51 protein-coding genes, 1 tRNA gene and 1 pseudogene (2 of these 53 running past the window's edge) are annotated in these 56,538 nt (G+C 63.7%); 25 read left to right on the plus strand and 28 right to left on the minus strand.

Features of this window, described 5'->3' with window-relative positions; genetic code table 11:
• Positions 1-859: the 3' portion of a nickel/cobalt transporter gene (locus IVB07_RS04535; protein ID WP_247360922.1), read on the plus strand. 242 nt of this gene lie to the left of the window's left edge; the window shows 859 of its 1,101 coding nt (coding positions 243-1,101); the start codon falls outside the window, past its left edge; it ends in the stop codon at positions 857-859.
• 153 nt (positions 860-1,012) lie between these two features.
• On the opposite strand, the gene IVB07_RS04540 is transcribed toward IVB07_RS04535, so the two are convergent.
• The gene (locus IVB07_RS04540) at positions 1,013-1,411 is read right to left on the minus strand and encodes an MAPEG family protein (RefSeq protein WP_018453326.1); all 399 of its coding nucleotides are present in this window, start codon (positions 1,409-1,411) and stop codon (positions 1,013-1,015) included.
• Positions 1,412-1,492: 81 nt separating this feature from the next.
• Between IVB07_RS04540 and hemH the strand changes: the two genes are divergently transcribed.
• The 4 genes from hemH to IVB07_RS04560 all read left to right on the plus strand — a co-directional run bounded on the left by hemH (position 1,493) and on the right by IVB07_RS04560 (position 5,323).
• Entirely contained in the window at positions 1,493-2,530 is a 1,038-nt protein-coding gene (gene hemH, locus IVB07_RS04545) for a ferrochelatase (protein ID WP_018453327.1), read from the plus strand.
• 25 nt (positions 2,531-2,555) lie between these two features.
• Positions 2,556-3,530, plus strand: a complete 975-nt coding sequence (locus IVB07_RS04550) for an ABC transporter substrate-binding protein (protein WP_018453328.1) — start codon at positions 2,556-2,558, stop codon at positions 3,528-3,530.
• Positions 3,531-3,804: 274 nt separating this feature from the next.
• Positions 3,805-4,806, plus strand: a complete 1,002-nt coding sequence (locus IVB07_RS04555) for an SPFH domain-containing protein (RefSeq protein WP_007615156.1) — start codon at positions 3,805-3,807, stop codon at positions 4,804-4,806.
• A gap of 70 nt (positions 4,807-4,876) precedes the next feature.
• Positions 4,877-5,323 carry an NfeD family protein gene (locus IVB07_RS04560; protein WP_007597152.1) on the plus strand — a complete coding sequence of 149 codons (447 nt, stop codon included), beginning with the start codon at positions 4,877-4,879 and terminating at the stop codon, positions 5,321-5,323.
• A gap of 112 nt (positions 5,324-5,435) precedes the next feature.
• On the opposite strand, the gene IVB07_RS04565 is transcribed toward IVB07_RS04560, so the two are convergent.
• Positions 5,436-5,774 (minus strand): helix-turn-helix domain-containing protein, encoded by a 339-nt coding sequence (locus IVB07_RS04565; protein WP_204512442.1) that lies wholly within the window; start codon positions 5,772-5,774, stop codon positions 5,436-5,438.
• A 72-nt stretch (positions 5,775-5,846) separates the two neighbouring features.
• Here IVB07_RS04565 and IVB07_RS04570 point away from each other — a divergent pair, with 72 nt between their 5' ends.
• A complete protein-coding gene (locus tag IVB07_RS04570) occupies positions 5,847-6,404 on the plus strand; it encodes a carboxymuconolactone decarboxylase family protein (RefSeq protein WP_018453330.1) in 558 nt (185 codons plus the stop codon).
• A gap of 95 nt (positions 6,405-6,499) precedes the next feature.
• On the opposite strand, the gene IVB07_RS04575 is transcribed toward IVB07_RS04570, so the two are convergent.
• A complete protein-coding gene (locus IVB07_RS04575; protein WP_166520846.1) occupies positions 6,500-7,507 on the minus strand; it encodes a KpsF/GutQ family sugar-phosphate isomerase in 1,008 nt (335 codons plus the stop codon).
• A 190-nt stretch (positions 7,508-7,697) separates the two neighbouring features.
• Here IVB07_RS04575 and IVB07_RS04580 point away from each other — a divergent pair, with 190 nt between their 5' ends.
• Entirely contained in the window at positions 7,698-9,467 is a 1,770-nt protein-coding gene (locus tag IVB07_RS04580; RefSeq protein WP_247299314.1) for an outer membrane beta-barrel protein, read from the plus strand.
• Between the two features lie 12 nt (positions 9,468-9,479).
• A complete protein-coding gene (locus IVB07_RS04585; RefSeq protein WP_018453333.1) occupies positions 9,480-9,746 on the plus strand; it encodes a hypothetical protein in 267 nt (88 codons plus the stop codon).
• Positions 9,747-9,907: 161 nt separating this feature from the next.
• On the opposite strand, the gene IVB07_RS04590 is transcribed toward IVB07_RS04585, so the two are convergent.
• Both IVB07_RS04590 and gltB read right to left on the minus strand, forming a co-directional pair.
• Positions 9,908-11,359: a glutamate synthase subunit beta gene (locus IVB07_RS04590; RefSeq protein ID WP_018453334.1), complete on the minus strand. Its 1,452-nt coding sequence runs from the start codon at positions 11,357-11,359 to the stop codon at positions 9,908-9,910.
• A gap of 148 nt (positions 11,360-11,507) precedes the next feature.
• Entirely contained in the window at positions 11,508-16,241 is a 4,734-nt protein-coding gene (gene gltB, locus IVB07_RS04595) for a glutamate synthase large subunit (RefSeq protein WP_026232514.1), read from the minus strand.
• Between the two features lie 492 nt (positions 16,242-16,733).
• Between gltB and IVB07_RS04600 the strand changes: the two genes are divergently transcribed.
• Positions 16,734-17,483, plus strand: a complete 750-nt coding sequence (locus tag IVB07_RS04600) for a hypothetical protein (protein WP_018453336.1) — start codon at positions 16,734-16,736, stop codon at positions 17,481-17,483.
• A gap of 241 nt (positions 17,484-17,724) precedes the next feature.
• Here the strand turns inward: IVB07_RS04600 and IVB07_RS04605 are convergent, their stop codons facing one another.
• Both IVB07_RS04605 and IVB07_RS04610 read right to left on the minus strand, forming a co-directional pair.
• A complete protein-coding gene (locus IVB07_RS04605) occupies positions 17,725-18,495 on the minus strand; it encodes an alpha/beta hydrolase (protein ID WP_018453337.1) in 771 nt (256 codons plus the stop codon).
• A 316-nt stretch (positions 18,496-18,811) separates the two neighbouring features.
• Positions 18,812-19,273: an Hsp20 family protein gene (locus IVB07_RS04610; protein WP_026232515.1), complete on the minus strand. Its 462-nt coding sequence runs from the start codon at positions 19,271-19,273 to the stop codon at positions 18,812-18,814.
• 219 nt (positions 19,274-19,492) lie between these two features.
• Here IVB07_RS04610 and IVB07_RS04615 point away from each other — a divergent pair, with 219 nt between their 5' ends.
• Entirely contained in the window at positions 19,493-20,440 is a 948-nt protein-coding gene (locus IVB07_RS04615; RefSeq protein WP_018453339.1) for an alpha/beta hydrolase, read from the plus strand.
• A 79-nt stretch (positions 20,441-20,519) separates the two neighbouring features.
• On the opposite strand, the gene IVB07_RS04620 is transcribed toward IVB07_RS04615, so the two are convergent.
• Positions 20,520-23,285, minus strand: a complete 2,766-nt coding sequence (locus IVB07_RS04620) for a di-heme-cytochrome C peroxidase (protein WP_085350689.1) — start codon at positions 23,283-23,285, stop codon at positions 20,520-20,522.
• 174 nt (positions 23,286-23,459) lie between these two features.
• Positions 23,460-25,256, minus strand: a complete 1,797-nt coding sequence (locus IVB07_RS04625) for a tetratricopeptide repeat protein (RefSeq protein WP_162496403.1) — start codon at positions 25,254-25,256, stop codon at positions 23,460-23,462.
• A 245-nt stretch (positions 25,257-25,501) separates the two neighbouring features.
• On the opposite strand from IVB07_RS04625, the gene IVB07_RS04630 reads away from it, so the two are divergent.
• Complete coding sequence (locus IVB07_RS04630) at positions 25,502-26,134, plus strand: LysE family translocator (RefSeq protein ID WP_018453342.1); 633 nt, start codon at positions 25,502-25,504, stop codon at positions 26,132-26,134.
• 6 nt (positions 26,135-26,140) lie between these two features.
• On the opposite strand, the gene IVB07_RS04635 is transcribed toward IVB07_RS04630, so the two are convergent.
• Entirely contained in the window at positions 26,141-26,893 is a 753-nt protein-coding gene (locus tag IVB07_RS04635) for a sulfite exporter TauE/SafE family protein (RefSeq protein ID WP_018453343.1), read from the minus strand.
• A gap of 89 nt (positions 26,894-26,982) precedes the next feature.
• On the opposite strand from IVB07_RS04635, the gene IVB07_RS04640 reads away from it, so the two are divergent.
• Positions 26,983-27,873 carry a LysR substrate-binding domain-containing protein gene (locus IVB07_RS04640; protein WP_018453344.1) on the plus strand — a complete coding sequence of 297 codons (891 nt, stop codon included), beginning with the start codon at positions 26,983-26,985 and terminating at the stop codon, positions 27,871-27,873.
• Positions 27,874-27,915: 42 nt separating this feature from the next.
• On the opposite strand, the gene IVB07_RS04645 is transcribed toward IVB07_RS04640, so the two are convergent.
• The 3 genes from IVB07_RS04645 to IVB07_RS04655 all read right to left on the minus strand — a co-directional run bounded on the left by IVB07_RS04645 (position 27,916) and on the right by IVB07_RS04655 (position 31,109).
• Positions 27,916-28,881, minus strand: a complete 966-nt coding sequence (locus tag IVB07_RS04645) for a tripartite tricarboxylate transporter substrate binding protein (RefSeq protein ID WP_018453345.1) — start codon at positions 28,879-28,881, stop codon at positions 27,916-27,918.
• Positions 28,882-28,898: 17 nt separating this feature from the next.
• Entirely contained in the window at positions 28,899-29,681 is a 783-nt protein-coding gene (gene hisN, locus IVB07_RS04650) for a histidinol-phosphatase (RefSeq protein ID WP_018453346.1), read from the minus strand.
• Between the two features lie 537 nt (positions 29,682-30,218).
• Positions 30,219-31,109 carry an N-formylglutamate amidohydrolase gene (locus IVB07_RS04655; RefSeq protein ID WP_018453348.1) on the minus strand — a complete coding sequence of 297 codons (891 nt, stop codon included), beginning with the start codon at positions 31,107-31,109 and terminating at the stop codon, positions 30,219-30,221.
• 363 nt (positions 31,110-31,472) lie between these two features.
• Here IVB07_RS04655 and IVB07_RS04660 point away from each other — a divergent pair, with 363 nt between their 5' ends.
• Both IVB07_RS04660 and IVB07_RS04665 read left to right on the plus strand, forming a co-directional pair.
• On the plus strand, positions 31,473-31,832 hold the full coding sequence (locus IVB07_RS04660) for a response regulator (RefSeq protein ID WP_007597092.1): 360 nt from the start codon (positions 31,473-31,475) through the stop codon (positions 31,830-31,832).
• A gap of 73 nt (positions 31,833-31,905) precedes the next feature.
• Positions 31,906-31,980: transfer RNA gene (locus IVB07_RS04665), tRNA-Val, on the plus strand.
• A gap of 189 nt (positions 31,981-32,169) precedes the next feature.
• On the opposite strand, the gene IVB07_RS04670 is transcribed toward IVB07_RS04665, so the two are convergent.
• Positions 32,170-32,694, minus strand: coding sequence for a nuclear transport factor 2 family protein (locus IVB07_RS04670; RefSeq protein ID WP_026232516.1), 525 nt, complete (start codon positions 32,692-32,694; stop codon positions 32,170-32,172).
• Between the two features lie 216 nt (positions 32,695-32,910).
• On the opposite strand from IVB07_RS04670, the gene IVB07_RS04675 reads away from it, so the two are divergent.
• Entirely contained in the window at positions 32,911-33,396 is a 486-nt protein-coding gene (locus IVB07_RS04675) for an L-2-amino-thiazoline-4-carboxylic acid hydrolase (RefSeq protein WP_018453351.1), read from the plus strand.
• The gene (locus IVB07_RS04680) at positions 33,393-33,653 is read left to right on the plus strand and encodes a hypothetical protein (RefSeq protein WP_018453352.1); all 261 of its coding nucleotides are present in this window, start codon (positions 33,393-33,395) and stop codon (positions 33,651-33,653) included. The genes IVB07_RS04675 and IVB07_RS04680 overlap by 4 nt, the downstream gene beginning before the upstream one ends.
• Before the next feature lie 135 nt (positions 33,654-33,788).
• Here the strand turns inward: IVB07_RS04680 and IVB07_RS04685 are convergent, their stop codons facing one another.
• Complete coding sequence (locus IVB07_RS04685) at positions 33,789-33,926, minus strand: NUDIX domain-containing protein (RefSeq protein ID WP_018453353.1); 138 nt, start codon at positions 33,924-33,926, stop codon at positions 33,789-33,791.
• A gap of 119 nt (positions 33,927-34,045) precedes the next feature.
• Here IVB07_RS04685 and IVB07_RS04690 point away from each other — a divergent pair, with 119 nt between their 5' ends.
• Positions 34,046-34,468 (plus strand): RidA family protein, encoded by a 423-nt coding sequence (locus IVB07_RS04690; RefSeq protein WP_018453354.1) that lies wholly within the window; start codon positions 34,046-34,048, stop codon positions 34,466-34,468.
• A gap of 68 nt (positions 34,469-34,536) precedes the next feature.
• Here IVB07_RS04690 and IVB07_RS04695 read toward each other — a convergent pair whose 3' ends face one another.
• Positions 34,537-35,628: an enolase C-terminal domain-like protein gene (locus tag IVB07_RS04695; RefSeq protein WP_026232518.1), complete on the minus strand. Its 1,092-nt coding sequence runs from the start codon at positions 35,626-35,628 to the stop codon at positions 34,537-34,539.
• A gap of 178 nt (positions 35,629-35,806) precedes the next feature.
• Between IVB07_RS04695 and IVB07_RS04700 the strand changes: the two genes are divergently transcribed.
• On the plus strand, positions 35,807-37,369 hold the full coding sequence (locus IVB07_RS04700; protein ID WP_018453356.1) for an adenylate/guanylate cyclase domain-containing protein: 1,563 nt from the start codon (positions 35,807-35,809) through the stop codon (positions 37,367-37,369).
• Between the two features lie 234 nt (positions 37,370-37,603).
• On the opposite strand, the gene IVB07_RS04705 is transcribed toward IVB07_RS04700, so the two are convergent.
• From IVB07_RS04705 to IVB07_RS04740, 8 genes are all read right to left on the minus strand, one after another.
• On the minus strand, positions 37,604-38,827 hold the full coding sequence (locus IVB07_RS04705) for an ABC transporter substrate-binding protein (RefSeq protein ID WP_018453357.1): 1,224 nt from the start codon (positions 38,825-38,827) through the stop codon (positions 37,604-37,606).
• A 777-nt stretch (positions 38,828-39,604) separates the two neighbouring features.
• Positions 39,605-41,548, minus strand: coding sequence for a glycosyltransferase (locus IVB07_RS04710; protein ID WP_247299319.1), 1,944 nt, complete (start codon positions 41,546-41,548; stop codon positions 39,605-39,607).
• Complete coding sequence (locus tag IVB07_RS04715; protein WP_143273909.1) at positions 41,545-42,927, minus strand: HlyD family secretion protein; 1,383 nt, start codon at positions 42,925-42,927, stop codon at positions 41,545-41,547. Before IVB07_RS04715 ends, IVB07_RS04710 begins: the two co-directional genes overlap by 4 nt.
• Positions 42,928-43,084: 157 nt before the next feature.
• The gene (locus IVB07_RS04720) at positions 43,085-44,854 is read right to left on the minus strand and encodes an EAL domain-containing protein (RefSeq protein WP_247299321.1); all 1,770 of its coding nucleotides are present in this window, start codon (positions 44,852-44,854) and stop codon (positions 43,085-43,087) included.
• 227 nt (positions 44,855-45,081) lie between these two features.
• Positions 45,082-46,059 (minus strand): TRAP transporter substrate-binding protein DctP, encoded by a 978-nt coding sequence (dctP, locus tag IVB07_RS04725; RefSeq protein ID WP_247299323.1) that lies wholly within the window; start codon positions 46,057-46,059, stop codon positions 45,082-45,084.
• A 274-nt stretch (positions 46,060-46,333) separates the two neighbouring features.
• Positions 46,334-47,263 carry a carboxylesterase family protein gene (locus tag IVB07_RS04730; RefSeq protein ID WP_018453363.1) on the minus strand — a complete coding sequence of 310 codons (930 nt, stop codon included), beginning with the start codon at positions 47,261-47,263 and terminating at the stop codon, positions 46,334-46,336.
• Between the two features lie 134 nt (positions 47,264-47,397).
• On the minus strand, positions 47,398-47,892 hold the full coding sequence (locus tag IVB07_RS04735; RefSeq protein WP_247360932.1) for a hypothetical protein: 495 nt from the start codon (positions 47,890-47,892) through the stop codon (positions 47,398-47,400).
• A gap of 230 nt (positions 47,893-48,122) precedes the next feature.
• The gene (locus IVB07_RS04740; protein ID WP_018453365.1) at positions 48,123-48,692 is read right to left on the minus strand and encodes an alpha-ketoglutarate-dependent dioxygenase AlkB; all 570 of its coding nucleotides are present in this window, start codon (positions 48,690-48,692) and stop codon (positions 48,123-48,125) included.
• A gap of 79 nt (positions 48,693-48,771) precedes the next feature.
• Here IVB07_RS04740 and IVB07_RS04745 point away from each other — a divergent pair, with 79 nt between their 5' ends.
• Positions 48,772-48,912 (plus strand): hypothetical protein, encoded by a 141-nt coding sequence (locus IVB07_RS04745; RefSeq protein ID WP_007597071.1) that lies wholly within the window; start codon positions 48,772-48,774, stop codon positions 48,910-48,912.
• On the opposite strand, the pseudogene IVB07_RS04750 reads toward IVB07_RS04745, so the two are convergent.
• The 3 genes and pseudogenes from IVB07_RS04750 to IVB07_RS04760 all read right to left on the minus strand — a co-directional run.
• Positions 48,869-49,543: pseudogene (locus tag IVB07_RS04750) on the minus strand (HAMP domain-containing sensor histidine kinase); the annotation flags it as partial. The gene IVB07_RS04745 and the pseudogene IVB07_RS04750 sit on opposite strands and share 44 nt — an antisense overlap.
• Positions 49,544-49,553: 10 nt before the next feature.
• Positions 49,554-51,008 carry a dihydropyrimidinase gene (hydA, locus tag IVB07_RS04755; RefSeq protein WP_247767499.1) on the minus strand — a complete coding sequence of 485 codons (1,455 nt, stop codon included), beginning with the start codon at positions 51,006-51,008 and terminating at the stop codon, positions 49,554-49,556.
• Positions 51,009-51,120: 112 nt separating this feature from the next.
• Complete coding sequence (locus IVB07_RS04760) at positions 51,121-51,729, minus strand: TetR/AcrR family transcriptional regulator (RefSeq protein ID WP_026232519.1); 609 nt, start codon at positions 51,727-51,729, stop codon at positions 51,121-51,123.
• A 103-nt stretch (positions 51,730-51,832) separates the two neighbouring features.
• Between IVB07_RS04760 and IVB07_RS04765 the strand changes: the two genes are divergently transcribed.
• The 6 genes from IVB07_RS04765 to IVB07_RS04790 all read left to right on the plus strand — a co-directional run bounded on the left by IVB07_RS04765 (position 51,833) and on the right by IVB07_RS04790 (position 55,964).
• On the plus strand, positions 51,833-52,528 hold the full coding sequence (locus tag IVB07_RS04765) for a PspA/IM30 family protein (protein ID WP_247767500.1): 696 nt from the start codon (positions 51,833-51,835) through the stop codon (positions 52,526-52,528).
• 39 nt (positions 52,529-52,567) lie between these two features.
• The gene (locus IVB07_RS04770) at positions 52,568-52,843 is read left to right on the plus strand and encodes a YiaA/YiaB family inner membrane protein (protein WP_007615098.1); all 276 of its coding nucleotides are present in this window, start codon (positions 52,568-52,570) and stop codon (positions 52,841-52,843) included.
• 224 nt (positions 52,844-53,067) lie between these two features.
• Complete coding sequence (locus IVB07_RS04775; RefSeq protein ID WP_018453370.1) at positions 53,068-54,132, plus strand: amidohydrolase family protein; 1,065 nt, start codon at positions 53,068-53,070, stop codon at positions 54,130-54,132.
• 13 nt (positions 54,133-54,145) lie between these two features.
• The gene (locus IVB07_RS04780; protein WP_085385450.1) at positions 54,146-55,258 is read left to right on the plus strand and encodes an amidohydrolase family protein; all 1,113 of its coding nucleotides are present in this window, start codon (positions 54,146-54,148) and stop codon (positions 55,256-55,258) included.
• 14 nt (positions 55,259-55,272) lie between these two features.
• Positions 55,273-55,686 (plus strand): Rieske (2Fe-2S) protein, encoded by a 414-nt coding sequence (locus IVB07_RS04785; RefSeq protein ID WP_018453372.1) that lies wholly within the window; start codon positions 55,273-55,275, stop codon positions 55,684-55,686.
• Between the two features lie 71 nt (positions 55,687-55,757).
• Positions 55,758-55,964 carry a hypothetical protein gene (locus IVB07_RS04790; protein ID WP_007615092.1) on the plus strand — a complete coding sequence of 69 codons (207 nt, stop codon included), beginning with the start codon at positions 55,758-55,760 and terminating at the stop codon, positions 55,962-55,964.
• Between the two features lie 164 nt (positions 55,965-56,128).
• Here IVB07_RS04790 and IVB07_RS04795 read toward each other — a convergent pair whose 3' ends face one another.
• A protein-coding gene (locus IVB07_RS04795; RefSeq protein ID WP_018453373.1) for an SDR family NAD(P)-dependent oxidoreductase crosses the window boundary here: on the minus strand, positions 56,129-56,538 show its 3' end. It continues 436 nt past the right edge of the window; 410 of the gene's 846 nt are visible here — the last part of the coding sequence; its start codon lies off the right edge, out of view; the stop codon is at positions 56,129-56,131.

Genomic DNA, 56,538 nt, shown 5'->3' on the forward strand with positions numbered 1-56,538 from the left:
GGCGGTGTGGACGCTGCTCGTCATCTCCTTTGCCTACGGCATCTTCCACGCCGCAGGGCCCGGCCACGGCAAGGCGGTGATCGCCTCCTATCTCGTCGCCAATCGCGAGACTGTCAGGCGCGGCATCGTGCTGTCGTTTGCATCCGCGTTGATGCAGTCGCTGGTGGCGATCCTGATCGTCGGTATCTCGGCCTGGGTGCTGAATGCGACCGCCAGGACCATGTGCAAGGCGGAAGGCGCGATCGAGATCGCAAGCTACGCCCTGATCGCGCTTTTCGGCCTGCGCCTGGTCTGGGTCAAGGGCCGCACCTTCATCCGTGCGCTGCAGGCGGTTCAGCCGGTGTCGGCGATCGCGGGCGTGCCGCATGACCATCATGATCACGGTCACCACCATCATGATGCGCATGATCATCATCGTCACGATCATGCGCACGCCCATCATCACCACGCGCATCACCACGTCCATGACGAGCATTGCGGCCATTCCCACGGCCCCATGCCGAGCGAGCTCGCCGGCCTCGGAGGCTGGGGACGCGGCTTTACCTCGATCCTGACCGTCGGCATCCGTCCCTGTTCGGGCGCGATCCTGGTGCTGGTGTTCGCGTTGGCCCAAGGCCTGTTCTGGGCCGGCATCGCCGCAACTCTGCTGATGGGGCTCGGCACCGCGATCACCGTCGCGGTCATTGCCGTGGTCGCCGTCTCCGCCAAGGACATCGCCGCCCGCCTGAGCGCCGGACGCGACGGCAACGGCGCGCTGTTCATGCGCGGCATCGAATTCGCCGCCGCCGGCCTCGTGCTGCTGTTCGGTGCAGGCCTGTTGTTGGGTTACATCGCGGCCGAACGGACGACGTGTTTCTGAGTTTTTCCCTCTCCCCTTGTGGGCGAGGGTGGCTCGCCGCGTAGCGGCGAGACGGGTGAGGGGTTGTCTCCGCGAGCGATCCTCTTGCAGCTGCGTTCGCCGATAGAACCCCTCATCCGGCGCTTCGCGCCACCTTCTCCCACAAAGGGAGAGTCACACCGGCAAGAACTGCTTCAACGCCGGCATGAAGAAGATCCCGAGATTGATCGCAAAGCCGATGCTCCAGAGGATGGAGCGCAGCGTCGGGCGGTTCCCGAGATAGGTCAGCACATAGGCGATCCGTACGATCAGGAACAGCACCGCGAGCTCGTCGATCATCCGCTGCGGCGAGTCCCGGAATTCGGCCAGCAGCACCGCGAAGGCGAAGAACGGAAAGGTCTCGATACCATTCTGGTGGGCGCCGAGCGCGCGCTGCGCGATGGCCTCTTCGTAGAAGGCGGGATCGCGCGGGCGTGAATTGTCGAACCCGCGAAACCTGATCCATTTGACCGAGACGATCGTCACCAAATAGAGCAGCAACGCTCCGGAGACGCACCATTCCGCGAGTGTCATCTTTCCTCCCCCGCCTCGGTGCGACCCTAGCGAAACCGGCCTGATCTTGACAAGCTCGGGGCAACGCGCGACCCAACGAGCATGACAACCCTAGCCCCTCTCAAGACCACGAAGCCGCTGCCTCAGTCCGGCCAGCCGCGCGTCGGCGTACTCCTGGTCAATCTCGGCACGCCCGATACCGCCGACGCGCGCGGCGTGCGGGTCTATCTGAAGGAGTTCCTCTCGGACGCCCGCGTCATCGAGGATCAGGGCTTGATCTGGAAGCTGGTGCTGAACGGCATCATCCTGCGCACCCGCCCCCGCGCCAAGGCGCGCGATTATCTCAAGATCTGGAACACCGAGAAGAACGAGTCGCCGCTCAAGACCATCACGCGCTCGCAGAGCGACAAGCTCGGAGCCATGCTGTCGGACCGCGACCAGGTCACGGTGGAATGGGCTATGCGCTACGGCAATCCCTCGATCAAGTCGGGCGTCGATGCGCTGATTGCGAAGGGCTGCGATCGCATTCTTGCCGTCCCCCTCTATCCGCAATATTCCGCCGCGACGTCGGCCACCGTCTGCGATGAGGTGTTTCGCGTGCTTGCGCGGCTGCGCGCGCAGCCGACGCTGCGGGTGACGCCGTCTTACTACGAGGACGAAGCCTATATCGAGGCGCTCGCCACCTCGATCGAGACGCATCTGGTGAGCCTGTCGTTCAAGCCAGAGCTGATCGTCGCCTCCTTCCACGGCATGCCGAAGGCCTATGTCGACAAGGGCGACCCCTATCAGGACCAATGTGTGGCGACCACCGAGGCGCTGCGGCGCCGGCTCGGCATGGACGAGACAAAGCTGCTGCTGACCTTCCAGTCGCGCTTCGGATTCGACGAGTGGCTGCAGCCCTACACTGACAAGACCATGGAGCGTCTGGCGAAAGAGGGCGTGCGCCGTATCGCGGTGATCACGCCGGGTTTTTCCGCCGACTGCCTGGAGACGCTGGAGGAGATCGCGCAGGAGAATGCCGAGATCTTCAAGCACAATGGCGGGGAGCAGTTTTCCGCGATCCCCTGCCTCAACGACAGCGACCCCGGCATGGATGTGATCCGAACGCTGGTGCTGCGCGAGCTCCAGGGCTGGATATAGTGAGCCTGGATCCGAGGAGCGCCCCATGAACCGCCGCGAGGTTCTGGCGCTTCTTGGGGTGACCACGATGCTGCCGGCCTCGGTGCTGGCGCAAGCGAATGCGACGCGCCGGCTCGGCGTGCTCTCGGTCACTGCGGCGGACGATGCGATCGGGCAGACGCGTAGCGCGGTCCTGGTCGAGGCGCTTGCCGGCCATGGCTGGAAGGAGGACGGCAGCCTTGAGATCGATTGGCGCAACGGCGGCGGCGACCGCGCGCGGATCGCGCAACTCGCCGACGAACTCGTGGCGCTCAAGCCCGACATCCTGCTTGCGGTCGGCACGCCCTCAGTGGAGGAGCTGCGCCAGCGCACGACGACGATCCCGATCGTTTTCGCCGTCGTCACCGATCCTGTCAGCCAGGGCTTTGTCCAGAATCTCGCCCATCCCGGCGGCAATATCACCGGCTTCACCGATTACGACGGCCCGCTGGCCGGCAAATGGCTGGAGATGCTTACGCAGGTCGTGCCAAAGCCGTCACGCGTTTCCGTCGTCTACAATCCCGCCACCGCGCCGTTCGCGCCGCTGATGCTGCGGACGATCGAAGACGCCGGCCGCGCGCTCGATGTGACGGTGGTGCCCGCGCCGGTCCATGACACGGCCTCGATCGCCGCCCTGGCCTTGCGGAAAGACGGCGGCCTGCTGGTGCTGCCGGATTTCTTCACCATGTCCAACCGTGCGCTTCTCCTGGCAGCCATCAATGAAGCGCGCGTGCCGGCGGTGTTCTGGAGCCGGACCTTCGTCGACGAGGGTGGCTTGATGTCCTACAGCACCGACAGCGCCGAGCAGCTCCGCCGCGCCGCCACCTATATCGATCGCATCCTGAAGGGTGCGCGAGCGGCCGACTTGCCGGTCCAGAATCCGACCACGTTCGAGCTGGCGATCAACTTGAAGACGGCCAAGGCGATCGGCGTCACGCTTCCGCCAAGCCTGCTCGCAACCGCGAACGAGGTCATCGAGTAGGATTTGGCTGCGACCGCCGGATTCGTTAACGTCGTCGCTAGGTGTGCGCCAGCACGCTTTCAAGAGCGCCTCGCAAATACATAATCGCGACCATTCCCTCTCCCGGTGTCTTGTGTAGAATCCTACCGATGCCGAAATCAGGCACGACCGCTGAGCCTTGAATCCTTCTGAACTCTTTACTGAATACTTTACTGAACCCTTGGGGTCGTGATCCCGACCAATGACAGCGCGGAAAAGGCCTTTTCCCGCCAATCTTTTCCGCCTTGGAGGAAATATGAGCGGTTTCGACATTTTCGCGATTGTTCTGGTCTTGCTCGTCATCGTCACGCTGGTGGCCGGCGTGAAGACGGTGCCGCAGGGCTATGACTGGACCATCGAGCGGTTCGGCAAATACACCCAGACGCTGAGCCCCGGGCTCAATCTGATCGTGCCCTATTTCGATCGCGTCGGACGCAAGATCAACATGATGGAGCAGGTGATCGACATTCCCGAGCAGGAGGTGATCACCAAGGACAACGCCACCGTGACGGTCGACGGCGTCGCCTTCTTTCAGGTGTTCGATGCCGCCAAGGCGAGCTACGAGGTCTCTAACCTGACCCAAGCCGTCACCGTGCTGACCATGACCAACATCCGTTCGGTGATGGGCTCGATGGATCTCGACCAGGTGTTGTCGCACCGCGACGAAATCAACGAGCGCCTGCTGCGTGTAGTCGATGCCGCCGTCTCGCCCTGGGGCCTCAAGGTCAATCGTATCGAGATCAAGGACATTGTGCCGCCGGCGGACCTCGTCGAAGCCATGGGCCGACAGATGAAGGCCGAGCGCGTCAAACGCGCCGACATCCTTCAGGCCGAAGGTGCACGCCAGTCCGAGATCCTGCGCGCAGAGGGTGCCAAGCAGGGCCAGATCCTCCAGGCGGAAGGTCGCCGCGAGGCCGCCTTCCGCGACGCCGAAGCACGCGAGCGGTCGGCGGAAGCTGAGGCCAAGGCGACGCAGATGGTCAGTGAAGCCATTGCCAAGGGCGACGTCGCGGCGCTGAACTACTTTATCGCCGACAAATATATCAAGGCGTTCGGGCAGTTTGCGGACTCGCCGAACCAGAAGATCATCATGCTGCCGATCGAGGCCACCAGCATGCTCGGCTCGCTCGCCGGCATCGGCGAGATCGCCAAGGCGACGTTCGGCGAGAGTGCTGCATCCGCCGCTGCCGCCGCTCGTCGCGGTTCGGTGCCGACGACTGGGAGCACGCCCCCGGCGGTGCCGCCGCGGCAGGGGTAAAGCGCATGCCCCGGAAAAGTGGACACCGGTTTTCCGACAAGGGCATGCGCCATTTCAAAGAGGTCGTGTCATGACCGACATGTTCGTATCGCTCGGCACCTGGAACTGGCTGATCTTCGGCTTCATCCTGATGGCGCTGGAGGTGCTGGCGCCGGGAGTCTTCCTGTTCTGGCTCGGGCTCGCCGCGCTGCTGGTCGGGCTGATCTCGTTCGGAGTGGCGATATCCTGGCAGATCCAGCTCGTGATGTTCGCGATCTTCGCCGCCGCCGCCGTGCCGGTTTGGCGTCGGCTCGCCCGGCCGAAGCCGGATGCAATTGCCGCCAGCCCCTTCCTCAACAAGCGCGCGGATGCGCTGCTCGGCCGCGAGTTCACGCTGGAGAAGCCGATCGTCGACGGCAACGGCACCATGCGCATCGGCGACACCGTCTGGCGCGTCGCAGGTCCCGATACGCCGGCGGGCACGCGTGTGAAGGTGGTGCAAGTGGACGGCGCGAATCTGACGGTGGCGGCGGCTTAGTCCACCGTCATTGCGAGCGCAGCGAAGCAATCCAGACTGCTGCCGGTGGAAAGATTCTGGATTGCTTCGCTTCGCTCGCAATGACGAGCTAGTCGGGACGGCATCGCCAGACTTACGCGCCGCTCTTGCTGCGCCACCGCTCCGCAAACCTATGCAGCGGCATGAACGTCTCGCACAAGTCCCGCCCGAGCGCCGTCAGCGCGTAACCGCCGGCTTCGCCGAGCTCCACGAACCCGGCCTCGCGCAAATCGTCCAGCCGCGCCTGCAGCACCGTCGGCGAGGCCTCGTCGCAGGCGGTGCGCAATGCGCGCGAGGTGAGGGGGGCGTCGCGCAGCTCCCACAGGATTCGCAGGCTCCAGCGTCGTCCGAGGAGGTCGAGCAGCACCATGATCGGCCGCCCGCTGCGCGGGCCACGGACGCCGCGCGATCTCGAAGTGGTCTGTTTCGCCATCGTCGCCCCCTTGCGCGGTGCTACAAATAGTGTAGCTTCATGCTACGTTAAATGTAGCAAGAGAGGCGGCCAATGTCCCCGGTCACAGCGCGCATTGCCCCGCTCACCCCGCCTTATCCCCCGGAGATCCAGGCCCAGTTCGACCGCATCATGCGCGGCGCGCCGCCACTGCTGCTGTTCCGGGTCATGGCGGGCCACACCCGCGCCTGGGACAAGTTTCGCGCCGGCGGCTTGCTCGATCCCGGACCGCTGTCGCTGCGCCAGCGCGAGATCGTGATCGACCGCACCTGCGCGCTGAACAAATGCGAATATGAATGGGGCGTGCATGTCGCGGTCTTTGCCGGGCCGGCGAAACTCACCGAGGAGGAAGTGCGCGCCACCGTGCAGGGTGATGCGGCGTCGTCGTGCTGGTCCCCGGCCGAGCAGACGCTGATCGCCGCCGTCGACGCGCTGCATCACAGCGCGACGTTTGACGACGCTGAGTTCGCTGCGCTGTCGGCGCATTACGACGAGGCGCAGATCCTGGAGATCATGCTGCTGTGCGGCTTCTACCGCACGGTCTCGTATCTGGCGAACGGACTGCGGTTGCCGCTGGAGGAGACGGCGGCAAGATTTCCTGCGCCGCTCTAGCCGCCGTCGTTGCGAGCGTAGCGAAGCAATCCAGAGTCTTTCCGCGGTGGCACTCTGGATGTTTCGCTGCGCTCGCAATGACGGTGAGTGGCTCCCTACGCCACGCCTGCCCGCAGCAGATCGTGCAGGTGCACGATGCCCACCACCTTGTCCGCCTCGGTCACGACCAGCGTCGTGATCTTGCGGGTGTTGAGCACCTCGATCATCTCGGTGGCCAGCATCGAGGGCGGTACGGTTTTCGGCTGCCTGGTCATGACGTCGTCGACCGACGCCGTCAGCAGGTCGGGCCGCATGTGGCGGCGCAGATCGCCGTCGGTGATGATGCCGAGAGCCTCGTTCGCCTCGTTGACGATGCAGACGCACCCCAAACCCTTGGCGGACATCTCCATCACCGCGTCCGACATCTTGGTGCCGAGCGGCTTGACCGGGATTTCCGCACCGGTGCGCATGTAGTCGCGGACGAATTTCAGCATCGCCCCTAACTTGCCGCCGGGGTGGAAATGCGCGAACTCCAGCGCGGTGAAGCCGCGGCCTTCGAGCAGCGCGATCGCAAGCGCATCGCCTATCGCGGCCTGCATCAGGGTCGAGGTGGTCGGCGCCAGATTGTGCGGGCAGGCCTCGCGCGCCTTCGGCAGCTCGATCACGACGTCGGCCGCTTGTCCCAGCGAGGATGCCGCGTTCGACGTCACCGCGATCATCGGGATTGCGAATCTTGCGGAATAGTTCACGAGAGTCTTCATCTCCGGCTGCTCGCCGGACCAGGACAGCGCCATGATGACGTCGTCGGTGGTAATCATGCCGAGGTCGCCATGGGCGGCTTCGGCGGTGTGCACGAAGAAGGCGGGCGTGCCGGTCGAGGCCAACGTTGCCGCGATCTTGCGGCCCATATGGCCCGACTTGCCGAGCCCGGTGACGATGACGCGGCCCTTCGCGTTGCGGATCAGATCGACCGCCTGGGCGAAGCTCGCGCCAAGCGGGCCGCGCAGGGCGGCGGCGAGCGCGTTGATACCGCCGCTCTCCGTTTCCAGCGTGCGGAGTGCGGATTCGACGCTGTCGGGAATGGGGCCGGATGATTGGGTCATCAGCGGTTTCGAACTCGGCATGTTCTGGTCCAGGAGGAGGGGCCTTCGCCCGTTGGCGCCTGCTTAACACGCCGCGGCCTTCGAGGCGACGAGCCCGACCCGACCCTCAACCGGTCGTTAACCATAATTGTTTTAACTCCATTAACGATAGTTCCCGCCGATCGGTGGGGACAATCGCGAAAGTGTTTGATTTCGTTGGAGTTCTTCCATCGTGGGGTCGTCTCCAGGCACGAGCCGGAGCAAACGCGCGCATTTCCTGCGCGCGGCTTTGCCGTGCTTTGCGCTGACGGTCCTCGGAAGCGCCCCCGTGGCCGCCCAGAGCCTCACCCCCGACCTGTTCAGTCCCAACCGCGGTGGCTTCGCTTCGCCCGACACGCTGCCGACGCGCCGCACCGCGGGCGTTCCGCAGGCACCGTCGGATGCGCTGCCGGCGCTGCCCGATCCCAACTCCGACTTTCGCAAGCGCCAGCAGACGCCGGCGCGCCCATGGCAGAACCCGACGAACCAAAACGCGACCAGCCAGGTCCCGACCTATGGCCTGCCGGCCGCCAACGGTGCGAGCAGCTCCGGCTACGACTCGCTGAACCGCAAGCGGCAGCAGCCGAAGTTCTATCCGGGTCAGCCCAAGCCGAAGCGCCCTGCTGGTCCCGGCTCGCGGGCGCCGACCACTACGCCGCCGCCATCCACGCTCGGTTCGCCGAAGATCGCGCCGCCCCCGTCCGCCTCCGCCAACAAGGCGCCCGTGCCGGCGGCGATGGCGGGCACCGTGCCCGGCCAGCCGCTACGCCGCCGCCTCAAGGCCGATGACGATGCGTTCGGCGCGGTCGGCGACTATGCCGGCAGTTTCCTGATCAAGGGCGGGCTCGAGCTCTCCACCGGTTACGACACCAATCCGGCGCGTCTGAACAAGCCGGTCGGCTCGCCGGCCTATGTGGTTGCACCCGATCTCCTCGTGGCGTCCGATTGGGAGCGCCACGCGCTGGTCGCGGATCTGCGCGGCTCGTTCTCGGGCTACACCAACAACATGCCGGCGACGATCGACGGCTTTGCCTCGCCTTCGCCGGTCGAGGTCGACCGCCCCGACTTCAACGGCCATGTCGACGGCCGCCTCGACGTCAATCGCGATCTCAAGCTGACCACGCAGCTGCGCCTGCGGCTCGCCACCGACAATCCCGGCAGCCCGAACGTGCAGGCCGGCCTGCAAAAATATCCTGTTTATGCCGCCTATGGCACGACCGTCGGCTTCGACCAGAGCTTCAACCGCTTCCAGATCGCGGCCGGCGCCACTGTCGATCGCACCGCCTACACCAACTCAAAACTGACCGACGGCTCGACCTTCAGCAACGACGATCGCGACTTCAACCAGTATGGCGGCGTCGGACGCTTCTCCTACGATCTCAAGCCGGGGCTGAAGCCATTCGTCGAGATCCAGGGCGACACCCGCGTCCATGACCTGGCCGCCGACCGCAACGGCTATTTCCGCGATTCGAACGGCGGCTACGCCAAGGTCGGCACGTCCTTCGAGTTCTCGCGGATCCTCATCGGCGAGGTCTCGGTCGGCTATTCCGCGCGCAACTATGTCGACCCGCGCCTGAGCCAGCTCGCGGGCTTCCTGACCTCGGGCTCGCTGATCTGGAGTGCAAGCGGCCTCACCACGGTGAAATTCGCCACCGACACCCAGATCGCCGAGACCACCGTCCCCGGCTCCTCCGGCGTGCTGGTGCACACCTACGGGGTCGAAGTCGATCACGATTTCCGCCGCTGGCTTACGGCAGTGGGCAAATTCACCTACGGCACCTACGACTATCAGGGCCAGAATCGTAACGACAAGACCTACTCGTTCGAAAGCAATCTGATCTACAAGCTCAACCGCAACATCTGGATCAAGGGCACGCTCCGCCACGACATCCTGGATTCGAACCAGCCGGGGTCAAGCTCGCAGGCGACGGTGGTGATGGTCGGGGTGAGGTTGCAGAATTAGAGGGGAGGCCCCGTGGCGGCTCGGATTACTTTGGACATCAACTCGGCTGGAGTATTCGAGCTATGGCTCAATCCCGAAGGCCGAGACCTTCTCGTCAAGGAACTGCTCGCCCTGAGCGAGACCAACGACCACTTTCACCTGATGCCCAGTGAAGTAGCCTCGGACGTCGAAGTTTCGGCGCGTCCCTATCGGCCGAACGACAAGCTTCTCGAATACGGTAAGGTGCTGTTCCGGCTTGACGAGTGGGACGCACAGCACTTTCCGCACGTCTTGGGCTAAGGCCCCGTCGCTCTCGCCATCTACTCCGCCGTCATGCCCCGCGAAGGCGGGGCATCCAGTACGCCGCGGCTTCTCGGTAAATCACAACTGTTTCGGAATACTGGATCGCCCGCTTTCGCGGGCGATGACACCGTTTGTAAATCTGACAGCGAGCCAAGCAACTACCGCGGCAGATCCGTCTTCCCCATCAGGAACGTATCGATCGACCGGGCACACAGCCGGCCCTCGCGGATGGCCCAGACCACCAGCGACTGGCCGCGGCGCATGTCGCCGGCGGTGAACACGTTGGGGCGTGAGGTCTGATAGTCCAGCGTGTTGGCCTTGACGTTGCCGCGGGGGTCGAGCTCGACCGAGAGCATCTTGAGCAGGCCCTCGTGCACGGGATGGACGAAGCCCATCGCGAGCAGGACGAGGTCGGCGTCGAGTTCGAACTCGGTGCCGGCGATCGGCTTGAACTTGTCGTCGACGCGCACGCAGTGCAGCTTCTTGACCTTGCCGTTCTCGCCGGTGAACTTCTGCGTCAGCACGGCGAATTCGCGGATCGCGCCTTCGGCCTGGCTGGAGGACGTCCGCATCTTCAGCGGCCAGTTCGGCCAGGTGAGGCCCTTGTTCTCGTGCTCCGGCGGGGCGGGCATGATCTCGAGCTGGGTCACGGAGAGCGCGCCCTGGCGCAGCGAGGTGCCGATGCAATCGGATCCGGTGTCGCCGCCGCCGATGACGACGACATGCTTGCCACCGGCCAAAATCTCCTGGACGCCGTTCAACGGTTCCTCCGACACGCGGCGGTTCTGTTGCGGCAGAAAGTCCATGGCATAGTGGATGCCGGCAAGGTCGCGGCCGGGAATCGGGAGGTCGCGCGGGGCTTCGGCGCCGCCGGTCAGCGCCACGGCATCGTACTCGTTGAGCATCTCGCGTGGGTCGACATTGCCGTCGGCGCCGACATGGCTGTTGTAATGGAAGGTGACGCCTTCGCCTTCCATCTGCGCGACGCGGCGGTCGATGATGCCCTTCTCCATCTTGAAGTCGGGGATGCCGTAGCGCAGCAGGCCGCCGGCCTTGGCGAACTTCTCGAACAGATGCACGTCGTGGCCGGCGCGCGCGAGCTGCTGCGCGCAGGCCATGCCGGCCGGACCGGAGCCGATCACCGCGACCTTCTTGCCGGTCTTATGGGCGGCGATTTCGGGCTTCAGCCAGCCATTGTCCCAGGCGCGATCGACGATCGCGCATTCGATGGTCTTGATGGTGACGGGGTTGTCGTCGATGTTGAGCGTGCAGGACGCCTCACACGGCGCCGGGCAGATGCGCCCCGTGAACTCCGGGAAATTGTTGGTCGAGTGCAGATTGCGCGAGGCTTCTTCCCAGTTGCCCTGATAGACGAGGTCGTTCCAGTCCGGGATCTGGTTGTTGACCGGGCAGCCGGGCGTGCCGGGCGAGACCGAGCCGGTGCCGTGGCAATAGGGAATGCCGCAATTCATGCAGCGCGCGGCCTGGTCGCGCGTTTCCTTCTCGGAGAGGGGAACGACGAACTCGTGGAAATGCTTCACGCGCTCGGCGACCGGGGTGTACTTGCGGTCATGCCGTTCGATTTCGAGAAAACCCGTGATCTTGCCCATTAAACCCGAAGTCCCTGCCGCTTAAATTCGTTGTGTTTCTCTCTCGTCGTCATTGCGAGGAGCGTGAGCTTCGAAGCAATCCAGTCTGCATCCGAGGAGAAAGTCTGGATTGCTTCGCTACGCTCGCAATGACGGGCGCTGATATTTCTTACGCCCCGATCGCGATTTTCGGCTCGGCGTCCGCGTTGGCGGCCATCTCGCGCAGCGCGCGCCGGTATTCGACCGGCATCACCTTGCGGAATTTTGGCAGCCAGTCCTTCCAGTTGGCCAGGATGTCGGCGGCGCGCCTGGAGCCTGTCGCCTTCGCATGGCGCGTGATCAGGACGTGCAGCCGCTCGACGTCGGAGGCGAGCAGGTCCTTGAACACGTCGACCCGGCCGTGCGCTTCGAGGTCACCGGAGTGGTGATAGGTGCCGGCGTTGATCAGCTCTTCCGACAGCACCGGCTCGAGCTCGACCATCGCCATGTTGCACAGCCTGTCGAAGTCGCCGGTCTCGTCCAGCACATAGGCGATGCCGCCGGACATGCCGGCCGCGAAGTTGCGTCCGGTCTTGCCGAGCACGACCACGATGCCGCCGGTCATGTATTCGCAGCAATGGTCGCCGGCGCCCTCGACCACCGCCACGGCGCCGGAATTGCGCACGGCAAAACGCTCGCCGGCGATGCCTCGGAAGTAGCACTCGCCTTGAATGGCGCCGTACATCACGGTGTTGCCGACGATGATGCTCTCTTCCGGCACGATGCCGCTGTTGGCCGGCGGCTTGACGATGATCTTGCCGCCCGAGAGGCCCTTGCCGACATAGTCGTTGGCTTCGCCTTCGAGCTCGAAGGTGACGCCTTGCGCCAGCCAGGCGCCGAAGGCCTGGCCGGCGGTGCCCTTGAGGCTGACATGGATGGTCTCATGCGGCAGGCCGGCATGGCCGTAGATCTTGGCGACCGCACCCGACAGCATCGCGCCCGCGGAGCGGTTGGTGCTGTTGATCTTGGCCTCGATCTTCACCGGCGCACCGCGGTCGAGCGCAGGCGTCGCCTGCTCGATCAGCGTGCGGTCGAGCACCGCTTCCAGATGATGGTTCTGGCGCTCGGAGTGATAGATCTTCTGGCCCTTCTCTTCCTTCTGCTTGACGAAGAGCTTGGAGAAATCGAGCCCCTTGGCCTTCCAGTGCGCGACCAGCTTGGTCTGGTCGAGCAGCTGCACCTGGCCGATCATCTCGTTGAAGCTGCGGAAGCCGAGCGAGGCCATGATCTCGCGGACCTCCTCGGCGACGAAGAAGAAGTAGTTGATCACATGCTCGGGCTGGCCGGTGAAGCGCTTGCGCAGGACGGGGTCCTGGGTCGCGACGCCGACCGGGCAGGTGTTGAGATGGCACTTGCGCATCATGATGCAGCCGGCCGCGATCAGGGGCGCGGTGGCGAAGCCGAACTCGTCGGCGCCGAGCAGCGCGCCGATCACGACGTCGCGGCCGGTGCGGAAACCGCCGTCGACCTGGACCACGATGCGGCTGCGCAGCCGCTCGCGCACCAGCGTCTGGTGGGTTTCGGCGAGGCCGATCTCCCACGGCGAGCCGGCGTGCTTGATCGAGGTCAGCGGCGAAGCGCCGGTGCCGCCCTCGAAGCCCGCGATGGTGACATGGTCGGCGCGCGCCTTGGCGACGCCCGCGGCTACGGTTCCGACGCCGATCTCCGAGACGAGCTTGACCGAGACCGCGCCGTCCGGGTTGACGTTCTTGAGGTCGTAGATGAGCTGCGCCAGATCCTCGATCGAGTAGATGTCGTGGTGCGGTGGCGGCGAGATCAGGCCGACGCCCGGCGTCGAATGCCGGACCTTTGCGATGGTGGCATCGACCTTGTGGCCGGGCAACTGGCCGCCTTCGCCGGGTTTTGCACCCTGCGCCATCTTGATCTGCATCATGTCGGAGTTGACGAGATACTCCGTGGTGACGCCGAAGCGGCCCGAGGCGACCTGCTTGATTGCCGAGCGCATGCTGTCACCGTTCGGCATCGGCTTGAAGCGGTCGGCTTCCTCGCCGCCTTCGCCGGTGTTCGACTTGCCGCCGATCCGGTTCATGGCGATCGCGAGCGTGGTGTGCGCCTCGCGCGAGATCGAGCCGAAGCTCATCGCGCCGGTGGCGAAACGCTTGACGATGTCCTTGGCCGGCTCGACCTGGTCGAGCGGTACCGGCTTGCGCTTCTCTTCGTCCGCATTCTTGATCCGGAACAGGCCGCGCAGCGTCAGGAGACGCTCCGACTGCTCGTTGAGGATCTTCGCGAAGGCGCGGTAGCGTTCCAGCGAATTGCCGCGCGCGGCGTGCTGGAGCAGCCCCACCGACTCGGCGGTCCATGCATGGTCCTCGCCGCGGCTGCGATAGGCATATTCGCCGCCGACATCGAGCGAGGTCTTGTACACGAGCGCGTCGCCGAACGCGTCGGCATGACGGCGCACCGCCTCTTCGGCGATCTCGCCAAGACCGACGCCCTCGACGCGGGTGTGCGTGCCCGCGAAGAATTTTCCGACGAATTCCGCCTTCAGGCCAATGGCGTCAAAGATCTGCGCGCCGCAATAGGACTGGTAGGTCGAGATGCCCATCTTGGACATCACCTTGAGCAGGCCCTTGCCGATCGACTTGATGTAGCGCTTGACGATCTCGTAGTCGTCGAGCGAGCCGGGCAGGCGGTCCTTCATCGCGATGATGGTCTCGAACGCCAGATACGGATTGATCGCTTCCGCGCCGTAGCCGGCGAGACAGGCGAAGTGATGCACTTCGCGCGGCTCGCCGGATTCGACGACGAGGCCGACCGAAGTGCGCAATCCGGTGCGGATCAGATGATGATGCACGGCGGCGCAGGCCAGCAGCGACGGGATCGGAACCCGGTCGGTGCCGACCATGCGGTCGGACAGGATGATGATGTTGACGCCCTCGCGCACCGCGCTCTCGGCGCGCGCGCAGAGCTCGTCCAGCACCTGGTCCATGCCGGCCGCGCCGAGGCCGGCGTGGAAGGTGGTGTCCAGCGTGCGCGACTTGAAGTGCGACTCGGCGACCTCGGAGATTGAGCGGATCTTTTCGAGGTCCGCGTCGGTCAGGATCGGCTGGCGCGCTTCGAGGCGCTTGGTAGTGGCTAGGCCTTGCAGGTCGAACAGGTTCGGCCGCGGTCCGATGATGGAGACGAGGCTCATCACCAGCTCCTCGCGGATCGGATCGATCGGCGGATTGGTGACCTGCGCAAAGTTCTGCTTGAAGTAGGTGAACAGCGGCTTGGCCTTGGCCGACAGCGCCGAGATCGGCGTGTCGTTGCCCATCGAGCCTGCGGCTTCCTCGCCGGTGGAGGCCATCGGCGTCATCAGGATGGTGATGTCTTCCTGGCTGTAGCCGAACGCCTGCTGGCGATCGAGCAGCGACAGGTTGGAGCGCACGCCGGTGGTCGGCACCTTCGGCAGCTCTTCCAGCACGATCTGGGTCCGCTCCAGCCACTCCGTGTAGGGATGGCTCCTTGCGAGCTCGGCCTTGATCTCGTCGTCGGGGATGAGGCGGCCCTGCTCGAGGTCGACCAGCAGCATCTTGCCGGGCTGCAAGCGCCACTTGGTGATGATCTGGTCCTCGGGAATCGTCAGCACGCCCATCTCGGACGCCATCACGATGCGGTCGTCCTTGGTGACGAGATAGCGCGCCGGCCGAAGGCCGTTGCGGTCCAGCGTGGCACCGATCTGGCGGCCGTCGGTGAAGGCGATCGCGGCGGGGCCGTCCCACGGCTCCATCAGGGCTGCATGATATTCGTAGAAGGCGCGGCGCTTCTCATCCATCAAGGGATTGCCGGCCCACGCCTCCGGAATCATCATCATGACGGCGTGCGGCAGCGAGTAGCCGCCCTGCACCAGGAATTCGAGTGCGTTGTCGAAGCAGGCGGTGTCCGACTGGCCTTCGTAGGAGATCGGCCAGAGCCGGTTGATGTCCTTGCCGTACAGCTCGGAGCTCACCGAGGCCTGGCGCGCCGCCATCCAGTTGACGTTGCCGCGCAGCGTGTTGATCTCGCCATTATGCGCGATCATGCGGTAGGGATGCGCCAGCGACCACGCCGGGAAGGTGTTGGTCGAGAAACGCTGGTGCACGAGCGCCAGCGCGCTCTCGAAATCCTTCTCGTGCAAATCGGGATAGTACTTGCCGAGCTGGTCGGCGAGGAACATGCCCTTGTAGATCACGGTGCGGCAGGACATCGAGCACGGATAGTAGCCGGCGAGGCCGCGGTCGCGGCGCTGATAGATCGCTTGCGAGATCGACTTGCGCAGGATGTAAAGCCGGCGCTCGAAATCGTCCTCGGTCTTGGCGGTGCCGTTGCGGCCAATGAACACCTGCATGCAGGCGGGCTCGGTCGGCTTTACGGTGACGCCGAGCGAGGAATTGTCGGTTGGCACGTCGCGCCAGCCGAGCAGCGTCAGGCCCTCTTCCTTGATCTGGTCGGCGATGATGCTCTTGATGACGTTGCGCCAGGCAGTGTCGCGCGGCATGAACAACGCGCCGATGGCGTATTCGCCCGGATTGGGCAGCACGAAGCCGAGCTCCTTCGCCTTGCGGCTGAAGAAAGCATGCGGGATCTGCACCAGAATGCCGGCGCCGTCACCGGCGCGCGGGTCGGCGCCGACGGCGCCGCGGTGCTCGAGGTTACAGAGGATGCTGAGCGCGTCCGCGACGATCTCGTGCGACTTCTGGCCCTTGATGTTGGCGATGAAGCCGACGCCGCAGGAATCTTTTTCCAGGCTCGGATCGTACAGGCCTACGGCCGGCGGCCGTGAATTGTGTTCCTGAATCGGATCGGTCGTTTTCGAGGCGACCGTCGCCGACAGTTGTTCTGCCACGATGTTTCCGCGCTCGACTTGCGACCCGTTCATGTTCTCGTCCTCTCCATGCGGCAAGCTGCCTCACCGCCATCTTCGGCGCACCTTGGGCGTCCCGCGGCACCCGCTTCTGGGTCACCGCTCGTCCGCTCGCGAGCCGCATTTTCTTAAATTCAGGCCAAGGCGTTCTTCGTCCCCGAGAACGGCTTTGCCTGTTGCCTTCTTGGCGCTCGAAAGCACCGACTTTCGTTGCAATCCCTATGCCGGAACCGCAAGCAAAATTGAGACAGTCTTCCTGTCCTAACCATCACCTTGCCAAATTTTTGTCTATCACACAAGCGCGCGCAAGTCCCGATTCCCCACATGTCAATCAATCGCTTTCCAAAAGTTGCGCGGCCCCGGTTTTGAAGCAAACGCGCCCTGATCCGGCCCTGCCGACGCCGGAATCCCCAATGAAGCTTCGGATCAACCCTTTGGAAGACCCGCCACGCCGCAAGAAGCAAAAGAGCGCGATCCATCCGGGGGCCTGACAGGAGCGTCTCGACCATGAAGTTTTTCACAGGATGTGTGGCCGCCGCCACGCTGGCGCTGGCCGCGACCGCGGCTCAAGCGCAGGTTCCAGCGCGAGGGGCGATGATCGCGGTCTCGGATTTCGACGCCCCCTATGCGCCGTCGGAGGCCGCGCCGCCGCCGCGCTACGGCTATGGCTACGAAGAACGCGGGCCGGCCCCGGTGCTGCTGCCATCGACCGAGGTCTACGCGGTGCTGCGCGAGAACGGCTTCTCTCCACTGGGCATCCCGCGCCTGCGCGGCGGCGTCTACACCATCGCGGTGATTGACCGCCGGGGGGAGGACGGCCGGCTCGTGATCGATGCCCGCGACGGAAGGATTTTGCGCTTCATGCCGGCTGCCGACGCCTACGGCATGGCACCCGGCTACGAGCAGCCTGCGGTTGCACCTTACCGCCCGCAAAGCGCGCTGCCGCCGCCGACCATGGTCCGCAGTGGTCCGCCCCGCCCTCCGGCCCCGATCCCGCATGTCGCCAGCCGTTCCGTGCCGCTGCCCAAGGCGGCTCCGCCGCGCGAGGCCCCGGGCGTCCCCGCCAAGCCGGCCGAGCCTGCGACGCCGCAGGCCCAGGTGCCGCAGGCACAACCTGTGACGCAGACCGCGGCCGCCGTGCCGTCCAAGCCCGCTGAGGTCGCACCGCAAGCCGCCGCGCCAACCGTAGGTCAGGTCAAGCCTGCCGCGACTATCCTGCCTACGCAGGAGATGCCGGCGGCACAGGGGCTGGACTAAGCGCGGGCGTTTGAGGCGATGGCCCGCATCACCCCAACGGTGTCGTCCTGGCGAAGGCCAGGACCCATACCGCGAGGTGCATCATATGAGTGACGCGGGAGTACCGAACTCCGAATCTTCGCCAAACTCCTCCCTGTGGTGATGGGTCCTGGCCTTCGCCAGGACGAGGTTGGGGAGAGAGTTAGCGCAAACAGAAGGCGTCTCAGCACTCAGGCGCCTTCTGAACCATGACGAGCGCGGCTCAGCTCCGGCCATACCCCGCCGCTTCCAGGATCAAATTCGCCACCTCCTTCGGATGCGACACCAGCGACAGATGGCCGGCGTCGAGCTCGATCGTGGTTGCGTTCATGCGCTTGGCGAGGAAGCGTTCGAGATCGGGATTGATGGTGTAGTCGTTCTTCGACACCGCGTACCAGCTCGGCTTGGAATGCCATGCCGCCTCCGTGGTGCGACCGGCGAAGATCGAGGCGGCCGTCGGCCATTGCACGGCGTAGAGCTCCTTGGCCTGCTCCGGCTTAACGCCATTGGCGAAGTACTTCAGGAAGGCGTCTTCTGACAGCTTGGTGTAGCCGTCGCGCTCGACGACGCCGGCGCGTGCCGGTCCCGCCGGAAACTGCTTCGACAGCGCGACAAAATCCTCGTTGGCATCGGGCGCACGGGCGGCGACATAGACGAGGCCGGTGACCTTCGGGTCGGTGCCGACCTGGCTGATCACGGTGCCGCCCCAGGAATGCGCGACCAGCACGGTCGGACCATCCTGTTCGGCCAGCACGCGCTTGGTCGCCTCGACGGAATCCGCAAGCGACGACAACGGATTTTGCACGGCAGTTACGTTGAGCCCTGCGGCCTGGAGGATCGGGATCACTTCCGACCAGCTTGAGCCGTCGGCCCAGGCGCCGTGCACCAGCACAACGTTCTTGGCCTTTACGGTCTGCGGCGTCTGCGCGTGAGCGAGGCTGAGAGGGGCCGCCAGCAGGCTCGCGGCGACGAAAAGGCTGCGCCAGAAAGTCATGATTGTTCTCCGTCTTGTTTTTGGGTTCGATATCCAAAAGACGATGCGCGGGGCGGCGGTGTTACGCCATTTCACCGCTCTGTGATGCGGCGCAACAGTCCAGCACGGCCGTTCAGCAATCGGTGACGTCCCGGCGACGACCGAGACCATCCTCTCTGGTAAGGTATGGCAGATCCGTCGTTCGGTATTTCTTCCGTGCACGATTGATCGATCTCGCGGCAGGATTCCCCGGCTCTCGCCGGGACGAGGAGAGCCCAACAAAAAAACGCCCCGGGGCACCGGGGCGTTTTCGCAACCTGGAAGCGGCCGACGTGATTTACGCGGCTACCGAGTTCTCGATCACCTGTGCGCCTTGCGCACCGGTGTTGATCGCGATGTGGCGGGGCTTCTTCGCTTCGGGAATCTCACGGACGAGGTCGACGTGAAGCAGCCCGTTCTCGAGCGAGGCGTTCTTCACCTGCACGAAGTCGGCAAGCTGGAAGGCGCGCTCGAAGGCACGCGCGGCGATGCCACGGTACAGCACTTCGGCCTTCGAGTTCTCGTTGGCGACTTTCTCGCCCTTAATCGTCAACGTGTTTTCCTTCGCGACGATGGAGAGCTCATCCTTGGCAAAGCCCGAAACCGCAACGGTGATGCGGTAGTCGTTCTCACCGGTACGCTCGATATTGTAGGGGGGATAACCGGGGCTGCCGTCCGAACCGGCCTGGTCGAGCAGGTTGAAGAGACGGTCGAAGCCGACGGTGGAACGGTAGAAGGGGGTCAGGTCGTAGGTACGCATGGTCAAGTCCTCCATTGAGCGACTGTTGAGTAACCCGCCCGCCAATCGGGCCGGGCTTTCGTCTGTGTGCAGCCTGATGTTCCGGTTCCGAAACACTGGTAGCGGCCTGCACCAAGGTGATATGGGTTCAGGGGAACGGCGTTCAAGAGGGCGGATACTCAGCCTTTTCGGCGCTCCCGCCCCTGATTTGCAGCTCTTCGTGCCCAAGCCCTCCCCATCATGACGCTGGTCTCGATACCGTCCAATCCCGTTCCCGAAGACGTCGTCAGCGGCACCATCAAGACCCCTGATGGCGTCGAGCTGCGCTTTGCGCGCTGGGCACCGCCGGCGAACCGCAAGGGCACGGTCTGCGTCTTCACCGGACGCAGCGAGCAGATCGAGAAGTATTTCGAGACCGTGCGCGACCTGCGCGACCGCGGTTTTGCGGTGGCGATGATCGACTGGCGCGGGCAGGGCCACTCCTCGCGCCGCCTGCGCGATCCGCGCAAGGGCTATGTCCGCGACTTCGCTGATTTCGAGATCGACGTCGAGACCTTCGTGCAGCAGGTGGTGCTGCCGGATTGCCCGCCGCCCTTCTTCGCGCTCGCCCACTCCATGGGCGGCACCGTGATGCTGCGGGTGGCGCATGCGGGCAAGCGCTGGTTCGACCGCATGGTGCTGTCTGCGCCGATGATCGACCTCCCCGGCCGCGCCACCTCGTTTCCGGCGCGGGCTCTGCTGAAGACGATGCGCGTGCTGGGGATGGGCGGCCGTTATGTCCCCGGCGGCAGCGACCAGATCACCGGGCTCAATCCCTTCATCAACAATCCGCTGACCAGCGACCCCGTGCGCTATGCGCGCAATGCCGCAATCCTGGAGGAGGATCCGACCCTCGGGCTCGCGTCACCGACGGTCGCCTGGGCCGATACCGCCTTCCGCGCGATGAACACCTTCAAGGGCAAAAACTACCCGTCCGAGATCCGTCAGCCGATCCTGATGCTGGCGGCCTCCAGCGACACCGTGGTCTCGATCGCGGCGATCGAGGAGTTCGCCTATCATTTGCGCGCAGGCTCCCATCTCGTGATCGCCGGTGCCAAGCACGAGATTCTCCAGGAGCAGGACCGCTACCGTTCCCAATTCTGGGCAGCCTTCGACGCCTTCGTGCCAGGCACGCCGCTGTTCAAGTGAGGGGAGGCGATGCTGCCCTGCGACCACACGCCGGCATGCCGGGACAAGCCCGGCCATGACGAGGAAGTAGCATCACCCACTACAGCGTCTTCAGATACTCGATCAGATCGTAGCGCTCGTTGTCGTCCTTGAACACGCGGCCGATGACACCGGGACGTTTTTCCTCGCCCGGCTTGCGCTCGAAGGAATGGCCGAGCACGCTGTTGCCCTGGATCGGATCCTTGTCCGACCCGGCCGAGAACTCGGTTTCACCCGTCTTGCACTTCTCGTTGGCGGTGACCGCAAAGCCGACGGTCACGGGATCATAGTCGCGGCGGCCCATGCAGAATTTTTGCGGGCGCTCGCTTGCAGGCTTCAGCAACCAGTAGAGAGAGGGCACCGAACCGTTGTGCAGATAGGGTGCCGTGGCCCAGACGCCGTTCAGCGGCCGTGCCCGATAGCGTGCTCCCCCCACCGGATTGAGGCAGTTCTTGCGCGCGAGATTCCACAATTTCGACCGCTCGGCGTCCGGAGTCTTCTCGTCGTCCATCCATTTGCGGGCGACGAGATCCACCACCGTCATCAACCCGAGCGCATAAACCATCTCGGTCGGCGAGCTTGCGGTCGAGACGTCGCATTGCCACCATTTCTGGAGGTCGGCCGTATTCACCTTCAGGAAGCCGGGCAGATCGACGATCCTGTTGCTGAGCACGAGCGACTGTTCGGGATCCGTCTTGATCTCGTCGAGGGGGATCGTCACCGCGTTCAGCACCTTGCTGTCGCCGCTCGGCTCCCAATGTCCCGACGACCAGAAAGCCGGGGTGTCGATCGCCGGCAGATGGCATCCGGAGCACATCTCGGCGTAGATCTTGCGGCCATTGTCGACCTTCTTTTGATCGAGCCTCCAATTGTCGCCAAGGATCTGCGAGGGCCATTTCGGCGCCAGCAGGCCGCCGAACTTCGGGCCGGTGGAGGGATCTGCCGTCTTGAACGGGTCTGGCCCCCTGAGCATGTCCTCGATCCAGCCGAGCGTGTTGATATGAACCGAGGAGCGCCACAGCCTGTCCTCCGGGTAGGCGTCGGACAGGTTGAGCAGCGCCGTCACGCCGAGGGCTTCGCCGGCGTTGCGGATCAGCGGCTGCTCGATCGAGGCGTCGTACTGGGCGAACTTGAACCAGGGCACGGTCCAGATCGGGGGATAGCTGACCGGCGCGTCCTGGGCGTGCAGGTTCTTCTCGAATCCCTTGATCCCGCTCAGCGCGAGATCCTGCGAAAAAACTTGATTGCCGATGCGATTGAGAGCGTCGAGGCGACCGAACCCTTCCTCGGTGTCCTGCTGCTGCCTGCCGTTCCAGGTCTTCTTGCCTTCAATCGTCTTTTGCTGGGTTTGCGCCCAGTCGATCAGGAAGTTGCCGATCGCGCTGAGCTTCTGCTTGAGCGCGGCGCGGTCAGCCTTGCTGGCATCGGGGCCGAGCACGCGATCGGCGAAGCGCTGGAAGCGGAACGGCACGTAAAGCGTGTAGGCGATCGACAGGCCGGTGGAGACCTCGAGCTTCTTCAGGTCGGTCATGGCCGGGCCGCCGTCGAAACGCACGTCCACGCCCTGGTAGTGGATCTGGCCGGTATGGCAGGCCGCGCAGGTCAGCCCGATCTTGTCCTCTTCGCGACGGCCGGTCGCGGGATCGACGACACCGGTCATCCGTGCGAAGCCGACCGGCAGGCCGTCGACGTTCTCCGCCGGCGTCCACCTGGTCGACCAGTCCGGCACCTGTGTCGTCTCGTAGACATTGGCATAGCCGAAGCGGCGCAGTGACGTCGCGTCAGTCTGGATCGACTGCGGGCTCGGGATGAACCCGAAGCGCTCGAGATAGGTGCCGTCCGTCATCATGCCCGGCGCCGAGAACAGATGCAGGCGCGGCTGCTCCAGGGCCATGAACCATTCATAGGGCACCGGGAAGGTCGCTGTGCCCTGGCTGGCATGGTGAAACCAGTGCCTGTCCTTCAGCGACCAATTCTGTTCGAGCCAAAAGGCCGCCTTCGTCTCCGGGACCGTGGGCAAGGGTGGCGGCAGGAGATTCACGAGAATTCCCTTTTGCGGCAGCATGGCGCGCACCTGGTCGGGAAATTCGGCGACCGCAACGAGCAAGGCGAGACCGAGGGCGAGCAGCAGGGCCGCAACCTTGAGGGCGCCCCGCACCACACGCTGGCAGGTGGACAGCACCGGCTGCGATACCAGCCGCTGGTTGATGCGAGCAGGGAATTGCCGCTCGTTGAACAGAGTGCGCACGTCGGCCACGCTGAGATAGCGGTCCTCACCCGCGCCCTTGCCCATGATCTTCAGGAGGATCGGCCACTCGAACTTCATCAGCAGGGGGTAGTACCAGCGCGCGGCGCTGCCGGCGCGCTTGAGGTTGTCGCGCATGAAGACGCCGATTTCCGAGGCGTTGAGACCGGGCTCAGAGCCGCCGCCGTTCGGATCCCGGTAGTCCCGGCCGAAGCTCGCAAACCGCGCAAGCTCGTCCTCATCGACCTTGCCGTCGACGCCGAGGACGCGCGAGCCGGCACCGCGCTTGTCGAGAGGGCCGCCACGCAACGCGTCGAGCTGTGCGCCCGAAAATATGCTCTTCAGGATGTGACCGAGCCCGTTGGCGATAAGCGCAACGCCGCGGACCTGGATGCGGGCCGAGACCTTCTTCAGCCCGGTCTCGCCGCTCGCATTCGCGATCGTTTGCGACAGCGTGCCGAGCGGAACGGTTCTGCCGTCAACAAACCCCTCGCCGACGAGGCCGCGGAGGAATGGACAGGGATTGTTCGGGGAGACCTGGATCGAAGGGTCTAAGGAGGGCTTCGGAGCGGAGTCATGCATGGCCCAAATCCTGAAAACGGCGAATCGTGAAATACAGACGCGGCGATAGAGCGCGGAAAGTCCTGACAAACCGACAACACGTTATACTACTTCAGCGTGTAGCCGAGTGTGGCTGAATTCACTGTCGTGTCAATAAAGGCGGAGGGGACATTGCCGCGTGGCCGCGGCTGGCTCTCAGGATTCGGCGACGCGTTTGACGTCGCTCGAAACCAGGGTCAGTTTGCCGAGCGGCACGCCCGCATTCAAGAGTCCGGCGCGGTAATGGGCGAGGTCCTCGGGCCGCTTCCAGTGGAAATTGCGCAAATGGCGGTCGACATTGAGAGTCGGGTAGTTAGCCATGAGCACGCGGGTCGCCTCGACCGCCTCGTCGCCGCGTCCCAATTGCGCCAGCGCCGCGGCGCGGATTGCCAGCGCCTGCAAATGGTTCGGGTTGATGTAGAGCTGTTCTCGAGCCCATGACAGAGTCGCGTCATATTGGCCCAGCAGATAATGGCTGAAGGCGTTCAGTGCGGCCCATTGGTAGCGCGGATCGCTGTTGTCGCGCTGTGCGGCCATCGAGAACAGCTCGATCGCCTCGCGGTGCTCGCCGATGACGAAATGGCAGATGCCGAGCACGCCGCGCGCGCCGTTGTCGTAGGGGTTGAGCGCGACGGCGCGCTTGGCGGCGTCCATCGCGGCCTCGTAATGCCCCTCCAGCGCGTGGGTCCAGGACAGGATCGAGAACGCAAATGACGAGCGCGGATCGAGCCGAACGCTGGTTTCGGCAAGCTTCATCGCCTCGGCCCACATCTCGCGCGTGCCCTTGACCCAGCCGAACTGGATGCTCTGGATCTGAATCGTGGCGAGATAGGCGTGCGCAATCGACAGCTTGGGCTCGAGCCTGATGGCCTCCCGGAACAGGTCGACGGCGATGGCCAGGTCTTCCTTGGTTTGCCGATAATAGTGCGACAGTCCTTTGAGGAAGCGGTCCCAGGCGGTGACGTCGGTCGAGAGCCGCGCCGGCGCCGAGGCTTCGGCCCGGACGATCTCGGTGGCGATGGCGGCGGACAGGTTGGTGGTGATCTCGTCCTGCATCGCGAAGAGATCGCCGATGTCGCGGTCGTAGCGGCCAGTCCAGAGCTGCTCGCCGGTCTCCGGCGCGATCAGCTCTGCGGTCACGCGGATCTTGGCTCCGGCACGCCGCACCGAACCCTGGATCAGATAGGTGGCGTCGATCTCCCGCGCGATCAGGCGGGTGCTGGCGTTGTTGCCCTTGAACACGAACGTCGAGTTGCGGCTCAGCACGCGATAGAAGGATTGCAGCGACAGCGCGTGGATCAGATCCTCGGTCAGGCCGTCGGAGAAATACTCGTCCTGTGCGTCGCTGAGATTGGCGAAAGGGAGCACGCCGACGATCGCGGTGCGATACTGCTGCGAGAGGGCGGATGCCTCCCTCAGCGCGGGCGCAAGCGCCGGTGCACCTTCAGGCGTCCAGGTCCAGACCCCGATCGGATCCTTGATGTTCTTGAAGCGGTGGTTGCCGGCATCGACCAGCGGCACGGTGAGATGCTTGCTGGCCTCCTTGTAGGCCTTGGCCGAGATGGCGAAGCCGCCGGGGCTCGCCACGGCTTCGAGGCGGACGGCAATGTTGACATCGTCACCGAAGACCTCGTCCTCGTCGGCGATGACGTCACCCATATGGATCCCGAGGCGGAACTGCATGGCGCGATCGGCGGGCAGATGGTGATTGCGCTCCGCCATCAGGGTCTGCATCGCGATCGCGGCCTCGGTGGCGCCGACGATCGAGGGGAATTCCAGCAGGAAGCCGTCGCCGGTGTTTTTGACGACGCGGCCGCCGTGATTGAGGATGATGGGATGGATCGCGCTGCGATGGGCCTTGAAGGCGGCATGGGTGCCGGCCTCATCGGTGCCCATCATGCGCGAATAGCCGGCGACATCGGCGCAGACAATGGCAGCCAGACGTCTTTCCATATTCCGGAGCTCCAAGAGACTTGCAAGAGACTTGGAAGAGATCGAGGACCGGCCACGGCGTGGCAGTCGCCTCGAATCCCGCATTCAAAGAACCCGTTCCTTATAGAGCAGATGAGGCCGAGCGAAAGTATGATCCGCATTGCAAATTCGAGGTAAATCCTCGGCAATCCGGCAGTGGACGGGGACGAGCGAACGCACTAAGCCGACCTCTTGGGCTACGGTTGGGCGGCGGAGGCACGTCACACATGCTGGGCATTCACGAAATCTGGCTCTTCGTCCTGTCGGGCGTGCTGCTCAACATCACGCCGGGGCCTGATACGGTCTATGTGATCGGCCGCAGCATGCAGCTGGGCTGGCGAGGTGGCGCCGCGGCCGCGCTGGGCATCAGTTGCGGCTGCTTTTTCCATGTCGCGGGCGCGGCAATCGGCCTTTCGGCCCTGCTGATGGCCTCATCGACCGCGTTCTCGATCCTGAAGCTGGTCGGAGCGGCCTATCTCGTCGTGACCGGGCTTCAGATGCTGTGGTCGCGCCCGGTGCTGGCCTCGGCCATCGACGAGCCTGTGCAGAGCTCGCTGCGGCGGGTTTTCCTCCAGGGCGTCTTCACCAACGCGCTCAATCCCAAGGTCGCGCTGTTCTTCCTTGCCTTCCTGCCGCAATTCGTCGCAGCGGACTCGGCGCACAAGCCGCTCGCCTTCCTGATGCTGGGCCTGATCTTCATCTGCACGGGAACGCTGTGGTGCCTGGTGCTGGCGGCGTTCGCGGCAAGGGCCGCCCACCGCTTGCGGAGCTCCGAAGGCGCGGTCGCCTGGGTCAACCGTACCCTCGGCGGCCTCTTCATCTATCTCGGCATCCGCGTCGCCATGCTGGAGACGCGGTAACGTCCTTTACGCGAATTCCTTCAGCAGCGCGCTGCCGGCGAGATAGAGGCCGAGCAGGATCATCGCGATCAGGAACCAGCGGCGAAACGCTTCCGCCGGCATCCGCGCCCGCACCGTTTGGCCGATATACATGCCGGCAAACGCGCAGGCCATGCCCACGGCGCCCGGCACCGCGTTGGCCGGCGTCAGCAATCCCCCCGCGGTGAGATTGAAGGCGAGCGCCAGTGTCGCTGTCGTGAAAAACACGCCGAGCGCCTGCACCAGCTCGTCCTTCTCCATGCCGATCGCCTGCATGAACGGCATCGAGGGGATCACCTGCACGCCGGTCGAGGCCGAGATCACGCCGGTGACCACGCCGACCACGCCGCCGACCCATTTCTCGTTCTTTGGCGCAACATGAAACTGGAATTTGTTCAGCCCGATGATCGCGTAGATGACCAGGAGCACGCCGAGCACGATCGTGCCGTAGCGCGCATGCGGGCCGGTGAGCGCGCCGGCATTGAGCCAGCACCCGATCACGGTGCCGATCATCAGCGGCCACAGCCGCCTCAGGATATCGCGCAAATGGGGGCCGACGAAGGTCTGCCAGATGTTGGTGACGATGGCGGGGACGATCACGATGGCGATCGCGCGGCTCGGCGCCATGCTCACCGCGAGCAGGCCCATGGAGACAGTCGGCAGGCCGAGCCCGACCACGCCCTTGACGAATCCGGCGATCAGGAAAACGGCGGCGATGAGAATGAGGAGCGGGTCGATCATATCTGCACATTGACCGATGCAGCGCGCCGGCACAATCTGTAGCTTACGGAGAAAGCCTTCGTTTGGAACGAAGGCTGAAGGGACCCCCGATGCGCTTCGACCTCGTCGACCTCCAGCTGTTCATCGCGGTCGCCGACCAGCGCAGCATCACCCGCGGCGCGGAGCGGTCGCATCTGGCGCTGGCCTCAGCCAGCGCGCGCATCAAGGGGCTGGAGGATGCGCTCGGCGTCGCGCTGCTCAAGCGCGGGCGCCGCGGCGTTGAGTTGACCTCGGCCGGCGAGAGCCTGCTCGATCACGCCCGTCTCGTCATTCACCAGATCGACGCCATGCGCGGCGATCTCGCCGGCTTTGCCAGCGGCGTGCGCGCCAGCGTGCACTTCCTCGCCAATACCTCGGGGCTTTCGGAGCATCTGCCGAAGGCGCTCGCCGGCTTCCTGCGCGAGCATCGCGACGTTGCCATCGACATCGAGGAGCGCGAGAGCACCGACATCGCGGCCGCGATCACTGCGGGCGCGGCCGATCTCGGCTTCGCCGCCGAGCACGCGCTGCCCGATCATATCGAGCGATTCGCCTTCAGCGAGGATCGCCTGACGCTGGTGACGTCTAGGCGCGGCCCGTTCGCCGGCCGCCGCGCGATCGATTTCCAGGAGGCGGGCGCTTGCGACTTCGTCGGGCTGACCAGCGCCACCGCGCTTCAGGTGCATATTTCGAAGCACGCCGCCCGGCTCGGCATGCGGCCGCATTACCGCGCACGCTTGCGCGACTTCGATGCGATCTGCCAGATGGTCGCCGCCGATGTCGGCGTCGCGCTGGTGCCCGAAGCCGCGGCCCGCCGCTGCGCAAAACTGATGCCGCTCGCCATGGTCCGCCTGCGCGATAGCTGGGCCAACCGCAAACTCGTGATCTGCGCGCGAAGCTTCAAGACACTACCGCGCCCGGCGAAGATGCTGGTGGAGCATTTGCGGTCTGCGGCGGTGTGAGTTCTGGGATTTCCCCTCCCTTTAGAAGAGGTTAAGACGCAGCTACTTCGCCGTCTCCACGCCAGCGTCCTTGATCACCTTCGCCCATTTCTTCGTCTCGTCCGCGATGAATGTGCGAAAATGCTCCGGCTCATCGCCGACCAGCGTCGCGCCCTGGGCAGCGAGCTTTTCCTTCACCGCCGGATCCGCCATCGCCTTCGTGGCCAGATCATGTAGCGCGGTGACGATCTCCTTCGGCGTGCCCTTCGGCGCGACCATGCCGTACCAGTTCTCGATGCGCAGATCCGCAAAGCCCGCTTCCGCGGTGGTCGGCACGTCAGGCGCCGTCGGCGAACGCTCGGCGGAGCCGACCGCGATCGGTCGCAGGGCGCCCGCCTTGACCTGCGGCAGCAGCACGGGGAGGTCCAGGAACGTCATCTGCACCTGCTGGCCCAGCAGATCGTTCACGGCGGGCGCCGCGCCGCGATAGGGCACGTGCACGATGTCGATCTTGGCCGTCAGCTTGAACAATTCACCGGCGAGATGCGGCAGGCTGCCGGGTCCGGAGGAGGCGAAGTTGAGTTTTCCCGGCTGCGCCTTGGCGAGCGCGATCAATTCCGCGATGTCCTTTGCGGGGACGTTGGTGGCGACCACCAACATTTCCGGCACGGTTGCGACCAACGTCACGGGCGTGAGGTCGTTGAGCGTATCGTAGGCGACCCTTTCCATGCTCGGGCTGATCGCCAGCGCGCCGGCGCTGGAGATCGCGATGGTGTAGCCGTCAGGTGCAGCCTTGGAGACGGCATCGGTGCCGAGCACGCCACCCTGGCCGCCGCGATTGTCGATCAGCACCGGCTGCCCTGACAGTTCCGACATGCGCTGGCCGATCACCCGCGCGATGATATCGTTGGGGCCGCCGGCCGGAAACGGCACGATCAGCTTGATCGGCTTGGCCGGGAAATTCTGGGCGGAGGCGAGCGTCGGAAAAAGAAGCAAGGCCGCGAGAAGGAGCGTACGCCGGTTGGTCATGCAGGCTCCTAGATCGCCTAGCCGTTGAGCAGTTTCAGTGCTTCTTCGTGAACCCTGGCGTCGCCGGCCGCGACGATGCGGCCGCCGCCCTGGGCCGGCTTGCCTTCCCAGGTGGTGACGACGCCGCCGGCACCGGTCACGATCGGGATCAGGGCTGCGATGTCGTAAGGCTTCAGCTCGGTCTCGACCACGAGATCGACGTGACCTGCCGCCAGCATGCAATAGGAGTAGCAGTCGCCGCCATAGCGCGACAGCCGCGCGCCCGTTTCGATGCGGCCGAAGATGGCGCGGTCGCGCTCGCTCATCAGCAGCGGGCTGGTGGTGTAGGTCGTCGCCTCCGACAGCAAGGCGCAGCGCCGGACCTGGAGCCGGCGCTCGCCGGACGGGCCTTTATAATGAGCCGAGCCGCTGTCGCCGGAAAAGCGTTCGCCGATGAAGGGCTGGTGCATCATGCCGTAGACCGGCGTGCCCTTGTGCAGGAGCGCGATCAGCGTGCCCCAGATCGGAAAGCCGCCGATGAAGGATTTGGTGCCGTCGATGGGGTCGAGCACCCAGACATAATCCGAATCCTCGCGCTCGTTGCCGAATTCCTCGCCGACGATGCCGTGCTGGGGAAAGTTGGCCTTGATCAGACGCCGCATCACCGCCTCCGCGGCGCGATCGGCCTCGGTCACGGGGTCGAAATCCTTGGTCTTGCTCTTGTCCTCGATCGACAGCGAGGTGCGGAAGAACGGTAGGATGGTTTCGCCGGAGGCGGTGGCGAGCCGTCCGATGAAGGCGGAGAAATCGATCACCGTCACGGCGTATCCTCAAAAAAGCGAAAGTCGGGTGAAGCTCACTCCTGCCTAGCTCAAATCGGAAGAATCGTGCAGCGCTGTCTTGCTTTTGCACCCTGGTATTTTGGATGCCGGATGCGTCCCTCCTTCAAAGAACTTGGCTGGCCAAAAATCGATCATTGAGTTGAAACCTTAGTTCCGGATCTGCCTCGTTCGTATGCAAATGACTATCAACCCATTGAATTTCCTTATCAAAGGAACTGAATCTGGGTTTCTCTAGAAGCAACCGAGCTATGTCCTCATTGCATGGGAAACCGGTCGAAAGCCCTTGCACTTTGTGCGTCGCGGCCGCATATTGTTGCGGTGCGGTAGCGCTTCTCGCGTTACTGCTGCCCTCCTTGGGCGTTTCCTCCCTAGACTTGGGCCGCTTCTTCATTAGAAGCGGCCCTTTTTTCTTTCAGCCTCTGCTTTCTCTCGGCATCGGCTTTCATTTCGATGCTCGCCGCGAAACGCATTCGCGCTGATCGCACCCAACACAATTGTTCGAAGAAAACGTCGCGCCTATTCAGCCGCGGCCTGGAACGGGCCGAGATCGCCGAACGGGACCGTGGTCGCCAGCACGTCTGCGAGCACGCCGAAGTCCGACGCCACTTGTGCAAAGCGCGGACTGCGCTCGCGCCGCCGCTCGTCCATGTAGATTGCGCGGTTGAGCTCGAGCTGCACGGCATGCAGGCCACTGGCCGGGTTACCGTAATGCTCGGTGATGAAGCCGCCGGCGTAGGGCTTGTTGCGGCCGATCGAATAGCCGAGGCCGGCCATGGTCTCCTCGACCCGGTCGGGCAATAGCGGCGTGCAGCTCGTGCCGTAGCGGTCGCCGATGACGATGTCGGGCCGGCGCGGCTCGTCGCGGGAGACGCCGACCGAGGGCATCGAATGGCAGTCGACCAGCACGACGGTGCCGAACATCTGGTGCACCTTGTTGATCAGCCGGCGCAGCGCGCGATGATACGGCTTGTACAGCGTCTCGATCCGCCCCAGCGCGTCGTCGACCAGGATGCGCTCGCGATAGATCTCCTGGCCGTCGCCGACCACGCGCGGAATGGTGCCAAGTCCGCCGGCAACCCGCATCGAGCGGGTGTTGGCAAAGCTCGGCAGGCGCCCGGTGAACATCCGGGGATCGAGCTCATAGGGCTCGCGGTTGACGTCGACATAGGAGCGCGGAAAGTTGACCCGCACGGTCGGAAAGCCGCGCTCGCTGAGATGGCCGATCAGCTCGTCCATGAAGGAATCTTCGGAACGCCGCAGCGTCGGCAGGTCGATCCTGGAGGCGCTGAGGAATTCGTCCGGATAGGTCGAGCCGGAATGGGGCGAGTTGAAGATAACCGGCGCGCGCCATTGCGCGGGCTCAACGATCTCGAAGGCTGGCGACTTGTCGCCGTCAAACCGGGTCATCTTCTCAGGCTTCGTCCCTTGGTGTCAGGCTTCGCCCTTGGCAATCAGGCTCCGCCTCTCGGTATCAGGCTTCGCCCTTGGCGCATTGATTCGGCCGATCGGGCGGCTCTTATGTGTCGTCATTGTCCGGAATCGCAACCATCCTGCCAAGCGAAAAGATGAGATCTGCGCTGGAACATGTCTTAACCCTGCGGGCAGCGAGGTGGGGACCGGCAGGTACGGCTCGATTGCTTCGTGCCGTATTCCGGTTCACAAGAGTCCGGCAGCGCGAGCTGCGGAGGGTAAAGATTTTCACCCCAAATTTACCCTCCGTCGGGCTTAGTGACCTCCGCTGATATCCTCTGGGGATTCGACATTTCCGCCATGCCAAAGATCCTGCTCGCCGAAGACGACAACGACATGCGCCGTTTCCTGGTCAAGGCGCTGGAAAACGCCGGTTTTCAGGTCTCGTCCCACGATAACGGCATGGCCGCCTATCAGCGGCTACGGGAAGAGCCGTTCGAGATGCTGCTCACCGACATCGTGATGCCGGAGATGGACGGCATCGAGCTCGCCCGCCGGGCCTCGGAACTCGACCCCGACATCAAGATCATGTTCATCACGGGCTTCGCCGCGGTCGCCCTGAACTCCGATTCGGATGCCCCCAAGAACGCCAAGGTGCTGTCCAAGCCCGTGCATTTGCGCGAATTGGTCAGCGAAGTGAACAAGATGCTGGCGGCCTAAATCGGCCCCCTTCCGTCCTTGCACCGGCTCCCGTGAGCCGTTATAGGGACCCGACCCGATCTAGAGACATCTAGGGCGCGTAGCTCAGCGGGAGAGCACTACCTTGACATGGTAGGGGTCACAGGTTCGATCCCTGTCGCGCCCACCATCCTTCGCTCGCGATAGCCGAGTGAAGGATGCCACGCCGAAGCCCAACGGGCGCAGGCGGGCTGCCGCCGCGAGGTTCGGCTCGGCAAGCCACCAATCTCATTTCGGCGAAGCGTGTCCGGTGTAGCTCGAAGAGCGTAGACGGACTGGAGCGGCAGCCTCCTTCGCCGACACACCGCCGCTAAATCCCCTATTTCAGTTCCGTGTTTGCGACCGGAAGGATGGAGGCGACGTGCCAGCCGTCCGCATCCTGAACGTAGGTCTGGCTGATCAGAAACGTATTTTGTTGTGGCGGCTTGCCCGGAAGGCCGCGCGTAAAGACGATCGGCACGAGGATCTGCATGATCTCGTTCGAGATCACGGCGACGCGGAATTTCGACATGTCGGGTTCGAGGTGCCAGGTGCCCTCGTAATAGGTCTTGAACCGCGCGGCGACCTCATCGCGACCGCGCGTCTCGATGTTTCTGGCAAACAACAGCGTTCCGGCTGAATTCAGGAGCATGGCCTTCATGGCGTCCGCATCATGCGCATTCTGCGCCGCGATGAATTTCTCGAAGATGGTTCGTGCTTCGGCATCATTTGCGGCAGCCTGCGCGCCTCCGGCCGGCCAGAACGTTGCGGCGAGAAACAGCGCTGCGGCAAACGCCGCAACTTGAGGGCGCCGTGAAAACACTCGTGGCGTGAAATTGCCTGAAGGCATTTTAGGTCGGATCATGGTCACCTCTGGTCATTTGCCGGCGGAATTTGAATGGTGAGCGTCATACCATTGTGGCCAGGTCGATGTTTTCAGGATTGCACGATCGGCGATGACCCCGACATCACGGAAACGTAGGCTTCCGGATGCCACGGGACCAGGCAAGCAAACCCTCGCCGCGAGCAGCGAGTTGAGTTATCGTCTTGTGGTGTGAAGTAACCCGGATGAAGGTTGCCCATGAGCGTGTCCGTCATCGAGCAGGCAAAGATCCAGGCGCAGGTGCTGGTGCCCCTGGTTAAGGCGTTGCAGGCCGAACTCGGCGAGGCGCGCGCCAATGCATTGGTGCGCAAGGCGCTTGGCGACCTCTATCGCGGCTTCGGCGAGGAATTCTGGAAGGCAAAGAACAGCACGAACAACGAAGCCGATCTCGGCAAGGCCGTCGCGTCGGCGTTCAAGACCTATGCCCGAGACGACGCGCTCGCCTATGACATCATCGAGCAGACCCAGGACGCCTTTGCGTTCGACGTGACGCGATGCGCCTATGCCGAGTTCTACAAGGCGCTGGGCGAGCCGGAGCTCGGTTTCCTGCTGGTCTGCACCGCCGACTTCGCGACCGCTGATGGATTTGGCGCCGACGTCAGGCTCACGCGCACGCAAACCATCATGCAAGGCGCGTCCCATTGCGATTTCCGCTACTGGCGCGACGAGCGCGGATCAAAATGAAGGGAATGCGGGTGATGCGGGCGAGCTATGTTGCCCTGATGGTGCTGGCGCTGATGTCGTCGCGCGCCGCTGCTGCGGTCATCGACTGGCAGGCCGAACTGCAGCGCTGCCGCGCATTGCGCGAAAGCGTGGCGCCGCTGCTTCAGGCCGGCGAGGGCATCTCGGCCGTCGGCCGCTCCAACAGATCCATCCGCCGCTGCATCTGGATCCAGCGCATCGCGGTGCGCAGGAAGATTCCCGGCGCGGAGGTTTGGTAGCGTAGCTGGTCATGCAGCGCTGCTGTCTCACACTCCGTCATCGCGAGCGCAACGAAGCAATCCAGACTGTTTCCGCGGAGGGGTTCTGGATTGCTTGGCCGCGCTCGCAATGACGATGTGGAAGCAGCAACGTGTTCAGCTCATCGCCTTCACGATGGAGATTCCGATACCGAGCTCCTCGTGGAACTTACGCACCAGCGCGGCCTGCCAGCTCTCGCCGAACTCGATCTCGCCGCCGATCGCGACGACGCGATGTGCGAATGAAGGCGCCATGTGGTCATGGGGGATCGTTATCGTGCACCACCTCGGTGCAATGCGCAGCTTGATCCGCGACTCCCCGCCTGCCATTGTCCGCCCACCACGCCAGCGAGAAATGAAGGCAGGTTATCGATATGAGCAGCGTGAACAAACCAGGTGGCAACTACTTGCCGGTGATCATCCATGGTGGAATTGCGTATGTCAGTGGTCAGCTGCCGCGTCGCGGCGAAGCCCTGCTGTGCTCCGGTAAAGTCGGCGCAGGTGTCGATGTCGCCGCCGCACAGGGGGCGGCGGCCCTCTGCGCAGATCTCTGCATTTCGGCCATCAATCACGCAACAGGTGGAGAGGACAAGATCGTCCAGGTCTTGCAGCTCGTTGGATACATCGCCTCGGCCCCTGGATTCACTCAGCAATCGCAAGTCATGAACGGCGCTTCCGACCGGTTGATCGAGCGCCTAGGCGATCGCGGTCGTCACACGCGTACATCTGTCGGCGTCGCCGAGTTGCCGCGGGGTGCACCGGTCGAGCTGAGTATGATTGCCGCTGTTCAGTCGTAGGAAGGCATGCCGTTCGCTGATCGTCAGCTTCGACGTTCGCACTTCGATACGTCGCGACGACACGCGGTCTATTCGACCAGATACTTCTTCACCGCAGCCTCGTCCCACGCGATCCCGTTGCCGGGCTCCTCGTTCGGCAGGGCAAAGCCGTCCTTGATGATCAGCCGCGTTGAAAGCACTGCGTCGGCCCAGTCGACATATTCGAGCCAATGCGCGGTCGGCGTCACGCACAAAAGATGCGCGCTGACTTCCGAGAACAGATGCGTCGACATCTCGATCCCGGCGGCATGCGCCAGCGCGGCGGCGCGCAGCCAGCCGGTGACGCCGCCGATGCGCTGCACGTCGGGCATCACGTAGTCGCAGGCTTCGGCTGAGAGCGCGGTCTGCATCGCGAAGGCGCTGTCGAAATTCTCGCCGATCTGGACCGGCGTGCGCAGCGCATCCGCGATGCGGGCGTTACCCTCATAATCGTCGTGACGGATCGGCTCCTCGATCCAGGTCAGGCCCTCATCGTCGAGCATCTCGCCACGGCGGATCGCCTCGGTGGCCGTCAGCGCCTGGTTATAGTCGCACATCAAGGTCACGTCGTCGCCGACGGCCTTGCGCACCGCGCGCACCACCTTCAGGTCTTCCCGTGCATCGGGACGGCCGACGCGGATCTTTGCGGCCTGAAAGCCCTCGGCCAGCAGCTTGTGGGCTTCCTCCACCGCGGCACCCGCCGGCATGATGCCGAGCCCCTTCGAATTGTAGGCCCTGACCGGTCTTGGCGCGCCGCCGAGCAGCCGCGCTAGCGGCAGGCCGCGTGCGCGCGCCAGTGCGTCCCATGCCGCCATGTCGATGCCGGATTGTGCCAGCCGCTGCAGGCCGGCGAGCCCCAGCAGGGTGAAGCGCTGGGTCAGCTTGCGCTCGATCTCGAACGGTAGCAGCTCGTCGCCCGCAAGCAGCTCCGACATTTCCGCGACCATCGCCGTCAGCGGCTTCAAGGCCGATGGCGTGATCGAGAACAGATAGGCGTGCCCCTGGACGCCCTGGTCGGTCTCGCAGTCGATCAGCACCAGCGGTGCCTTTGCGACAGCCCCGGTCGAGGTCTGGAGCGGGAGGTTCATCGGCACGATGACGGAGCGCGCATTGAAGCGCTTGATGCGGATGGTCTCGGCCATTTGGTGGATCTCCTGGCGGAGTGAATGCAGATAAATGCCGATCTTAAACATTCGCCATGAAACGAAAAGCCGCTTGGCGCGACCACCATAAAATGGGGTTGCGCGGGAGCGCGTTTATTGGCTCTGTTCCGCAAATCGCCCCGAGTTCGAGACAGGAACGCAATCACGGAGCCAAAGAGTGAAGCAAGAGATCTCCGAAGAACAGCGCAAGAGCGGCATCCTGACCGGTGCCGCGATCGCCTTCCTGCTGCTCGCCTTGCCGCTCGCGGTGTGGCTGGACCTGACCGAACTCAGCAAGACCGCGCTGCGCCGGCAGGCGATCGACCTGAATTCGGTGATCACGAGCGTGCGCAGCTACTACGCGACCAACGTGGTCGGGCGCATCATCGCCAATCCGAACGGTACGACCAGGGTGATTCACAACTACGAATCCATCCCCGGCGCGATCCCGATCCCGGCGACATTGTCGCTGGAGCTAGGGCGGGTGATCGGGGCGCAGCAGGAAAACATCACCTACCGTTTCGTCTCGGACTTCCCGTTCCAGAACCGCGCCCCGCACCAGCTCGACAAGTTCGAGAAGGACGCGCTCGAATCGCTTCGCAACGATCCCGAGCAGAAGATCGTCGACACCGAGACCTCGCTGTTCAACGACAAGGTCCGGCTGATTGCTCCGGTGACGATGGGCCCGGCCTGCGTCAGCTGCCACAACAGCCACCCCGAGAGCCCGAAGAAGGACTGGAAGGTTGGTGACGTCAGAGGCATCCAGGAGGTGATCATCGCCCAGCCGATCGCCGCCAACATCTTCTCGTTCAAGTTCCTGCTGGCCTATTTCCTGATTGCCGCCGGCAGCGGCCTGTCGTTTCTCTCGCTGCAGCGCCGCCAGGCGAGCCGTATCAAGGGCATGAACAAGGAGCTCGAATCCGCCAACGACTTCCTGGCTTCGCTGTCGATGAAGATCTCGCGCTACATCCCGCCGCAGGTCTACAAGAGCATCTTCTCCGGCCAGAAGGACGTCACCATCCACACCGAGCGCAAGAAGCTCACCATCTTCTTCTCCGACATCCAGAATTTCACCGCGACGGCGGAGCGGCTCCAGCCGGAGTTGCTGACCCAGCTCCTCAACGAATATTTCACCGAGATGTCGGCGGTCGCCCACGAATTTGGCGGCACCATCGACAAGTTCATCGGCGATGCCATGCTGATCTTCTTCGGCGACCCCGAGACCAAAGGCGACCGCGCCGACGCGCAGGCCTGCCTTCAGATGGCCTGGCGCATGCAGCACCGGCTCACCGAGCTCAATGCGAAATGGCGCGCCTCCGGCATCGAGCTGCCGTTCAAGGCCCGCATGGGCGTCAATTCCGGCTATTGCAATGTCGGCAATTTCGGCAGCAGCGATCGCATGGACTACACCATCATCGGTGCGGAGGCGAACCTCGCCGCGCGCCTGCAATCGATCGCCGAGCCCGGCGGCATCGTGCTGAGCTACGAGACCTTCGCGCTGGTCAGCGACATCGTCCGCGCCCACGCGCTGCCCGCGATCACGATGAAGGGCATCAGCCGCGAAATCATTCCCTATTCGGTCGACGCGCTGAACGACGCGGCCGCCGAAAGGAGCGGGATCATCACCGAGCGAGCGCCGGGGCTGGAGCTCTATCTCGACCCCGCCGTGGTCAAATCCGGCGACGCGGCGCGGGTGCGCTCGCTGCTGGAGAATGCGCTGGCCTCGCTGAACCCGGCGTGAGGAGCACGCGCGTTGCCGTCTCCCATCGAGAGAGTGTGCCGTGTGGCACCCCCTCCCTAGCCCTCCCCCACAAGGAGGGAGGGAAACACATCTTTAACGTGGCGACGTTGTCCAACTTCGCGGAAAGTCGATCATGGTGCGACGCTGCTCCGTTCTCCGCTCGGCTCCCTCCCCCCCCTTGTGGGAGAGGGCGGGGGAGAGGGGTAGCCCAGCAATAGGTGGGCCCGAGTCAACTCACCGCGCCGCGCCTTCCGTGAAGGCGGTGTCGATCACGTCGCCGAAGGGTTGCCAGGAGCGGCCGTCGAACTGGACCAGCCGCATCTGCCGGATCGGCAGGTAGCTGTTCGGCGAGGTGTTCATCCTGATGTTGGGCAGGGCGACCGAAGGCTGATAATTCCTCAGCGAAGCCGCCTGACGCATGATGTTCTCGCGCGAGAGGTCGTCGCCGCATTGCTTCAGCACCTGCGTCAGCGCCTCTGCCGCGGCGTAGCCATAGAGCGCGGCGCTGCTGTTGGTGCTTTCGTCGTGATGGTATTTGTCCATGAAAGTGAACCAGTCCTTCATGGCGGGATCGTCCTTCCATGCGGGATCGCTCGGGTCCTTCAGAAAGGCCGCCGAGATCACGCCGGAGGAATTCTCCAGGCCTGCGGGCGCCATCGCATTGGCGATTGAGGCGGAGGCGTCGTTGACGATGAAGACCGGGCGCCACTTGAGCGACGCCGCCAGCTTGATCACCTTGGACGCCGTCGACGGTACACCGAGAAAGACGAAGATATCGGCGCCGGCGCGCTTGAGGATCGAGACGTGTCCGTCGAGATGCTCATCGGCAATGTCGAAGGCGATGTCGACGAGGACGAGACGGTTCAGATCGCCAAGACCTTCCTCCAGGCCCTTGAGAAGCGCACGCCCGAACTGGTCGTTCTGCCAGAGCACCACGATCTTCTTCCTGGGATAATAGGCCTGGAGATAGTTGGCGTAGATGCGCCCCTCCGACCGGAACGACGGCTGCCAGCCCATGGTCCAGGGAAACGCCTTGGCCTGGCTCAGCTCCTCGTCGCCGGAGGCGACGAACAGTTGTGGGATCTTCTTCGCGTTCAGATACCAGCGCGTGGCGAGATTACCGGGCGTGCCGAACGATCCGAACATCAAATGCACGTCGTCCGTCTCGACCAGATTGCGCGTCAGCTCCAGCGCGGTCGTCGGATCGGAATTGTCATCGCGCGTGATGAAGCGGATCTTGCGGCCGTTGATGCCGCCGCGCGCGTTGACCATGTCGAAATAGGCCGCTTCCGCCTGGCCGATGGCGCCGAATTCGGACAGCGGTCCCGAATACGGCATGACATTGCCGATACGGATTTCGTTGTCGGCGGTGGGTTGATCGGCGCGCTCCTGCGACATCGCCCCGAGCGATGCCAGGGCAACCATCAACACGAACAGCATCCTGCCGGAGACGCGCATGCCCGATACCTTGACGTTGGCCCCTCATCGAGGTCGGCTCAATCCGCACCAAGGCTGCTTGATCTAGGTCAAGCGTTTGTCAAAGCTGTGGCGCGGTGCGCAGCTGGAGGGCCGGACGAAACGGCAGGCGTGCTGACGCGCCGACTGGGGCGCGCCGCTAGGGCAGCCCGCGGACTTTGAACTCCATCTCGACCCGGCGGTCGTGAAATCGGGCGATATAGCCCGGGTGCGCTCGCTGTTCCGCACTCGTCCGATGAAAAATGAATCGATCTGTGAAAGATCATGTTTTGGATAGCGGGCCGTAATTTGGATGGTGGTCTATATTGACCGGTGGCGGCAGAGCTCTCGGTTCCATGATGGTCCATCACCGCCCGCATCGGCGCCCATCGGTGACTGAGAGTATCGCGCTCCCGCCGGATTCAGGCGAGCCTCATGGCCATTCAGCGACCACCTTGTCCTACATGCCGGATAACAACGACGCTGGCGCGCATCACGCCAAGCTCCGCCGGTTCTGAGATTTGGACCTTCGAATGTCCCGCTTGCGATTTCGTCGACCAGATCGCGGTCGTGCTGGTCGACCCAATGAGATCGTCTGATACCTTGGCTTGGTTTCAGGGCGAATTGCGGGCGCCTACATAGGGCGCGCGCTACCTGGAACGATCGAGCGCCGAAGGCCTGGACGTAGGCATTGGTCGAGAAGAACCGGTTGCAGCGCTCGGCTTGGCAACGACGGTGACGTTCAGCGAGCTTGGTGCTGCGCTTCATCAGCAGAGGTAGTCACCCGAAAATCCGCATCATTAATGCTTTGCCGATCGGGGCGGCGTGGATGCCGCTGAATGCGCTGACGTAGTCACCGGAATAGAAAGCGCGAATGAGAGCGATGCGGGTGTTGAGGGTTTCATCAAACCGGATTGCAAAGCCATTCCCCGTGCGTCGCACGACCAGGGCCGCGACGTTTCTCTCCTGGAGGGTGCAGCGAACCGCGGTCCCGACAGGTGGTGGATTGTCGCTCACGAAGCGAGCGCCCGTGATCGACATGTCTGCCAAACGGTAGATGCACTGCCGGGAACCGATATTGAAAAGGACAGGCTCATCTCGCTCGAACCGCTCGGCCTTCCGTCGCCGCGGCTGCTCGATGGACACCAGGCAGACGATCAACAGAATGATGGCGTTGTACAAACTCCAGGCGAGCGCCAGACCGCCATAGGCGATCATGTCACCTTGCACATGAAGCACGAAGGCATAGACGATACCCGCGAGCGTAATCGCCAATGCGGTGCCGTATATCCTGAGCAGTGGCCATTCGACGAAGCGTTGGTCGCGATCCCCGCCCTTCGCCGTGACCTTGAATGTGTGTCCCTGCGTCTGGAGCAGTCCCGCCGCCACGGCCTTGAGAACCGCCGGCAGTGCAATGTATTGAGCGACATCCGACATCACCGCCATGGAGCGTCCGCGGGAAATCCAGGCCATGGTGAGCGAATACCAGACATAAAAAGGCAGGAAATATCCGAGGAGTTCGAAAAGATCGGCCTGGACCGCTTTGATGCCGAAGAGAAGATAAAGGCTTGGAACGACGAGACCGAAGACCTTGACGACATAGGTCGAGGTCCAACTCATGAATGCTTCGATGAGAGAAAGCCTGTCGACAACGTCCAGCTGCGATCTTCGGGAAAAGGGACCACTGCGCCCCCGAAAGATTTGCATGAAGCCAAGACACCATCGGCTGCGCTGAGTGATGTACTCCTTGAGTCCCTCCGGGGCCAGCCCCAAGGTCAGACGCTCGTTCAGGTACACCGTGCGTGATCCAATTTCCGTCAGCCGCAGCGTCAGCAAGTAGTCCTCCGTCACGGAATCGGTCGGAAAGCCGCCGATCTTCACGAGGGACGAGAATCGGATGACCGACGACGTGCCGCAACAAAACGCCACGCCCCAAGCGTCCTTCGATGGCATCAGGATATCGAAGAAAAAGCGCTGCTCGTCCGGCCAGACCTTGGTCGCGGCCAAATTGGTTTGGATCGGATCCGCATTGATGAAATGCTGAGGTGTCTGTACCACGCCTACGCCCTGGTCGCGGAACAGGCACGTCGCGCGGCTGAGAAATTCGGGCATAGGCACGAAATCGGCGTCGAGAATCGAAATGAAATCTGGGGGATCGGCGAGCTCCGCCACATGCCACAGGGCGTGATTGATGTTGCCGGCCTTGGCGTCCTTGTTGTCCGGGCGCGCCAGATACCGGCAGCCGAGCTGGCCGGCAAGCTTTTCGAGCCAGTCACGCCGTCCGTCGTCCAGAACCCAGACGCGGTAGTTGGGATAGTTCATTCCCGTGGCGCCGATGATTGTGCGCTCCAGAATCGACGTTTCCTCGTTGTAGGTGCAAATGAATACGTCGATCAGCGGAGCTTGCCGTCCGGCAAGCCACCGCCTGTTGACTTCGACTTGCGGCGTTCGATTGGTCGAGCGGCTGAGAAACACCAGTGTCAGTGCACCCGCCGCAAGCGATACAGCCTCGACGAAGAGGAACACGGATCCCACGGCGAAGTCGGCGGTCCAGCCGACGGGCGGCACCGTGGCTGTCATGCGCCATCCAAAATAGCGGATCATGAGCAGCAATGCGATTGAGATCATCAGCGAGCGCGCCGTGGAGTTCTCGTGCCGCAACCAGGGAAGGACGGCAACGCAGAACCCGAGCGCAATAAGGCCCGGTGTCAGCGCGGCGATCATGGCTTTCTCGCAGTGTCTGGCGAGAAGATGACGCGTCCGGTTCGCCCGACTGGACAATCGTTGGAGCCATCGTTGAGGTCGGGGACCGAAATCGTCGCACGATACGGTTCCTTGCTCAGCGCATCGGGATTAATGGCGAGGTTCGCTGCGACCCCTGCGGAGCCGGTGAGATTGACGACGGTGCCAGTCAATTCGGGGCCGCCGGCGCTCGGCCGGAAATGTGCGAGAGATCCCAGTTGCAGCCCGTTATACACGCTCTCAGTGACGTTCGCCGTCACTACGGCGCCGGAACAATCGAGTAGACGAATGAGCGGTTGTCCGGCCCGGACGTCCTCTCCAGGTGCCGTCATGACCTCCCATATTCGGCCGGCGACGGGGAACTTGATGTCCGCCTCGGAGCGGCCGATGTAACGAGATCGCTCTGATTCTATCTCGCCGACGAGCCACGAGATTTGCGCATCGGCGTGCGCTACGTCCGCGGTGAGGCCTTCAGCCCGCTGCCGCATTTCCTCCTCACGCTGCACCGAGCTCGGACGATCGTTGTAGCTGTCGCCGAGGAAAGTGCCCTCGCGCGCGGCGGTGAGCTCGACCTGGGTTGCATCCAGACGGCGTCGCGCGCCGATTTCGGTCTGCTGAGCAATGGTTTGATCCCGCGTCAGGCGCCCAAGCTCGACAGACGAAACGCTGCCCGATTTGATGAGCGATGATGCTCGTTCCACCGCGGCTGCCGCCTCTTCACGACGCGCTGCGGCCGCTTCGATTGATGTTTGGATTTCTGCGATGCGCGCCTCGAGCTGACGAATGCGCCCCGCTGTGAACAGGGCCGCCTGACGCGCCAGATCCTTCTGCCCCGCCTGGGCTGAAGCTATCTTCGAAACGAGGCTCGGCCTTTCGTTTTCGAGGCGAGACATCTGACTGCGCAGGTCATCGAGCCGCACGCGGTCGCCGCGCGGATTGACGACACGGAGGATGAAAGTGCCCTCACCGACGGTGCCTAAATCGCCTGACAGACTGGCCCCGGCTGAAATCTTCCCGTCAATCGGCGACCTCAACGTCACGAGCCTCGAATTGACGACGGCTTCGACGCTTGACGTCTGGAAAAGCGCTCTGAGCGGCAGCCAGCCGAATACTGCGACGATGGCGATGCCCGCCGCGGCCTTCACAAATCGGAGAAGCGTCCGGCTCGGCTTGGATTGCGCTACATCCGCGGCGGCATCGCCGCCGGTTGCGGGGGCATCGGCATTGCCGGGACTGAGACGCGCATCCAACGCGCGTTGCAAACCGTGCGCGTCATGGTTTCCGTCCACCGCGAGAGGTTTTGCGATATCTGGACCGCCGCCGCCTTCGAAGGTCGAATCGAAACGCGTTTTGTTTTGCATCATACACCTGAGAGTCAACGCGCAACCTCCGCGCGAGATACGGCCGGCCGAATCCAAATGCGATGTTGGTGTTGCAAAGGCTAACTGAAACATGAGAATTGTCTGCGATAGCGGATCGCCAAGAGTCGCATTGGGCCGATAGAGGCACGGGTCCGTGCTACCGTTCAGCCGATGTGTTGACGAGGTGCAGCTTGGTCGCGGGCGAAGCCCGCGGCATTGCTTTCTCAAACTCCGCGAGAATGCTGGCGCCGAGCTCTGAGGCGGGGATCGGCCGGCCGAAGAAGAAGCCCTGGACCTGATCACCGTTGGCCGCGTCGAGGAAAGCTGCCTGGTTGGCGGTCTCGACGCCTTCGACCGTCACCCGCATGCGCAGTTCCCGTCCGAGCGCGATGATCGCTTTTACTACTGTCCCGACCTGACAATGAGGGCCGTCGAGGCTCTGCATGAAGGCTCGATCGATCTTGATCTTGTCGAACGGAAAGCGCCACAGATAGCTGAGGCTCGAATAGCCAGCCCCGAAATCGTCCATCACGATGGCAACGCCCATCGTCTTGAGCGTCCGGAGCTGAGCCATGATCGTTTCGGTGTTGCCGAGCAGCAGGCTTTCGGTGATCTCCAGTTCGAGTCGGTGCGCCGCGAGTCCGGCGTCTTTTAGTGCGGCGGCGACGATGTCACCGATGTTGCCCGCCACGAACTGCACGGGTGACAGGTTCACTGCAACGGTCAGGTGCGCCGGCCAGGTCGCGGCCGTGCGGCATGCCTCCCGCAACACCCACGCCCCGATCTTGTCGATAAGCCGCAAGTCCTCGGCGACCGGAATGAAGGTCAATGGCGGAATGAGGGTTCCGTCCGCCGCGGGCATCCGGATCAGCGCTTCGAAGCCGGCAAGGCGGCGCTGGGATATTTCGAAGAGCGGCTGATAATGCAATTCGAAGCGATCATTCAGTACCGCGTCGCGAATCGCCCTCTCGAGCTCGATGCGCGCTTGTAGCTCAGTGTCCATTTCAGGCAGGAAAAACCGGATGCAGTTGCGGCCGGCTGCCTTGGCCGCGTAGAGCGCGAGGTCGGCACTCTTGAGCAACCGCTCGGCGGTGGTGTCTTCCCCCGTCGCCAGCGCCACGCCGATGCTAGCGGTGGTGAGGATCTCGTGCTGCTTGAATTTCACGGTCGCATTTACCGCGGCGGCGAGATGGCTCGCAAACGACTCGGCCTGAGCTTTGCCGGCGATCCCGCTCTGCACGACCACGAATTCGTCGCCGCCGAGCCGCGCCACCACGTCGTCGATCCTGGCCGCGGCGCGAAGACGCTTGGCGATGGACTTGAGCAGAAAATCGCCACTGTCGTGACCAAGCGAATCGTTGACCTCCTTGAAACGGTCGATGTCGATGAAGTGTACGGCAAGGCTGCCGCCCCGCATCGGCAGGCGAGCGATGGCGCTCTCCAGTTTTTCGATCAGCTGCGGGCGATTGGTCAGCCCGGTCAACGCGTCATGATGGGCGAGAAACCGGATGCGCCGGTCAGCGTGCTTCACCTTTGTTTCCCGATACCAGGCAATTGCGGGAATGGAGAAGGCGAGACCTGACAGCAGGCAAAGGAACACGGCCGCGGTCAGGAACGTATTGTGGACATTCTTGCGTTGCTCGGTTTCATCCACGTAGGCCGCAACGACAGCGGTGAGGCGACCGTCGGTCTGGACCGGGACATAGGCGCGGGCGAAGAATGCCGGTCGGTCGGGCGAATTTCCCTCCCTGACGTCGACGATCGGGAGACCGTCAACCGCTGATCGCGCCGCATCGGGGCTATATTCAGACAAGTCGACGAGCGCGATCTTTTCGCGGGTCGAAACGAACTGGGAGTAGCCATTACGGTTGAATATTTCGTAGTGAAAGACCTCGCCGGAATTTCGCGCCGACAGGAAGAACGCCATGCTCGCGGCGGAAGGCTGCTCGCCGCCGGCGATCTGCTCGAGATCGGTGACACTGGCCGCCAGGAACCTCGCCCAGCTACGAGCGGTCGACGTCGCATCTTGACGGAGAAGATGATCGGTCGTGATCTTCAGGGTCGTCCCGGCGCCCAGCAACAGAATGGCAAGCGCGGCGACGATGGTGACGATGTTTCGCTGAGGCCAGATACTGGCGAGTGACGGCATCAGTGCTACCGGGTCGATCGCATTTTCGTGAGCTCGGCCCGAACCGTTTTTAGCAGTTCGGCATTGCGCTCACTTTTCGAAGCCCAATCGTCGGCAACGGCCGCGAACACGGCATTGGCCGCATCGAGGTCCGACGGCGTGGGTATGGTCACCTGGCGTTTGGGATCGGACTTCAGCTCCCCCATAATGCTGTTTTCAACGGCTTCGTAGGTATCCATGAAACGTCCGGCAGACCACGCACCGCTGTATTTGAGGATGGTCGCCTGTGCAGGTTTCGGCAGCCGGTTGAATATTTTCCGGTTCATCAAAACCATCAGCGGTGCGCCGCTGATGCCAAGAAGGTAATGATAGGTCGCAACGCGTTTGATGCCGTAATCGACCAATGGAGATGGTGGTACCAGGGCGCCATCGATGCTGCCGCTGCCAATGGCTTCGGAGATCTTGGTGACCGGCAGAAATACGGGCCGCGCTCCGAGCTTTTCGAGCGCTGCGGCTTCGCCCGGATTGTTGACGCGAATTCTCTTGTCCTTCAGATCATTCAGCGACGTGATCGGAATGTTGCTGTGGATCGTCTCGGGCTCGGTGACATAGGCGCCGATCACCACGTAGTCGTCGTATCCTTGCAGCGCGCCGGCGGCCATAAGCCGGTTGAACACCGCAACGGACTCCCGCATGTTCGTAAACAGGCCGGGCATCTCGATGATTGCATTGTCTGCGAACCGGTTGCGAGTCAGTCCCGTCACGACGTAGGCGATGTCGGCCGTACCATCGAGCACGAGCTGGGGTTGCTCAGCCGGATCCTTTCCAAGCACGCCGCTGAAATAGGTCTCGATTTCGATCTGGCCTCTTGCCTCGGCGTTGACCGCGTCGACGAATGGCTTGACCGCAGCGAGATAACTCGTCGAGCGGTCGGAACTGGGGAAGGCCAATTTGAGCTTGACCGGTTCGGCGGCGGAGGCCGAAATCAACGCAAAAGAGATCACCGCGCATCGTGCAAGCAAACTAAGCATCGGTTTTCCGATCGTGGCGGCGGCGCGTCGAAACGCCGATTTGCTCGGTCCCTAACGAACCCCCATAGATAGAAATGCTTCAGAGAACTCTCCTAGATAGCACGCGGCGATCCGGGCGGCGACCAGATCGCGAATCGTAGTTTGAAGCGTGCTAACGCCGGCGAGACAATTGTCTGAGAGCGCGCGGCCGCGAGAGGGCAACCCAGCTAAAGGTGGACGTTATCAGCGCGCTGCCGGCAACACGCCGCTACGGCAGACCGCGCGCCTCGAGCTGATGCACCAGCAGCAGTGTCGGCTCGGCGAGGCTGTCGCCGGAGCCGTCGAGGCCGAAGGCGCTCGCGATGCCGTCGCGGCTGCGCAGCAGCGCGCTACGCGGACAATGGCCGGCGCCGCAGAGCGTCTTCTTCAGGGTTTCGCCCTGCGCCGTGATGCCGGCGGAATCATCCGCGGCCCAGGCCAGCACGATCGGGACGTCCACATTGAGGATGCCGGGGAAGACCGAGCGCTTGTTGTACTGGCTGGCGTCCCTGCCGAGATAGGCCTTCTCGCTGTCGCTGGCGTCCTTGCCGGCGCGGTAGATCCCGGACACCAGCACGACCGCCGCGACATCGGCGCGGTCGGTCTGGAGTTCGGGATGGGCCAGCAGGGTGGCGACGTGGAAGGCGCCGGCGCCGTAGCCGACTGCGACGATCTCGCGGGCATCGCCGTTGAATAGGTCGATATTGCCGTAGACCCAGGACAGCGCCGCCGCCACGTCGCTCGCACCCGCCGGCCACGTCGCCGAGGGCGCCAGCCGGTAGTTGACGCGCACGCCGATCATGTCGTTGCGCGCGGCAAAGCACATGGCCTGGTCCTGGATCTGGCGCGACAGCTCCGGCGCGGCGCGGTCGCCAGTGAAGGTGTCGCCGGTCACGAACAGCAGCACCGGCCGCGGCGTATCCGCCTTGGTCGTGGCGGTGGCGACATCGAGCACATTGGCTTCGCTCTCGCCGTAGCGCAGGCCGCGCGAGAAGGTGACCTGCTCGCATAGCCGCGCGGTGCCGCCTGCGGTGGTGTCGCTATCTGTGAGGCCGACCTGGACAAGATCGGACGGCGCAGCCGGCCGCGGCGGCAAGGGGCCGTGCGCGGAGGCTGCCGTCAGGCCCAGAATCAGAAAAAATGCGAGAAAATTCTTCATGTCGGTGGTGGCCCTGCGTGCCCGATATGGGCTCGCGCGTTTGGCCCGTCTTTTCAATTCGCCTTATTAGTTAGTTGGTCATGAGGCGATTTCGCGGCACCCATGGTTCTCTCGGCTCGTCCTCCACGCGTGGTTCAATTCCCCGGCTGGAACGTGCAATCCGCCCCGCTGCCGTCCTTCCGGCGGATGGCATTGGGGTCGATCGTGCAGCTCAGCTTGGTCAGGCTCTCGAAATTCGATTCTGCGGCGCCGTCGGCCGGAATGCCGGCCAGAGCTTCGGTGGCGAAGATCTCGTTGGCCGTGGAGCCATTCACCGTCCGGGTCTTCTTGCCGAAGGTGACCTCGCAGTTCCGGACGGTGATGTCGACATTGCCGGCGCGACAGACGATTCGATCGGCGGTCACCATGATCGGCTTCTTGTAGGGAATGTCGCTGTTGGCGGCGAACAGCATCGCCATTGCCTTCTTCTCGGCGCCAGACAGGACCGACGACAGCGGCGCGATCACCCCCGCGAGCGCCAGCGCCGTCGCGCCCGAGACTTTTGCGGGCGTCGCGTCGGAGGCTCCCGCGACGCCGGAGGCGGCTGCGAGGACGAGGGTGCAGGCGAAGATCAATCGACCGGCTTTCATCTTCCCTCCCTGGACCTGCAATCGCGGCTTCCCTCCGAGAAGCGCGCGGAACCAGATTAGCATGTAAATCCGAATTGGAAGGCAAGTTCGCCTCGCCTCGCGCCTTCGCGCGCTACGGCTGTTTTGCTCCGAGGTGTCAAACGGTTACGCCGCGGGGCCGAGCCCCGCGCCGAGACGGCCGTTCTACTGTGCATGGGGTTGTTTTCGCGTTTTTTTGTTTGGCCGACCTGTCAGGCCTGCTTCATCGTCCGGAAGGTGATGGAATAGCGGCGCGCCTCGACCGGCGGGATGCTGTGCTCCCATTGCGACCGCGCCTCGCCGTCCATCATGTAAAGCGAGCGCGGCCGGGCTTCGAGCGTGTGGCGCTCCCATTTGTCGCCGCTACGGCGGCGGAAACGGAATTTGCAGGACGAGCCCAGCGACATGCCGAGGATTTTGTCGAAATGCGGCTTGTCGCGATGCCAGCCGATGCCGACGCCGGCCTCGTATTCGGTGCAGAGCACCTGCCGCACGCTGCCGCCGGCAAGCCCAGCCCATGCCTCGACCTGCCGCGCGACGGGCAGGACCCAGTCCGGGATCGGCTCGGCCTCGGCCAGCCGCTGCAGCGAATAGTCATAGCGATAGCCGAAGGACGCCACCCGGCGGTTGCCCTCGAAGGCGCCGAACTGGAAGCGCTGGAGCGGCAATGCTGCGATGCGGCCGATGAGCGCCTGCTCGACGGCGGTCTCGACGAAGTCATCGGCATAGCGAAGGCCGGCGGGCCCTGCGTGCGGATCGTCGAACAAGCCAAGCTGCGTCATTCCTCGCATTTCCGTGATGGAACCTAATGGTGGCTGATGCGACTTACATATGACGCGGAAAGTAACATGCGAGGCTGTCATGGCAGAGAAGCATACCGCCGATCCGGCAGAGATCATGCGGGCGACCGGTCATCCTGAGCTGGAATACGCAGCCGGCTGGACCATCGCCGGTCTGGTCACCATCGGCACCATCGTCGCCGCCTGGGTGTTCGCGATCTAGCCATTGGAAACTGCAGCTCGAACGCCGCGCCCTGATCGGTCGGCGTGAGCCTGATCGAGCCGCCATGGCTCGCCATCACCGCGCGCGCGATCGCCAGCCCCATCCCGGTGCCGCCCTGGTCGCGGCGCGTGGTGAAGAACGCGTCGAAGATCCTGTCGCGGTTCGGCGTCGAGATCGGCTCGCCGTCATTGCTTACCGTCACACGCAGGGTCGTACGCTCGTCGATCGCTTTCAGCCTGATTGTCCCAGCCTTGTGTCGCATCGCATTATCGGCGAGATGCGACAGCACGATGAGCGCCTTCTCGGCCGACATGCCGATCATCAGGTCGAGGCTGCCGCTGGCCTCTATCGAGCTCGCCGGAAATCGGCTCCTGAGGTCGGCAATCACCGGCGCCAATTCCGTGCGCTCGTTTTGCGGCAGGCTTTCGGCACGCGCGAGTTCGCGCAGCCGCTGCGCCATCGCTTCCAGCCGCTTTGTGTCGGACAGGATGTTGGCGATGAACGTCTCCTGCTCGGCCGGCGTCAGGCTGCCCGCTTTGCCCTGAAGCGTCCGCGTCGTGTAGATCACCCCCGCGACGTGGTTGTTGACGATGACAGGCATTGCCGAAAACACGTGGACGCCGAGGCCGCGGCCATCAATTCTACGGCGTCACCGCTCCGCGGGGCACGGCGCGTGGGGCGGTCAGCTCCTTCCACGTCGAATTGGCGACATGCACGGGCGAGAACGCCGGGCGCTCGACATAACGGCCGTCGCCGGCCTCGGCGCGCAGATCGCCGTCTTTCCGGACGATTCGGCCGCGCGACAGCGTCGCCGCCGGTCCGCCGGTGCAGGAAAACCCCTCGAACACGTTGTAATCGATCCGGCTCATCTGCCGCTTCGCGCTGATGGTCTTGCTCGCCTTGGGATCCCAAACCACGATATCTGCATCCGAGCCGACGGCGACCGCGCCCTTGCGCGGATAGATGTTGAGGATGCGGGCGATATTCGCCGAGGTGACTGCGACGAATTCTTCCTTCGTCAACCGTCCCGTGGCGACGCCCGCGGTCCACAGCAGGGCGAGGCGATCTTCGAGGCCGCCGGTGCCGTTCGGGATCTTTCTGAAATCGCCGAACCCGAACCGCTTCTGCTCGGTGGTGAAGGCGCAGTGGTCGGTCGCGACCACCTGCAGCGAGCCGGCTTGCAGACCGGCCCAAAGACTATCCTGATGCGACCTGTCGCGGAACGGCGGCGACATCACGCGCTGCGCGGCATGATCCCAGTCCTTGTTCTGATATTCACCGGCGTCCAGCAACAAGTGCTGGATCAACGGCTCGCCATAGACGCGCTTGCCCGCCGCACGTGCGCGCGCGATCGCCTCATGCGCTTCGCGGCAGCTCGTGTGCACGATATAGACCGGCGTCCCCGTCATGTCGGCGATCATGATGGCGCGGTTGGTGGCTTCGCCCTCGACCTCCGGCGGCCGTGAATAAGCGTGTCCCTCGGGCCCGGTGACGCCGCCCGCGATCAGCGCCTCCTGCATCAGGGCGACGACGTCGCCGTTCTCCGCATGCACGACAGGCATGGCGCCGAGATGGGCGCAGCGGGCGAACGAGTTGTAGAGCTCGTCGTCGTTCACCATGAGCGCGCCCTTGTAGGCCATGAAGTGCTTGAAGGTGTTGATGCCGTAGGTTTTGACCACGGTCTCCATCTCGTCATGGATCTGCTTCGACCACGACGTTACCGCCATGTGGAAGCCGTAGTCGGAGGCCGCCTTCTCGGATTTGTGTCGCCACTCCTGATAGGCCGCGAGCATCGGCTGGCCTGGATCGGGCAGGCAGAAATCCACCACCATGGTGGTGCCGCCGGCCAGCGCCGCCTTGGTCCCCGATTCGAAATCGTCGGCGGTGACAGTGCCCATGAACGGCATTTCGAGATGAGTGTGCGGATCGATGCCGCCCGGGATGACGTAGGCGCCGCCGGCATCGATGACCTCGCACCCCGTCGGCGCATCGAGCGATTGCCCGACCGCGACGATGGTCTCGCCGTCGATCAGCACGTCCGCGCGGCGCGAATGATCATGATTGACGACGGTGCCGCCGCGGATGAGGAGGGGCATTGGATGCTCCGGAGAGGAAAGTGGACCTCGCGAAGCTAAGCGCGCGGCACACGACGCGACAGGTGAAATTTTAGTCAGGCACGCCGACAGTTGAGCCGTGCTCTCTCGGCCCCTACGCCGCCCGCGCGATCAGCCCGTCAATCATCGCGCGCACCAGGCCCGCGATTTCCTTCCGGAGCGCCGGCAGCGGCACCGCGACCAGTTTCTGCTCCAGTCCCAGCGCCACCATGCCATGCACCGCCGAGAACAGGCTGCGCGCGGTGATGCCGAGCTCCTCCCGACTGCGTTTTGGAAATAGCGCGGCCAGCGGCTGGTAGACGTGGCGAAACAGCTGCAGCTGGTCGTCGATGGACCAGTCGGGGAGGGGCTTGTCGGCTGCCATGCGGTGCTCGAACAGAGCGCGCCACAGTTCGAGATTCTCCGCGGCGAAATCGCAATAGGCGAGAGCAATGCGGACCAGGGTCTCCTGCGGCGACGGCTCGCGCGCGCTTTCCGCCGCGCTCAGGGCCCGGTCGAGCCGAAGCAAAGTGCGCGAGCCCACGCGCAGGATCAGTTCATCGACATCGGCGACGAGATTGTAGACCGCGCCGTTGGCGCAGCCGATCTCGCGGGCGAGATCGCGGGTCTTTAAACCCGCCAATCCCCTGTCGGCGATCATTCGTTCCGCCGCCAGGATCAAATCGGATCGAAGTTTCTCTCGGCGTTCCAATGGCTTAGTCATCTGCAAACCAAATTCTTGAGCGTCGCTCAAATATTCCTTGAACGATGTTCAAGTTTCTTGCTACAAACCATCCGTGAGCAACGCTCATAACAGGGAGCTTCAGATGTTCAAGACCGTAGTGACACTTTTCCGCGGCAGCGTGGCCGCCGCCAGCGAGGAGCTGGAAGACCGGACGGCCCTTCTGATCCTCGATCAACAGATGCGCGACGCGGCCGCGGCCGTCGAGCGCGGCAAACGGACCCTTGCGCTGGCGATTGCGCAGGACCAGCAGGAAGCTCGCAAGCTCGAGGCGACCGTCGCCCGCATCGCTGATCTCGAGATGCGCGCGGTCGCGGCGCTCGACGGGGACCGCGAGGATCTCGCCAACGATGCTGCCGAAGCCATCGCGGGCCTGGAGGCCGATCGCGATGCGGCGCTGACGGCCCGCGCACTGTTCGCAACCGAAATCGCGCGGCTGAAGCGGCACGTCGCAAGCGCGCAGGCCCGCATCACCGAGCTCGACCGCGGCCGCCGCGTCGCCCGTGCCTCGAAAGCGGTGCGCTCGCTTCGCCGCAGCGGCATCGAGGCGGCACGCCCCTACGAATCCACGCTGCCGGAGGCGGAGAGCACTTTGAGGCGTCTTCGTGAGCGGCAGATGGAAGCCCAGGCCGCCGACGACGCGCTGGTCGAGCTCGATGCGGCCACCGGTCCGCTCGCCACCGCCGAAAAACTCGCCGAGCAGGGTTTTGGCCCCAGGCTCAAGACGACCGCGGACGACGTGCTGGCACGGTTGAAGTCCAAGCGCACGCCGACGGTCTGATCCCAAACCCATCATCATTCGAACCAACAGGAGACCATCATGAACCAGAATGGCCAGCCCCACAGCGGCGCCTGGGTGACTTTCACTTACGTGTCCTTCGCAGCCTCCGCCTTCCTCATCGCCATCGGCATCTTCTTCCTGCCGATCGACCTCTGGATGAAGGGTTATCTCACCATGGGCATCGTCATGTTGATCCAGACTTGCATCACCCTGACCAAGACGGTCCGGGACAACCATGAAAGTAGCCGGATGGTGAACCGCATCGAGGATGCCAAGGCGGAACGTCTGCTGATGGAAGTCTCCAAGGCGGCCTGAGAGGCATGACAATACGCAAGGAAGCAGCGGAGCAATTTGTTCCGCTGCTTCGCGCCGGATGCATTCCGTCAAACCTTATCGCGCCAGCGAAATGCAACCGAGCCATGACGGATCGCGCGGGCGTGCGCTCTTGCGCACCGGCAGCGGCCGGAGCACTCTGCACGAGCGGCACACAAAGAATGCCGCCAAAAAGATGTGCTTACAAGATCTCGGCGAGGAACTTCATGGCGGTGACGCGGATCGACTGCGACATCCACCCGGCGGTTGGTGGCACGCGCACGACGCTGCTGCCGTATCTCAGCGATCACTGGAAAGAGCAGGTCGTGAGCCGCGCCATCGACGGGCTCGATCTCACCTCCTATCCGCCCAGCATGCCGCTGGCGGGCCGCGCCGACTGGCGTCCGGCGAACGGCGCAAAGCCTGGTTCCGATCTTGCGATGGTACAGAAGGGCGCATTCGAGCAGTTGGGTGCCAGCCACGCGATTCTCAACGTGCTCTACGGCGCTCAGGCCGTGTTCGATCCCTACATGGCGGCCGACTTCTGCAGGGCGATCAACGACTGGATCGCGACTGAGTGGCTGTCGCGCGATGCGCGCTTGCGTGCCTCGATCGTGGTGCCGATGCAGGATCCGGATCTGGCGGTCGAGGAGATCGAGCGCCGCGCCGGCGATCACCGCTTCGTGTCGATCCTCGTGCTGGCGCAGGGCGAGACGCTGCTGGGACGCCGGCATTTCTGGCCGGTCTATCGGCTCGCGGAAAAGTACAAGCTGCCGCTCGCGATCCACGCCGGCACGCAATATCGGCAGGCGCCGAGCTCGGCCGGATGGCCGTCGCACCGCTACGAATATTACTTCGTCGAGGCGCAGGCATTTCAGGCGCAGATCCTGAGCCTGATCTATGAGGGCGTGTTCGGCAAGTTTCCGGACCTCAAGGTCGTGCTGATGGAATCCGGCGTGAGCTGGCTCCCGGCTTTCATGTGGCGCGCCAACAAGACCTGGCGCGGCGTGCGCGTCGAGGTGCCCTGGGTCGAGCGCGAGCCGGCAGCGATCATCCGCGACAGTTTTCGTGTCACAATGCAGCCGTTCGACGCGCCGGGCGACGCCAAAAGCGTCGAGGAGATCATCGACCAGATCGGCTCGGACAAGATGTTCCTGTTCGCGTCCGACTATCCGCACTGGCAGTTCGACGGCGACGATCCGATCCCGCCGGACCTGCCGAACAGCATCATCTCGAAGATGTGCGTCGACAACCCGCTGGAGACGTTTCCGCGGCTGTCGCTCGCCAACTAGACCGGAGTTTCGCATGAGTGACGTCATCGACCGCCCACTACGAGAAGACGAAAAGCCTGCCGCTTCGCGGCTGCGCATCGTCGATTGCGACGTTCATCCGAGCCTGCATTCGTTCGACGATCTCAACGAGTTTCTGCCAAAGCGCTGGCAGCAGCATCTGAAGGAATATGGCAGCCATTTGCGCACGCCCTATCTGTTCACCACGCCCTATCCGCGCTCTTCGCCGCTGATCGCGCGGCGCGATGCCTGGCCGCCGACCGGCGGGCCGCCCGGTTCGGATCTCGCCTTCATGCAGAAGCAGCATCTCGATCCGCTCGATGTCGAGTTCGGGATTTTGCAGGTGCTCGATCTCTTCATCTTCTCGCAGCAGAACCTCGAATTCGGCGCCGCGATCCAGCGTGCCATCAACGACTGGCAACTGGCGTTCTGGTCGCATCGCGACCCGCGCCTGAAGGCTTCGATCCTGGTCGGGCAGGACGGCGTCGATCTCGCCATTGCCGAGATCGAACGCTGCGCGAAAATCGGCGAATACGTCCAGATCAACGTCTCGCCGCGCGCCAACGAGCCGTTGGGCCGCCGCCGCTACTGGCCGATCTACGAGCGTGCCCAAGAACTGGACCTGCCGCTCGGCATCCATGTCGGCGGCTATGGCGGGCATGCGCCGACCGGTGGCGGCTGGCCGTCCTATTATGTCGAGGAGCACCAGTCCAACGCGCACACCATTGCGGCGCAGCTTGCCAGCCTCGTGATCGAGGGTGTGCCGGAGCGTTTTCCGAAATTGAAGTTTGTCTTTATCGAGGGCGGCTTCGGCTGGATCCCGTCCGCGGTGTGGCGAATGGACCAGCATTTTGAGCGGTTTCGCAGCGAGGTGCCGCATCTCAAGCGCAAGCCGTCGGAATATGTCCGCGAGCATTTCTGGTTCACGACGCAACCGATCGACGAACCTGACGAAGCCCGGCACCTGCGCTCGTTGATCGAATGGGTCGGCATCGACCGTCTCCTGTTCTCGTCGGACTATCCGCACTGGGATTTCGACGATCCGCGCTTTGCGTTCAAGACGCCACTGACGGAGGCCGAGCGAAGGAAGATCTTCAGCACCAATGCCCGCGCGGTCTACAAGTTCTGAGAAGGTCTGCACGGATGGCCCGTCACATCGTCGCGTCCACCTCGGAGATCCCACCCGGTGGCAACAAGGTCGTCGATGTCGCCGGCCGCGACATTGTCGTGTTCCACGTCAATGGCGAGTTCTTCGCTTTGCTGAACCGCTGCCCGCACGAAGGCGCGCCGCTGGAGAAAGCGGCCTGTGTCGCGCGACTGACCTCGCCCGAGCCCGGCATCTATCAGCGCTCGCGCGTCGGCGAGATGCTGCGCTGTCCCTGGCATGGCTGGGAGTTCGACATGCGCAACGGCCAATCCTGGTTCGACCCGAAGCGCGTCAAGATTAAGTCATATCCGGTCGCGGTGGAGCGAGGCGAGGAACTCCAGAAAGGCCCGTATGTTGCCGAGACCTTTCCGGTGCATGTCGAGGACAGCTACGTGATTGTCGAGGTCTGAGCAGCCGTTTCGGATTGTGATTTCGCCGCAGGTGGGATAAGCCTCGCCCGCATTTATGGCGGAGACGAGCTTTGTCGAAACAATCACTGCGTGAGGAGGCCGAGCGCCTGATCCGCGAATCGATGGAAAAGAAAACCGTCGTCGTCAAGCAGGGCGATACTCGCATCGAGGCCGTCTGTGGTAAATGCGGCGCCCCGAACCGTGTGCAGGCGCCAAAGGGCCAGACCCGCATCAAGTTCGCCTGCAAGAATTGCGGGCATCAGCAAGAGACGCTGTAGGTTTCTTCGCCCTCTCCCCCTGTGGGAGAGGGTGGCTCGCCGCATAGCGGCGAGACGGGCGAGGGGTTTCTCTCTGCGAGAGACACTGCTCCTGAATTTGCGGATGCAACCCCTCATCCGGCGCTTCGCGCCACCTTCTCCCACAAGGGGAGAAGGAAAAACGCCTAATCCCCCTTCACGAACTTCGCGAATGCATCCGCATGGTCCGGGTGCCAGCGTGACAGCGGCGGGCGGTTCTCCACGATGTCGCCGGCGGCCCACAGCATGCGCTTTTCATCGAGCGCGCGCGGGACATCGTTGTCCGGGCACAGAATGTAGAAATCCCCGGCCTCCAGCCGCGCCAACATGAAATTCACGGTCTGCTCGGCCGTCCAGGCGCCGGCCGGCTTCTCTGTGCGGCCCTTCGCGGTAAGGCCCGTAAAGACGAAGCCGGGAATCAGCAGATGCGCGGTGATGCGGCAACCCGCAGTGTTGCGCAGCTCGTGCTGGAGCGCTTCCGTAAAAGCTTTCACGCCTGCCTTGGAGACGTTGTAGGCGGGATCGCCGGGCGGGGTGGTGATGCCCTGCTTCGACC

Origin of the sequence: Bradyrhizobium sp. 172 (assembly GCF_023101065.1) — a bacterium.
Lineage (GTDB): Bacteria > Pseudomonadota > Alphaproteobacteria > Rhizobiales > Xanthobacteraceae > Bradyrhizobium > Bradyrhizobium canariense_D.

Excerpts from the sequence above, each read along its gene's own strand:
- IVB07_RS04540 (WP_018453326.1), bottom strand. The coding sequence starts at position 1,411 with ATGACACTCGCGGAATGGTGCGTCTCCGGAGCGTTGCTGCTCTATTTG.
- hemH (WP_018453327.1), top strand. The coding sequence starts at position 1,493 with ATGACAACCCTAGCCCCTCTCAAGACCACGAAGCCGCTGCCTCAGTCC.
- IVB07_RS04550 (WP_018453328.1), top strand. The coding sequence starts at position 2,556 with ATGAACCGCCGCGAGGTTCTGGCGCTTCTTGGGGTGACCACGATGCTG.
- IVB07_RS04555 (WP_007615156.1), top strand. The coding sequence starts at position 3,805 with ATGAGCGGTTTCGACATTTTCGCGATTGTTCTGGTCTTGCTCGTCATC.
- IVB07_RS04560 (WP_007597152.1), top strand. The coding sequence starts at position 4,877 with ATGACCGACATGTTCGTATCGCTCGGCACCTGGAACTGGCTGATCTTC.
- IVB07_RS04565 (WP_204512442.1), bottom strand. The coding sequence starts at position 5,774 with ATGGCGAAACAGACCACTTCGAGATCGCGCGGCGTCCGTGGCCCGCGC.
- IVB07_RS04570 (WP_018453330.1), top strand. The coding sequence starts at position 5,847 with ATGTCCCCGGTCACAGCGCGCATTGCCCCGCTCACCCCGCCTTATCCC.
- IVB07_RS04575 (WP_166520846.1), bottom strand. The coding sequence starts at position 7,507 with ATGCCGAGTTCGAAACCGCTGATGACCCAATCATCCGGCCCCATTCCC.
- IVB07_RS04590 (WP_018453334.1), bottom strand. The coding sequence starts at position 11,359 with ATGGGCAAGATCACGGGTTTTCTCGAAATCGAACGGCATGACCGCAAG.
- gltB (WP_026232514.1), bottom strand. The coding sequence starts at position 16,241 with ATGAACGGGTCGCAAGTCGAGCGCGGAAACATCGTGGCAGAACAACTG.
- IVB07_RS04600 (WP_018453336.1), top strand. The coding sequence starts at position 16,734 with ATGAAGTTTTTCACAGGATGTGTGGCCGCCGCCACGCTGGCGCTGGCC.
- IVB07_RS04605 (WP_018453337.1), bottom strand. The coding sequence starts at position 18,495 with ATGACTTTCTGGCGCAGCCTTTTCGTCGCCGCGAGCCTGCTGGCGGCC.
- IVB07_RS04610 (WP_026232515.1), bottom strand. The coding sequence starts at position 19,273 with ATGCGTACCTACGACCTGACCCCCTTCTACCGTTCCACCGTCGGCTTC.
- IVB07_RS04615 (WP_018453339.1), top strand. The coding sequence starts at position 19,493 with ATGACGCTGGTCTCGATACCGTCCAATCCCGTTCCCGAAGACGTCGTC.
- IVB07_RS04620 (WP_085350689.1), bottom strand. The coding sequence starts at position 23,285 with ATGCATGACTCCGCTCCGAAGCCCTCCTTAGACCCTTCGATCCAGGTC.
- IVB07_RS04625 (WP_162496403.1), bottom strand. The coding sequence starts at position 25,256 with ATGGAAAGACGTCTGGCTGCCATTGTCTGCGCCGATGTCGCCGGCTAT.
- IVB07_RS04630 (WP_018453342.1), top strand. The coding sequence starts at position 25,502 with ATGCTGGGCATTCACGAAATCTGGCTCTTCGTCCTGTCGGGCGTGCTG.
- IVB07_RS04635 (WP_018453343.1), bottom strand. The coding sequence starts at position 26,893 with ATGATCGACCCGCTCCTCATTCTCATCGCCGCCGTTTTCCTGATCGCC.
- IVB07_RS04640 (WP_018453344.1), top strand. The coding sequence starts at position 26,983 with ATGCGCTTCGACCTCGTCGACCTCCAGCTGTTCATCGCGGTCGCCGAC.
- IVB07_RS04645 (WP_018453345.1), bottom strand. The coding sequence starts at position 28,881 with ATGACCAACCGGCGTACGCTCCTTCTCGCGGCCTTGCTTCTTTTTCCG.
- IVB07_RS04655 (WP_018453348.1), bottom strand. The coding sequence starts at position 31,109 with ATGACCCGGTTTGACGGCGACAAGTCGCCAGCCTTCGAGATCGTTGAG.
- IVB07_RS04660 (WP_007597092.1), top strand. The coding sequence starts at position 31,473 with ATGCCAAAGATCCTGCTCGCCGAAGACGACAACGACATGCGCCGTTTC.
- IVB07_RS04670 (WP_026232516.1), bottom strand. The coding sequence starts at position 32,694 with ATGATCCGACCTAAAATGCCTTCAGGCAATTTCACGCCACGAGTGTTT.
- IVB07_RS04675 (WP_018453351.1), top strand. The coding sequence starts at position 32,911 with ATGAGCGTGTCCGTCATCGAGCAGGCAAAGATCCAGGCGCAGGTGCTG.
- IVB07_RS04680 (WP_018453352.1), top strand. The coding sequence starts at position 33,393 with ATGAAGGGAATGCGGGTGATGCGGGCGAGCTATGTTGCCCTGATGGTG.
- IVB07_RS04685 (WP_018453353.1), bottom strand. The coding sequence starts at position 33,926 with ATGGCGCCTTCATTCGCACATCGCGTCGTCGCGATCGGCGGCGAGATC.
- IVB07_RS04690 (WP_018453354.1), top strand. The coding sequence starts at position 34,046 with ATGAGCAGCGTGAACAAACCAGGTGGCAACTACTTGCCGGTGATCATC.
- IVB07_RS04695 (WP_026232518.1), bottom strand. The coding sequence starts at position 35,628 with ATGGCCGAGACCATCCGCATCAAGCGCTTCAATGCGCGCTCCGTCATC.
- IVB07_RS04705 (WP_018453357.1), bottom strand. The coding sequence starts at position 38,827 with ATGCGCGTCTCCGGCAGGATGCTGTTCGTGTTGATGGTTGCCCTGGCA.
- IVB07_RS04710 (WP_247299319.1), bottom strand. The coding sequence starts at position 41,548 with ATGATCGCCGCGCTGACACCGGGCCTTATTGCGCTCGGGTTCTGCGTT.
- IVB07_RS04715 (WP_143273909.1), bottom strand. The coding sequence starts at position 42,927 with ATGCAAAACAAAACGCGTTTCGATTCGACCTTCGAAGGCGGCGGCGGT.
- IVB07_RS04720 (WP_247299321.1), bottom strand. The coding sequence starts at position 44,854 with ATGGCGTTCTTCCTGTCGGCGCGAAATTCCGGCGAGGTCTTTCACTAC.
- IVB07_RS04730 (WP_018453363.1), bottom strand. The coding sequence starts at position 47,263 with ATGAAGAATTTTCTCGCATTTTTTCTGATTCTGGGCCTGACGGCAGCC.
- IVB07_RS04735 (WP_247360932.1), bottom strand. The coding sequence starts at position 47,892 with ATGAAAGCCGGTCGATTGATCTTCGCCTGCACCCTCGTCCTCGCAGCC.
- IVB07_RS04740 (WP_018453365.1), bottom strand. The coding sequence starts at position 48,692 with ATGACGCAGCTTGGCTTGTTCGACGATCCGCACGCAGGGCCCGCCGGC.
- IVB07_RS04745 (WP_007597071.1), top strand. The coding sequence starts at position 48,772 with ATGGCAGAGAAGCATACCGCCGATCCGGCAGAGATCATGCGGGCGACC.
- hydA (WP_247767499.1), bottom strand. The coding sequence starts at position 51,008 with ATGCCCCTCCTCATCCGCGGCGGCACCGTCGTCAATCATGATCATTCG.
- IVB07_RS04760 (WP_026232519.1), bottom strand. The coding sequence starts at position 51,729 with ATGACTAAGCCATTGGAACGCCGAGAGAAACTTCGATCCGATTTGATC.
- IVB07_RS04765 (WP_247767500.1), top strand. The coding sequence starts at position 51,833 with ATGTTCAAGACCGTAGTGACACTTTTCCGCGGCAGCGTGGCCGCCGCC.
- IVB07_RS04770 (WP_007615098.1), top strand. The coding sequence starts at position 52,568 with ATGAACCAGAATGGCCAGCCCCACAGCGGCGCCTGGGTGACTTTCACT.
- IVB07_RS04775 (WP_018453370.1), top strand. The coding sequence starts at position 53,068 with ATGGCGGTGACGCGGATCGACTGCGACATCCACCCGGCGGTTGGTGGC.
- IVB07_RS04780 (WP_085385450.1), top strand. The coding sequence starts at position 54,146 with ATGAGTGACGTCATCGACCGCCCACTACGAGAAGACGAAAAGCCTGCC.
- IVB07_RS04785 (WP_018453372.1), top strand. The coding sequence starts at position 55,273 with ATGGCCCGTCACATCGTCGCGTCCACCTCGGAGATCCCACCCGGTGGC.